Source organism: Pseudomonas sp. MF6767 (genome assembly GCF_016405475.1).
GTDB classification, from domain to species: Bacteria; Pseudomonadota; Gammaproteobacteria; order Pseudomonadales; family Pseudomonadaceae; genus Aquipseudomonas; species Aquipseudomonas paracarnis.
On record NZ_JAEKCY010000033.1, the window covers coordinates 1 to 41,283 of the forward strand.

Consider the following 41,283-nt stretch of genomic DNA (forward strand, 5'->3'; position numbering starts at 1 on the left):
TCGGCAGCGTCAGATGTGTATCAGAGACCTCGTTGTTCTACTCCTTCGTCAGCTCCAACCTGCAAGTGGCCCTGCACGCCCTGGAAACCAACGGCCGCACCCAGGTGCTGTCGGCGCCATCCCTGGTGGTGATGAACAACCAGCCGGCGCAGATCCAGGTGGGGGACAACATTCCCATCAGTCAGACCACCGTCAATACCGGGGACGCCGACACCACCTTGAGCAGTGTGGAATATGTGCAGACGGGGGTGATTCTGGATGTGGTGCCGCGCATCAATCCGGGTGGGCTGGTGTACATGGATATCCAACAACAGGTCAGTGATGCCCAGAACTCGACGGGAAACAGTGAGACGCCGGTGAACCCGCGTATCTCCACGCGCTCGGTGTCCACCCAGGTGGCGGTGCAGAGTGGCCAGACGGTGCTGCTCGGCGGGTTGATCAAGCAAGACAATGCTGAGAGCGTCAGTGCCGTGCCTTACCTGGGGAAGATTCCGGGGTTGCGCTGGTTGTTTGGCAACACCGGCAAGTCCAAGGACCGCACGGAGCTGATTGTGTTGATCACGCCAAGAGTCATCACCAGCAGCAGCCAGGCGCGGCAGGTGACGGATGATTATCGTCAGCAGATGCAGCTGTTGCGACCGGCTCAATGATCCTGGCTGTACCGAGTACCCATGTGGGAGGGGGCTCGCTCCCGATGGTGGCCTGGCACCTTGCGATCAAAAATGTGGGAGCTGGCTTGCCTGCGATGATGGCCTGCCAGCCGACACCTATCAACCTGACACCCCGCGATCAAAAATGTGGGAGCTGGCTTGCCTGCGATAACGGCCTACCAGCCGACACCTATCTACCTGACACTCCGCAATCAAACTGTGGGGGCGGGCTTGCTCGCGAAGGCGGCCTAACAGGCGACGCAGTTATACCGGGTACATATCCATTCCTGCGGTAACGGCCACTTAGGGTTCCGCCCTGACGGCGGCTCACTTTGCAAAAGCGGCAAAGTAAGCAAAACGCTCTTGCCCCACCACTCGGCACCTCGCTTTGGCTCGGTGTGCCCGTAATTCGCCAGTGATTTGGGGGGCCGCCGCCACGCGCCATCCATGGTGCGGGGCGGCTAAACCGGCATCCCTGCCGGTTTACCCCCCAAATCCCTGTCGAATTCCGGCCAGCGTGGTTTAACGGGGCGCCTGAGATCAAAAGCAGATCAAGAGCGGCTCGCTTCGCATCGTGGTTACCGTCGGTAGTTACCGTTGCGATGGGGGGGCGTGTCAGTAAATGCATTTTGACTGGCCCACAGTCATCAGGAGCACGCCCCCTCCCACACTTTGAGCGTTCTGCGCGCCCAGATTAAAAATCATTTTTATGAATAATTATTTTTATAAATAATGAAAGTACAGAATATTAGCTTATGCCCAAATAGCATTATATTTTTAAAATCCATTCCGTTATGTTTGATCCCAACAGCCTACCCCTGACCTCGGATGGTACCCAGCGTGATTCAGATTCTGCGCGCCTGACCGGGTAATCATCCCGCCGCAGCAGAGTCGTTGGACGGGAGCTCAACGTATGTTGCCACTTCAAACCCCTCGCTTGCCCCACACCTAGCCCAAGCCGCATCGCCCCTTTGACTACCGGCCACGTCGCGCCAGGCGCGTGCCTGCCCGACTTTGCGATTTGGAAAAAGCTGGGAATGGATATGAAGCAAATTCTGCAACCTACTGCTGCCCTGACCCTGTCGCTGTTCGCCGCAGCAGCCCAGGCCCAGGATGACAGCACCTTGTCGACGGTCGTCGTGACCGGCAACCGTGGCGCCGAGCAGCGCACGGTCACCAGCAGCCCGGTGCCGATTGACGTGGTCAGCGCCCGGCAATTGCAAAACACCGGCAAGCCCGGGTTGATGGAGGCGTTGAGCGCGGTGATCCCTTCGCTGACCCTGCCGGAAAAAACCGGTTGGGACGCCAGCGGCATTGCCCGGGCACCGAACCTGCGGGGTTTGAGCGCCGCCGAAGTGTTGGTGCTGGTCAACGGCAAGCGCCGCCACACCAGTGCCACCTTGAATATCAACGGCATCAACACCGGCGCGGCGCCGGCTGACCTGGACCTGATCCCCATCAGCGCCATCGACCATGTCGAAGTGCTGCGCGATGGTGCGGCTGCCCAATACGGGTCTGACGCCATTGCCGGGGTGATCAACGTGATCCTCAAGGCCGACACCCGCGGTACCTCGGTGACCCACGCGGGCCTTGGCTACGACGGCAAGAAACAGACCGTGCAGCAAAGCCTCAACAAGGGCTTCGAAATCGGCAACGGCGGCATCGTGCAACTGGCCCTGGATGCACGCAGCCAGAACGATGACAACAAGGCCAGCGCCAACGGCTACACCTATGAGCAAGCCTATGGCCTGGCGGGCAAGTCCACCTATGGCGGCTACGGTACGCCCAAGACCAACCTGCTGACCCTGGGCTACAACGCCGAGTTGCCGATCGACGACAGCCTCAGCCTCTACTCCTTTACCACCTACTCGCGACGCAAGGCCGAGCAGGGGCAGAACTTCCGTCTGCCGACCATCACCAACACCATCACCACCGGGCCTAACGGTTACCCGGCCGGGTACACCCCGACCTGGTACATCGACGAGGACGACTTCCAGGCGGCGTTTGGTGGCAAGGGTACTGTGGGCGAGTGGGACTGGGACTTGTCTACCACCTATGGGCGCAACGAAGCGGAGCAGGGCACCACCCACAACCAGAACCCTTCCCTGGGCGAAGCCACGCCGAACAGCTTCACCTCCGGTACCTGGATTTCCACCGAGCTGACCACCAACCTGGACTTCAAGCGTGGCTTCGACATCGGACTGCAAAAGCCCTTGGACCTGTCCTATGGCTTCGAGCATCGGCGCGACACTTACGAGGTGCAAGCCGGCGATTACGCGTCTTATGCCAATGGCGGTTACTGCGTGGCGCCGGGTAACTGTGCGTCGTCCGGGGCACAGGTCACCAACGGCATTTCACCGGACGAAGAAAGCAGCGCGTCACGCAACAGCCTGGCCGGTTACGTGGATGTGGGTTTCAACCCCTTGCCGGACTGGTACGTTGGCACGGCGGTGCGTTATGAGCATTACAACGAGGGCGTGGGCGCCACCCGCAGCGGCAAGCTGACCACCCGCTACGACTTCACCCCGCAGTTCGCGGTGCGTGCCACCGTGAGCAATGGCTTTCGTGCGCCGTCCCTGGCCAACAGTCTGTTCAGTGCGCGCTCCACCACCTATGGCGTCGTCGATGGGGTGTATCAGTCGATCAACTATGGCGTGCTCCCCGTGGGCTCGGCGGCGGCCCAGGCGCTAGGCGCGCAGGCGTTGAAGCCCGAGCGCTCCACCAACTTCAGCCTTGGTTTCACGCTCACGCCCACCGACCGCCTGAGCTTCACCGCCGATGCCTACGTGATCAACCTGCGTGACCGCATCACCCTTACCGGCACCTTGCTGGGCCCGGAAGTCACCCAGGTGTTGCAGAACAACGGCATCAACTCCACCTCCGGCGGCCAGTACTTTATCAACGGCGCCGACACCCGCACCAAAGGTCTGGACCTGGTCAGCAGCTACAACCAGGACCTGGGCGCGTTCGGCGCGCTGAAGTGGACCGCCGCGTTCAACTGGAACCAGACCCAAATCCTCAACTACAAGGAATCCACCCACATTCTTGGTACCTCCTACGACCTGATGGACCGCCAGGCGCGCAACCTGATCACCGGCGTGCAACCCAACACCAAGCTGATCCTGGGCGGTGACTGGAGTATCGAACGCTTCAACCTCAACCTGGCCCTGACCCGCTACGGCTCGTACAAGGAAGTGAACTCATCGGCCAATCGTGACCTGGACCGGGTCTACAACGCCCGCTGGATCACCGACCTCGACCTGGGCTACAGCCTCACCAAAGACCTGAACATTGCCATCGGCGCCAAGAACCTGTTCGACCTCTATCCCAAGAAACAAGGGGTGCCGAGCAGCACCATGGTTGCCAGCTACGGCACCTATTCGCCCTACGGTTTTACCGGTGGGTATTACTACACCCGGCTGACTTACGCCTTCTGAGGCCTGCGAGGAAAAGAACATGCCCATTGTCGCCAAACCCTATGACCTGCTGGATGAAGTCAGCGCCCAACCGCTGCGCCAGCGCCGTGCCGCCACGCCGATCAAGGCGTTGCGCGTGGTGCCGGCCCGGCACCCCTGGCGCTGGGCCGGGTCGATTTTCGCCGCGCTGGTATTACTCGCCATCGTGCACTCCCTGGCCACCAACCCGCGCTGGGAATGGGGGGTGTTCGGCCAGTGGTTCTTTTCGCCCTCGGTGCTGCGCGGGTTGGGCCAGACGTTGCTGCTGACGCTGTTGAGCACAGTCTTCAGCATCCTGCTGGGTACCGCGCTGGCCCTGGCGCGGCTGTCGGGTTCGCCGTTGCTGGCGGCATTGGCCTGGGGCTATATCTGGTTTTTCCGGTCGATGCCGGCGCTGCTGGTGCTGATCATCCTCTACAACTTTGCCTACCTGTACGACCACATCGTGCTAGGCGTGCCGTTCACCGATCTGGTGTTCGCCGAGTGGTCGACGGTGGATGTGCTCAGCCAATTTACCGTGGCCGTCCTGGGCTTGAGCCTGATGCAGGCGGCCTACGCGGCGGAGATCATTCGCGGTGGGCTGATTGGCGTGGATGCCGGCCAGCATGAGGCGGCGGCGGCCTTGGGGCTGCCGGCCTCTCGACGCATCTTCCGGATCATCCTGCCCCAGGCACTGCGCTCGATCTTGCCGTCGGGGTTCAACGAAATCATCGGCCTGGTCAAGGGCACCTCGATTGTCTACGTGCTGGCCTTGCCCGAGCTGTTCTATACCGTGCAGGTCATCTACAACCGCACCCAGGCGGTGATCCCGTTGCTGATCGTCGCCACGGTCTGGTACCTGATCATCACCACCGTGCTCACCAGCGCCCAGTACTACGTCGAGCGCCACTTCGCCCGGGGCACCGCGCGGGTGCTGCCACCCACGCCGTTGCAGCGCGTGCGCCGCTGGTTCAAGGAGAAGGCCCATGCCTGAAGCACGTGCCGGGCGCATTCAGATCCAGGGCGTGGGCAAGCGCTTTGGCAACCAGCAGGTACTCGATCATATCGACCTGAGCATTGACCCTGGCAAGGTCACGGTGATTCTCGGGCCGTCCGGCTCGGGCAAGTCCACCTTGCTGCGCACCATCAACCATTTGGAGAAGATCGACAGCGGGCATATCACCATCGACGGTGAGTACGTCGGATATCGGCGCAAAGGCGAGCTGCTTTTTGAACTCACCGAACGCGAGATTCTCAAGCGCCGTATCGACGTGGGCTTCGTGTTCCAGAACTTCAACCTGTTTCCCCACCTCACCGCCTGGGAAAACATCGCCGAAGCGCCCCTGGCGCACAAGCGCTGGAGCCGGCTGCAGGCCCGTGACAAGGCCGATGAATTACTCGCCAAGGTCGGCCTGGCGGACAAGGCCGACGCCTACCCGCGCCAGCTCTCCGGCGGCCAACAGCAACGCGTCGCCATCGCCCGGGCCTTGGCGCTCGACCCCAAAGTGCTGCTGTTCGACGAGCCCACCTCGGCCCTCGACCCGGAACTGGTGGGTGAAGTGCTGGACGTGATCAAGGGCCTGACCCAACTGGGCGTGACCCTGGTGATCGTCACCCATGAGATCGGCTTTGCCCGCGAAGTGGCCGACCACGTGGTGTTCCTCTGCGACGGCCAACTGATCGAAGAAGGCCCGCCCGAACAGATCCTGCGCCAACCCCGACATCCCCGCACCCAGGCCTTTCTCGGCAAAGTGCTTTAGTTCAAGGAGTGACTGCCCATGTTTATCACCACTGCCCGTGTCGTCCTGTTGGCAATTGCCGGGGCCGCTGCCCACAGCGCATTTGCCGTGCAACAGGTCGACCTCAGCCCCGATCGCCCGCGCATCCATGCGCCACGCAATGAAGCGGCCATCGCGCAGATCCCGCCGGGCTTCAAGTTCGCCCAGCCGGGCAAGTTCACCGTGGCCGTGTCAGGTGTAGCCGGGCCACCGCTGGCGCTGCTGGCCAGTGACGACAAGACCACCATCGGCAGCGAGGCGGACACCGCCCAATTGGTAGCCGACAGCCTTGGCCTGCAACTCAACGTCGTGCAGACCAGTTGGGAAGACTGGCCCCTGGGCGTCAGCTCGGGCAAATACGACGCGGTGATCAGCAACGTCACCGTGACCGAGGCGCGCAAAAAGCGTTTCGACTTCGCCACCTACCGCCAGGATGTGCTCGGGTTTTACGTCAAGAGCACCAGCAAGATCAGTGAGATCAAGCAGGCGGCGGATATTGCCGGGCTGAAGATCATCGTCGGCTCCGGCACCAACCAGGAAAAAGTCCTGCTGGCGTGGAACGAGGCCAATGAGAAAGCCGGCCTCAAACCTGCGTTGTTGCAGTACTTCGACGACCAGGCCGCCGCACAACTGGCGGTGCAGTCTGGGCGCAGCGACGCACTGTTCGGGCCGAACTCGGTGTATGCCTATTCGGCAGCGATCACCGGCGGCATCAAGCGTGTCGGCACCGTCAATGGTGGCTGGCCGTTGCAGGCGGATATCGCGGTGACCACGCGCAAGGACAACGGCCTGGTGCAGCCGATCCACACGGCACTGCAGGGCGCGATTGTCGGCGGCCAATACGAGCAGGTGCTGCAACGTTGGGGCCTGGATGTCGAGCGCGTCGACAAGTCGCTGATCAACCCACCGGGCCTGCCGGACTAGGAGCATCGACATGGGACTGACACGACGTGAAGCGCTATCGAGTATTGCCGCAGTCGGCGGTGAGAAGGCGGTCAAGGACGCATTGGCGGTGTTGGGTCTGGGCCCATCGTCACACCGCCGACCGCAACCGCTGAAACTCAAGGACGACCTGGGGCAGGGCACTCGGGTTCTGGTGCTGGGCGCCGGAATTGCCGGGCTGGTCACTGCGCTGGAGTTGACACGCGCCGGCTTCAGTGTGCAGGTGCTGGAGGCCCGCGAGCGCGTGGGTGGCCGCACCTGGACCCTGCGTAACGGCGACCGCGTGGACTATAAGGACGGTCGCTCGCAGACGGTGGGGTTTGACCCAGGCCAGTATTTCAACGCCGGGCCGGCGCGCATCCCCAGCCAGCACCGCACGATCCTCGACTATTGCAGTGAGCTTGGCGTGCCGTTGGAAGTGCTGGTCAACAGCAGCCATGGCGCCCAGGTGCGGCCGGACCTCAGCCAAGCGGCGTTCAGTGTCGGCCAGGCGCTCAACGATACCCGCGGGCATCTGTCGGGGTTGCTGGCCAAAGCGGTGCAACGCGACGCTCTCGATGATGTATTAAGTGGCGAAGAGCGCACACGCCTGCTCGGTTTTTTGCAGGTGTACGGTGACCTGTCCCAAGAGTTGGCTTTTGAAGGCACCCTTCGCTCCGGGCACCTTGAATCTGCCGCCCACCCTGGCGCCTTGCCCGCCCGCCATAAACCGTTGGGGTTGGACCGCTTGCTGCACCCGGAACTCTGGGGCGCTCTGTTACACACCGAATTTCCGGAGTTTTCGGCCACCATGTTCCAGCCAGTGGGCGGCATGGACCGCATCACCGAGGCCTTCTACCGACGCGTGCAGGAGCAGGTGCAACTGGGCGCCCAGGTGCGGCAGATCCGCCAGCTGGAGGACGGCGTGGCGGTGACCTACCACGACCAGCACAGTGGCCGTGAACAGGTGGTGCGTGCCGACTTTCTGGTCTCCACCTTGCCGCTGCCCCTGCTGGCCAAGCTCGATACGGACTTCAGCGCGCCGGTCAAGGCGGCCCTGCTCAGCACCCGCAGCGACCAGGCGACCAAGGTGGCCTGGCAATCCCCGCGCTTTTGGGAGACCGACTACCGTACCTACGGCGGCTTGTCGTGGATCGAGCACCCGGCGCGCCTGCTGTGGTACCCCAGCAACGACCTCAACACCCGCGAAGGCGTGCTGGTGGCCGGTTACGTGACCGGCGAGGGCGCTGACGTGTTTGGCGGCCAGCCCCTCGATCAGCAGTACGCCGCTTCCCGGCAAGCCGTGGAGCTGTTGCATCCAGGTTATTCCAGGCACTTGCGCAATCCTCTGGCGGTGTCCTGGGAGCAGATCCCCTACAGCGAAGGCCCGTGGTTGCAACGCGAACACTTCCCCGCCGAGGCCCACGCCCTGCTTGAACAGCCCCATGGCCGGGTGTACTTCGCCGGCGACGGCCTGGTGCAGAGCGGCGTGGGTATCTGGCAGGAATCGGCAGCCAACTCGGCGCGCCATGTGGTCGCGCAACTGGCCGAGCGCATCACCCAACAACACCAACTCGCGGCGTTGGCCGCATCCTGAGGAGCCTCACCATGAGCGACAGCATCCAACGCACCAGCGTCGGCGAATTCCCCATCTCGCAAACCGTCACCGTGCCGGCCTCGGCCAGCCTGGTGTTTGTCAGCGGCACGCTGCCGGACCCCGCCGACCCGAAGGTGCCTGGGGTATATGGCGACACCGAAGTGCAGAGCGTTTCAGTGTTCAACAAACTGCGCCAGATCCTGCGCCAACACGACCTGGACCTGGGCGACATCGTGCAGTTACGGGTGTTTCTGGTCGGCGCCGAAGAGACCGATGGCAAGCTGGATTTTGCCGGGTTGCAGCGCGGCTATACCCAGTTCTTTGGCACGCCCGAACAGCCAAACAAACCGGCGCGCACCGCGTTGCAAGTAGTGGCGTTGCCGTTGCCGGGGGCGTTGGTGGAGGTGGAGGCGATTGCGGCCAGGGCGGTGTGATCACACCCGTCACTCTGCGGATCGTTCCCACGCTCTGCGTGGGAATGCCGCCCCGGACGCTCCGCGTCCCATCGCCTCGCAAGCGCCACGCACTGCACAAGGTGACGCGGAGCGTCACAGAATGTATTCCCATGCAGATCGTGGGAACGATCATCATGGCAGAGGTTCCACCTACTCCTGCAACAGCAATGCCTGCTGCTTGAGCCTGCGTTTTTGCGCAAACGGCAAGCTCTCATCATCCCCATACGGCGCGCTATACCAGTTGCCGTAGCTCGGGTTGGGCAGCAGGAACCAACGCTGGCCTAGCCAATTCACATAGGGTTCGACGGCCTTGCGTTGTGCATTCAGGGTGTTGTGTTCGGCTTGCACAAAGTCTCCCAGCGAGTCACCTGCCATCAACAGCACGCGGGCATGGTTGGCGACCCACTGGCGACGACAGTTCTTGCCATAACCCGCGCTTTCGCAGTGGCCGGTGGGGGTGCTGGCCGCCAGGATCTGTGCGTCGCTCTCAATCGGAAAGCCGCGCAAACGCAGGTTTTTGGCGGTGGCCGCGACCTGGCTGTGCTCGCGGTTGGTGAGGTAGTAAACCTGGATGCCTTTTTGCCGGGCCGCCTGCAGGAACGCTACCGAGCCTGGCAGTGCCTGGGCCTTGGCCTGGTTGACCCAGGTGTTCCAGCGGTCATAGGAATAGACCTGATTATTGATGATATCGCGGGCGTTGAGGGGCACGTTGTCCAACAGCGTTTCGTCGATGTCCACCACCACGGCCGGGGGCAAGCCGGCCATGTTGCGTGGGGCAAAGGGCAGGGCGTCCCAGCTCGGGTCGGCCAGGGCGACATCCAGTTGGCGGGTGGCATTGGCGAAGAGCTGGCGGTAGATCAGCTCGTGTTCGATGGACGTCTGGGTCCAGAGCACTGCATCGAGTTGGTCGTTGGCCGGGGGTGTTTGCTGGCAGCCTGCCAGAGCGGTGGTCAACAGGCAGACACTGGCGAATAACAAGTTACGCATGAGCAAGTCTCGCAGAGGGTAGGCGCGTGGTCAGCACAGTAGCGCAATTACCCGCACAATCAAGGCGTGCACACCAGTGACTGGCGCTCATAGTTCAGCGCCTTGTTCTGCGGTGGTAACGCATAGGTGGCACGACAATGCTGCTCACCCCACTTGATGATCAGCGTGCCCTGATCCTCTTCCACCAGTGCCAAGGCATTGCCATTCGGATCGGCAATCGCCAACTGCTTGCCATTGGCGTCTTCCAGTGAGGCACCAAACGACAGCGGTTGATGCTGGGCATCAAACAACTCAAACAATACGCGACGCCCGCTAGTGCCACTGTAATGCGCCACCACGATGGCGCCACGGCGCGGCACCAGTTGCTGGGTGGCGTTGGTGATTTCCACGTCGCCTCCCAGATCGCGGGTGTCCAGGCTGATCCAGTTGACCCGGTAGGGTTGCGCAGTGGGCACCACGGCATAGCCGTTGTACCCGGTCTCCACCCCGCTGTAGCTGCTGATCTTGGCACCAGAGACGCCTGGTACTTCGGCCAGGGCGAAGGTCTCGCTGACCGTCTGCCCCAGGTTGACGCCACCCGCATGAGCCACCACCGAGCCTGCGAGGTTGAAGTTCTGTGAGTTGTAGCCCTGGCCCTGGCTGTAACCGAGGCTGACATCTGCCACGGCGGTGCGACTGTTGACGTTCACCGAGCCTGAGTCGCCGCTGGTGTCACTGTGGCCGGCCTGCACCGAATAGAAAGTGTCGCTGGTATCGGCCACGTAGCCATTGATGCCCGCTTGGGTGGTGGTATCGCCACGTTGGTGGCTGGTGGTGACAAACGCCCGTGGCGCGCGGGCCTGGCTGCCCAGCGGGAAAGACACCGACAGGTTCACCTGCGTGTCGCTGCTCGGCTCGCCCCAGGTGACGATCTGCTTGGTGCGCGTCACGCCAAGGTTGTAGCTCAGGTCGCCCCAGTTGCCGGTGTAGCCCGCGGAAAAGCTCTGGGAGCCGCCCCGATTCCAGTAGCGTTGGTCGCTGGCGTTCACATACAGGCTGCCGAATTCGCTGTTGCGTCCGATGCTCTGGTTGATGGTCAGGTCGGTGCGGGTTTTCGAGTGGCCGGTGCGTACGCGCAGGTCTTCGCTGCTGTCTTCCACATGGTCGGTGAGGGTGCGATAGCCCTCGGTGGAGTAGCGATAGGCGGCCAGGGTGAAGTTGGTATCGGTGCCGGCAAAGGTCTTGGCGTACAAGGCGCGTACGCTGCTGCCCTGGGAGGTTCGCCCCTGGGCCTTGCTGGACGAATGGGTGGTATCCAGGGAGAACGCACCGAACGAGGTGTTCCGCCCGGCACCGATCGACAGCGCGCTGTAGTCCTCACTGGCTTGCACACCGACAATCCCACTGAGGTTGCTGGTCAAGCCGTAGGCCAGCGTACCGCTGAGAAAGCGCGGGGAGGCCAGGCCATCGGCATTGCTTTTGAACGTGCCCGCCGAGACGCTGTATTTCACCTGGCCTTCGCGCACCATGATCGGCAGGCTGGAGAACGCCTGCATCGTCACCCGGCGCGTGCCGTCGGCTTCAATCACGGTGATTTGCAGGTCACCGTTGGAGCCGCTGGGGTAGATATCGTTGATCTCGAACGGGCCTGGCGCGACGTTGGCGGTGTAGAGGATGTAGTCGTTCTGGCGGATTTCCACCGTCGCGTTGGTCTGCGCCACCCCACGGATTACGGGGGCATAGCCGCGCTCGCTGTCGGCGCGCATGCCATCATCAGAGGCGAGCTTGACCCCGCGATAGCGCACGCTGTCGAACAGGTCAGTGTCGGAGAAAATCTCACCGGCGCTGAACTGGCCCTTGATCGCGGTGACGTCATGCTGCAAGTAAGTGCGGTTGCTGGTGAAGGTGTTCGAGCGATCGGTGCCGCCGCTCAGGTTCGACTCGTTGCGCAGGCGCCAGGCCCCCAGGTTGATGCCGTTGCGCAGGCCCAGGTTATTGGCAATGCGGGTTTTATAGTCGCCGGCGGTGCGGCTGCTGTTGAGCTGGTAGTTGATGAAAGCGGCGGGCACACCGTCGTCCCACAACTGTGGGTCGACATACCCGCGCAAGCCACGCTGCATCGCCACCTGCGGGATACTTGCGAGCAGGCGCAGACGGCTGCTGTCGTAGCGCACGCTGGCGTCTTCGATCATGTCGGCAAGGGCGTAGCAGTCCTGCGGCTGCTGCGGGTCAAGTTTGCCCTCGGCCTGCAAACGGTGCAGGTCGATACCCAGTTGCTTGAGCAGGTCGAGGGTCAGGCAGGCTTCTACACGACCGTTTTTCGGGTTGCGCTTGAAATCGATATCGCGTCGGCCCACCAGCATTTCGTTGCTGTACAGGTCGACGCGGTAATTGCCCGGCAGCACGCTGTTGGCCGAGAGCAATTGCTGCAAGTCCACCGGCGACTGCGAGCCTTGCAGGAAGGTGGTGTTGAAGGTTTGCGCAGCGTCATCGGCCATGGTCAGACTGGGCAAGCTGGCAGCAATCGCCAGCGACAGCGTCTTCAACTTCAATACGCCACGTGCGGGCCTGTTGCTGGAAAGAAAAGACATGCGAAGACCTATGACATCCCTGATTGACGGACAGTCGGGCACGCAAACACGCACGCGAAGTGAGCTTGTGAGTTAGCGAAAGTGCTTAGGGGTTAAGTCGCGATTCAGTCGCATACGCCGGTAGCGCAGTGCCGCTAGACAGTGGCGCGCTGTAGTGATTCTGCGCGCCGTAATCATTGATGCTGGAAAACGACAACCGCACCGGCCCGCTGGCAACTGGAGCACTGAGCGCAAACTGTTTTTGTTCGCCGGGCGCAATCATGGTGGAGTCGCTGGCCACTACCGCCTGCACTTTGATGTCGGCCATGGACACGTGGTACAGTGTCGGGTTTTTCACCTGCAACAGGGTTTGGCTGCCGTGTTTGGCCAGCGTCCATTCAAGCTGTGCAGGGGCTTGCAGCGCGCTGCCGGTAAGACCGGCAGGGCGGTAAAAAATCTTGATGCGTTGGCGGATGGCCAACTGCAAGGTGTTCTCGGATTCGCTGGCTTGGGGGATTTCCTGCACATTGAGCCACACCACCGACTCGCGGTCCGTGGGCATGCCGGTGCCCTCATACAGAATGCGCAGCAGTTGTTGTTCCTTGGCGAATACCCGGGCCAGTGGCGGGGTGACGGCAAACGGTGCACGGCTGGCGCTGGCGTCGTTCATGTCGACCCAGGATTGAATCAATACATCCTGGTTACCGTTACGCACGGTGATGTTGGCTTCCTTGTGGTCACCGTCAAACACGATACGGGTGGCATTCAATGAAATGCTGGCGGCGGCCTGGGTAGCCATGAGCAAGCCCAGCAGCCCCAGACATGCGGCGATAGAACGAGGCGGCATGAGGGTTATCCGGTGTAATCAGAAGACAATGGCGAGGCCGCAAGGCCTCGCGCGTTCGGTGCCCGGTGCGCCGAATTATTCGTATTGCAGGATGAACGGCAGGGTGGCGTCACCGCGACCGGCGGTCGACGAACCCGCCGCTGCGGTAGTGACGTAGGCGGCCGCGAAGCTCAGGGTGGCGTCGCCGCCTTCAGTACCGGCACCGTGCATGGTGCTTTCAATGCGTGCGGTGCTTGGCGAGCTGAGGTCAATCAGACTGCCCTTGCTGTCCAGCAGGGCAATACCGACGTTTTGTGCAGTGGCCGAACCCGGGTTCAGGGCCAGTACTTTTTTGCCGGTGACCAGGCCGGAACCGCCGTTGTTGGCGTCAAAGATCATGGCGACCTTGGTGCCCTGGTTGCAGTTGACGTTCAGGTTGAAGTCTTTGGCGGTCACACGACCTGCGGTTGGGTTTTCCGCGGTGCCCATGTCCTTGATCGAAACGTTGCCCATGTCCACCGAAATGGTGCGGTCGGAGTTGGCGCCGTCCACCGAGCACGCGTCGTTGTTGATCACGCCGGTGAAGGTGATTTTGCCGCTGCCGCCCAGGGTTGGCGCTGCTGCTTCACCTTCGGCGAATGCACTGCCGGAGGCCGCGATAATAGCCGAGGCGATAACAGCCAGGGAAAACTTCTTCATGATGATGTCCGTAAGGTTTAGTTGGAAAAAAGTGCTGTTGTTGAACTGCGAGCAAAGAGTAGGCGACGAGGCGGTAGGAGCGAATAAGACGATTCTTATAAGCGCTGGGGCGGGCAGGTTATTTGCACGGTTGCAGCAGTGAAGAGCCAGAAAACAAAGGGCGAAGCCATTGTCCAGAAATGGCTTGCAAGTTATGCGTTAGTTGAAGATGTTACGTTCCAGGCAATAAGCAAGAAGGTCCTGGTCGCTGCTCACTTCAAGTTTGCGCATGGCCGATACTTTTTGTGCGCTGATGGTCTTTGAACTTCGGTTCTGGCGGCGCGCAATGTCACTCACGCTCATGCCGGAAATAAACAGGCGCAGGATCTCGAACTCTTTGGGTGACAAACTTGTAAAGCGCTCGTCAATTGCCGTGAGGGTCTCTATCACCGAGGTCTTTGGCGGCTCCAGGCTGCGATAGTCGCTGTCTTGGGCGATCGCCTTGAGTGCCAGTTGAATCTCGGTATGCAACTGGCTTTTCTGGATGATGCCGACCACGCCCAGCTCTTGCAGGCGGGTGAGAATCAGGTGATTGGAGATCATGGTCAGGATGAGGATCTGTACCTGCGGGAAGTGCCGTTTGAGGTACTCCACCAGCTTCAGGCCATCGCCATAAGGCGAGTCGCCCGGCATGTTGTAGTCGGTAATCACGATGTCAGCGCCTTGATGCTGCAACAGCTCGATCAGGCCGGCCGAACACACGGCCTCGCCGACGACTTGAAAGCGCATGTCACGCTCTACCAGTTCGCGAACGCCAAGCAACACGATCGGGTGATCGTCCGCGATTACCACGTTGAATTTTTTCATAAAGGGCCGTCCGTAGTGCCAGTTCAAGTGAGTGAAGAGTGCCCGAGCTGGAGAGTCTCCAGAACGGCCGACAGACGCTGCATCACAGTCTTCACCTTGAGCTCAAGCGTTGTGTCGAGGCTGCCGCGGTTAAGTGCGCTTTCCAGTTCGATGCAGGCCTGGGCCAGGCTGAGCGCCTGCACTGCGCCCAGAGCGCCGGCGATCGAGTGCAGCAATTGGCCGAGGCCATGAGCATCACGCTGGACCAGGGCCGCGCCGATGCGCTGCATATCCTGCTGCACGCTGCTGATGAACAGCGGGCGCATCTTGTCCGACAGTTGCACGCGATCGTCGAATACTTGGGCGTCAGGCTCAACCGGCGACTGGACTTTGCACAGTTTGATCAACTGATCGCGCAGGGTTTGCAGGCTCAAGGGCTTGACGATCCAGGCGTTCATGCCCACTGCCAGGCAACGTACGCCTTCCTCGCGCATTGCATTGGCGGTCACGCCGATAATCGGCAAGTGTGGATCATGCTCACGCAAGGTTCTGGCCAGTTCATAGCCATTCATCAACGGCATGTTCACGTCGGTCAGCACCAGGTCGAAGGCCTTCGGTTGCCATAACTGCAACGCCTGTTCACCGTTGGCGGCCAGGCTCACCGAGCAACCGAGCGCCTCCAGCTGTTCCTTGATAATCGCCTGGTTGACCGGGTTGTCCTCGGCCACCAGGATGCGCAGCTCTAGCCGCCCGGCGCTTTGTGGCCGGGTCGCTGTGGGTTGCTCGTGCCTGCCGTGCTGCGCCAGTGATACGGTGGCGGCGATGGTGCGTATGTCGTGCATATCCACCACCCAGCCTTGGGCTGTGTGCAGCGGCGGGCTGTGTGCACCGGGCAGGCAGAGCACACGTTGGCCGGGCCATGGCTTAGGGGGATCGCCGGGTAACAGTTCTACCAGTACCGCGTGGTGACTGTCTTTGTCCTGGGTGGTCGCGGCCAGGGCGGCGGTGATTCCCAAGCGGTTGAGCCAGTCACTCATTGCCTGCGCCAGTTCGCGTACCGGTGCCTGCACATACACCGGCGTCGAGCTGGGCTCGATCAGCGGCAGGTTGGTCAGTGCACCACAACACAGTGGCAAGCGCATTTTCAGGGTAAAGCTGCTGCCCAGCCCGGGCTCGCTGACCACGCGGATTTCGCCGTCCATCATCTGCGCCAGCCACCGGCAAATCGGCAGGCCAAGCCCGGTGCCGCCTTCGCTGGCGGTGTCCGGTGCCTGGTAGAACAGATCGAAGAGCTTGGCCTGCTGCGCCTCGGCAATGCCAACGCCGGAATCGGTGACTTGCCATTCCAGGTCGACATTATTGGCGTCGCTGCCCACCACCCTGGCACGAATCACCACGCACCCAAAGTCGGTGAACTTGATGGCGTTGCTCACCAGGTTATTGAGGACCTGGCGGATGCGCATCGGATCGCCCATCAGGCAGTTCGGCAACTGCGGGTCGATGCAACTGTAAAGCTGCAACCCCTTGCGCCGGGCGAAGGCGGCGTAGGTGTGCAAGGTATCTTCGAGCATGTCCAGCGGGCAGAAATCCACGGCTTCTATCGCCATTTGCCCAGACTCGATCTTCGAGACATCCAACACATCACTGATCAGTTGGAACAGTGTGGCGGACGAACGCTGGATGGTGTGCAGGTACGTTTTCTGGTGCGGGTCGAGGTCGGTCAGGCCGAGCAATTCGAGGGTGCCGAGCACGCCATAAAGCGGCGTGCGGATCTCATGGCTCATGGTTGCCAGGAACAGCGTCTTGGCCTCGCTGGCCGCATCGGCGGCATGACGTGCCTCTTCCAGGGCCTGGGCGTCTTCGATGTGCCGGGTGATATCGTTGAATGCATACAGGCGTACGTCTTGAGCCTGATAGCGGGTCGACACAAAGCCGATCTGCAGGTGCCGGCCTTCGATCTCCAAGTGCGTCTCACCGCTCTCGGCGCCATCGTGCTTACCGGCCATTGCCTCCACCAGGCGTGAGGTGCCCGGCCATTGCTGGGCGCGCTGGTTCTCGATCAATACCCTGCCATCGCTGCGTCGCACAACGCATAACCCAGTGGGTGCGGTGTCGATTATCACGCGGCTGAACGCCACGCTTTCGGCGATGCGTTCGTGGGCCAGTTGTGCTGGGGTGATCACCTGGCGTCGATACCATCGGCTGCCAGCCCAACCCAGTGTAATCAGGCTGAACAGCACCAACGCCATGGTGCTCAACGGCCACAATGCGGAGTGAAAGAAGTGCGAGTAGTTCAGGCCATAGACCGCGCTCCAGGGCTGGTCGCCGGCCTCGGTGACCTTGAATTCAAAGCCGTCGGCCGTGAAATGCACACCATCGCTGAGCTGCGCCTGGTTGGCTGGCCCAATCAACCGGTTACCGTCAGGGCCAATCAGGGTAAAGCGATCAAACGCCGAGTGATTCAGCGCGCGCTGTACATCGTCGACCTGCGACACGTCGAGCAGGGTGCCGATCACGGCCTGGCCCTGGGCGTCGAGTGGCAGGCCGATGTAGGCCAGCAAATGTTCGGGTTCGGGGCCGGCCTGCCAATACACCCGATTCTGCTCCAGTGGCTGCGGCGCCTGTGCAAGGATTTGCTGTACGGCGTTGACCCGGGCCACCGGGTTGTCGGTATCCTCGGGGCTTTCCCGGTGCTGATAGCCCACGGACGGAATGGTGATGGCGTAGTCGGCCTGGCGATTGAGCAGGAAGGTTTGCGGCGCTTCGTACGGCGAGGAGGACCAGAAGGCGCTGTAGTAGCTGGTCAAGTGCGCACCCAGGGCAAAAATCGGCGGCCTCGCGGCGGTGCTGATCTGCTGTTCATCGAACTTGACGCTGAAGGGCACCGAAAACGAATACTTCTGGCCCTCGTACAGCGTGCGACGGTTGTCGACCATGCGGCTTTTGAGGCTGACCTGCACGTTGGTGGCGTGCAGCAGTTCGGCCTGGATGCCGGGGTGTGTCAGGCTCTTGAGGTAGGTTTGCTGTTCTGCGAGGTTTTCCATCAGCCGCGCAAAGTGAAAGCGCATCGCGCTGTAGCGAATTTCGACGCCCCGGTGCAGAGACCAGTAATTGGTCAGCATCAGCAGCAACGCGATTCCCATCAACACCATCAAGCCTTTGTTCAGGCGCAATGAGCTGCGGGTAAAGGCTTCGAGAATCGCGTTATTGTGCTTCATCAGGGGTTTCCGCAGGCGCAGGATAAATCGGCACTGGATGGAGCTTACTCCTTATGATCGTGGCCGCCAGCTAGTGAGATGTCGCGGGGCCATCATTGTTCAGTAGCTGCTGAAATTGGTCCGAAGACACTGCGTGAGAGATCAGGAACCCCTGCACCTGATTGCAGTCGATTTTGCGCAGCAGCGCCAATTGCTGCGGGGTCTCCACGCCCTCGGCAACCACCGTCAGACCCAACTTGCGGCCCAGCGCGATAATGCTCGCCAATGCCTGGGCGATGCCTTCGTTGTCGTGGCTGCCCTGCACCAGCGCCTGGTCGATCTTCAGTTCGGTAAATGGCGTGGACACCAGATTGAGGTAGGAGCTGTAGCCCTTGCCGAAATCATCCTGGGACAAACCGAACCCCTTGATCCGCAATCGGCAGGCGCCGGCGTAGAAATTGCTGATGTCCTGCGGCACCGAACATTCCATCAACTCGAAGCAGATCATTCCCGGGATACCATCGTGGTGCAGCACGAACTCCAGCAAACGGTCTGCCAGGTCATGGCTGTTGAGCAAGTGGGTCGGCAGGTTGATCGACACTGGAATTTCATAGCCGCGCTGGCGCCAGTGTTCCTGGGCGTGGATCGCTTGCTTGAGCACCAGCCACAACAGCCGCTCCTCCAGTTCGAACGCCTTGATTGCCGGCAGGAACGCGGCAGGCAGCATCACGCCTTGTTCGGGGTGCATCCAGCGCACCAGGGCTTCGGCAGCGACGATACGGCCGTTGGCCAGGGATTTTTTCGGCTGGAACCAGGCCTGGAACTGGCCGCTGCTCATGGCCTGCACCAGCGTGTGACGGTCGATGTCCATGTGCTCGGGCAGTTCGGGGGTAGGCGTGCGCACCCTGTTCCTGAGTTGGTTGACCAGGGTGCGCAAGGCCTCGGCGTTCACGGGCTTGGAAATCAGGCCAAGCACTTCCACATCGAGGTTTTTCGCCACCAGGCTGGCCGCCATCAGCATGCGCCTCGACGCCGCACTCATGATTGCCAGCGCCGGCTTGCAGCGCAGGCTGGCCAGGCACTGGATAAACTGCACGCCGTCCATGCCGGGCATCAGCAGGTCGGTCAGTACCAGGTCGAAGTCCCGCTGGCGCAGGCGCTCCAGCGCTTCTTTGCCATCCTCGGCGGTTTCGAGCAGGAAGTCTCCCAACTCGCTGAGCAAGTTCTGCAGGTAGATATGCTGCAGGGGATGGTCCTCTACAATCAGAATACTAAGGGGCTTCATGGGTGATCCGTGCATAAGGCGCCAGGGAGTTGAATAGAGCCCGCAACGCAAAGGGTTTGACCAGGCAATGGTTCATGCCGGCGGCCAGGCACAGGTCGGCCTCGCCGCGCATGGCGTTGGCGGTGGCCCCGATAATCGGCAACGTGCAGCCCTGGCGCCGCAGTTCACGCGCCAGTTCATAGCCGTTGATATGGGGCATGTTCACATCCGTCAACACCACGTCGAAGTTGCCGGCGGTGTGGAGCTGCAACGCTTGCTGACCGTCGGCCGCCAGCTCCACGGTGCAGCCGAGTTCTTCCAGTTGATCACGCAAAATCAGCTGGTTGATGATGTTGTCCTCGGCCACCAGCAGGTGCAGGTTGAGTTTGTTCAGATCCCGCCGGTGCGTTTGCTCATCGGCACGGGCCACCCATAGCCCTTGCGCCTGGCTCACGGCCTGATGAATAGCCCCCAGGTGGTTGAGGTTGACGTGCCAGGCGCCGGCGTCGGCTTCTACGCCGGGGCAGGCGTTGCTGCTCACGTGAATCACCGGCCCGGGCCACTCGGGCACCAGCAACGGGTCGACACTGCCGGGGTGCACTTGCAACAGCAGATGTGTGTCCGCCAGCGTCGGCAAGCCGGCCTGGGCCCTCGCACCCCAACGGCGCAACCAGCCGGCGACGGCGTTTGCCAGTTCCGGGATCGGCGAGGCCACGTAAATGGTCTCGGCCAGCAACGGTGTCATCGGTGGAACAGATGCTTCTTCCAACGGCAGGATCAGGCTGAAACTGCTGCCCAGGCCGAGTTCGCTGACCATGCGGATATTGCCGTTCATCAACTCCGTCAGACGCTGGCAGATAGGCAGGCCCAGGCCGGTGCCGGCGACCACATTGGTATTGCCCTCACTCTGGTAAAACGGCTCGAAGATCATCGCCTGGTCTTCCTGGGCGATACCTTTGCCGGTGTCCGAGACTTGCCACAACAGACTGGAGCGTTCTCCGTCGCGGCCCAGCACCTTGACCCGCAGCACCACGCGCCCATAGTCGGTAAATTTCACCGCGTTGTTGAGCAGGTTATTGAGAATCTGGCGGATGCGCGTTACGTCGCCGATCAGACGTTCCGGCAGCTTGGGATCAAAGCAGGCATACAACTGCAGGCCCTTGGCGTGGGCCGCTGCGGCGTAGCCCTGGATGATTTCATGCACAAGGTCCAGCGCAGAGAACTCGCCCATCTCCAGTGCCAACTGCCCGGCCTCGATCTTCGATACGTCCAGCACATCGCAGATCAGTTGCAGCAAGGTCGACGATGAGCCTTCGATCGCCTGCAAGTAGTCCTTTTGTTGTGCATCCAGTTGCGTGCGAGCCAGTAGTTCCAGGGTGCCGAGCACGCCATACAGCGGTGTACGGATTTCATGGCTCATGGTCGCCAGGAACAGGGTTTTTGCCGCGTTGGCTGCGTCCGCCGATTGCCGCGCCTCTTCCAGCGCCGCCTCGACCTGCTTGCGCGCACTGATGTCACTGAAGGCGCAAAACAGCACGTCTTCGCCTTTGTAGCGGGTGGGTGCACTGCTCAGGTACAGGTGACGGCCATCGATGGTTTCAAAGTAGTCACTGCGCTCGGAAGGTCCGTTGGCAAAGGCTTGCTCGATCCAGCCGGCGCGCAGCGCCTCGCGCTCCGGCCCGTTACCCAGCCATTGCTGGGCCAGGGCGTTTTCCAGTACCACCTGGCCGTCGGTGCGGCGCAGCACGCAGAGGGCCACAGGAGCGGTCTGGATCACATCGCGGCCGAAGGCTTCGCTTTCGATCAGCGCCTGGATGCGATGGATCGACGGAATGATAAAACGCTGGTCGACGCGGCGCATCACCAGCCCGATCAGCGTCAGGCTGAACAGGCAGAGCAACAACGAACCGAGCAGCTGTTTCCACAGGCCAGTGACCACTGCACGCAGGTCGATGGAGTACATCAACTGCCACTCAGAGGACTTCAGGTGTTTGCGAATCACCAGGTGGTCGGGTAGCCAGCCGTTGCCGACAAAACCGAAAAAACTGTCTTCGCCGGGCCTCAGCTGTTGCTGGCTCAACTGTGTATCGGTGCTGTTGGTGAACACCAGCATGCCCTGGGAATTGAGCATCATGAACTCGCCGGCGCTCTGGTCGCTGAGTGTCGAGGAGACTTCACGGCTATCCATCTCCAGGCCGAGCCAGCCGGAGTCGGGGTCGCGTTCGTCCAGGCGGATGAAGATGTACAGGTGCGAGTGCTGTTCAGTCCTGTCGCTCAGCCAAAGTTCGTTAAGTGTGGCCGGGTCGGTGTGCTGCAGGGCCTTGAGGCGGTTGAGCATGCATTTGGAAATCGGCAATACCTGCGCGGTGGCGTCGTAAAGGCGCATCACTTGCGGGTTGGGGCCGGCGTTGACATAGAGTAGGTTCAGCTGTTTGGCCTTCAGGTAGTCGCGCATGCGTGCGGTCAGCCAGATGCTCCACTGGTTGCCCGATGTGTCGCCCAATTCCAGGTGCTGTTCTTCGGCTGAGGATGGATAGACCCTGGACTGCTTGCGCACTGCCGACAGGCTCAGGCTTTCGAGCAGGGCTTGGCGGTTGGTGAAAAAGGTATGGGCTTCGGCAATGGCGCTGCTCATGTAGCCGCGGCGCTGGGAGATGTCGTTGTTGAAGGTCGACAGCAAAAAGGTATAGACCCCGCTGAGGATGCCTACCAGCAGCACGCTCGCAAAAATACGAAGCAGCCTTCTGGCTGCTTCGGGTCGGGAGAGGACGGGGTTGATCTGGAGCAGATAACTTTTCAATCGCATCGGCGGACTTTACGTCTGGGCCTTTGCCGGTGGCATAAGACGATCCTTAAAAATCACCTACTTGTAGTACATATCCACCACCACGGCAGCATCGAACGCTCCTGGAATCGGTAGGGTGCGCCACTTGAGGTCGGCCCGGAATTCATCGTGGCTCTGGCCCAGGCCCATCAGTTCCTGCAGCGTGAACCAGTTATTGAAGGGCAGTTGCTGCTGGCTCTCGGCGCGAGATAGCGAGATGCCGACTGAGCTGTTGTTGTCCGGCACCAGCAGGCCATTGTTCACACTGCCGCCGCCCGGCGTGGTGGCGAAGCGTGCGCTGACGGTATAGGGCGTGTCGCAACCCTTGCGCAGGTTCAGGCTGAAGTTTGCGCTGCTGGCGACTTCACCGATCGAGGCTTTGCGCGAAGGTGTGGGGAAGTTGACCACGCTGGGGCTGATGGTCAGTTCGGGAGTGCAAGGCACGAAGCGGATATCGTTCATGCCAGTGACCACATAATTGAAGTTGCTGTTGGGGCGTGAGTTGAGCCCGCGCACGCCGTCCAGTTGGAACACGCGGTAAGAGGTCAGCGTGCTGGCCTGGCCGCTCGGTGGCGTGGGGTCGTACTTCTCGATGAACACGCTGAAATTGAGGGTGAAGCGCGCCTTGTCCCAGCCCACGCAGTTGGACAAATTGCAGCCTCGGTCGGAGAAAAAACCGGTACCGACCTTGCCGGTACTTTGGGTAATCGGTTGGTTGTTGTAGCGAATGCCCACGCGAATCCCGGTGCCGATACTCACGCTGGCGGGGTTGACGTAGAAATACACTTCCTCACGGCCGTGGAGGTAGTCGTCCTTGCAGATGACATTGGTCGAGCGCGGGCCTGATTCCCAAATGATAGTGCCGTTAGGTGCGTCGGCGGCGACCGCCAGCGCCGTACCCAGCGCTTCCTGGGTGATGATCGAGTTGGTGCCGTCCTCGCGGCAGGCCAGTGCGTGGCTGGTGGCGGGCAAGACCGCGCAGGCCAACACCAGAAGCGGTAAACAGCGTTTGGTCAGTGACATCGGTTCAAATACCCCGTGATTTATCAGTTGAGCGCCGTGCTATGACGGGCTTGCAAACCGATATCGGTGATTTCGGTGAAGTGGAGAGTGGTGCCCTTGGGTACAGCGTCGAGCGCGGTCAGGGTTTTGCGTTCATGAGGCTTGAGCAGCAGGTAATCGCTGAGTGTCTGGCTGTCGGTTCGCAGGTTGACCAGCGATAGGTGGAAGGCGCTGGGGTTGTTGGCCGTCACCGTGCGCCCGTCGCTGCTCCATACCAACTGCTGCACCGCCTCGGCCGAGCCGCCCAGGAGTGCGGGAGGGCGATAGAACAGCTTGAGCCGCTGGCGGATCGCGAATTGCACGCTGTTGGGGTCTTCGACCTTGAGCGGGATTTCCATGATATTGAGCCAGAACAGCGATTCACGATCGCTGGGCAAGCCCTCACCGGCATACAGTATGCGCAGCTTGTGATGCTCCCCGGCGCCCAGTTGTACCAATGGCTCGGTGGCGGCAAAGGGCACGGTACGGTCGGCTGATTCGTCCTCGCCGGTGATCCAGGTTTGCACCACCACTTCCCGCGAGGCCTGGTTGACCACACTGATACCGGCGGCCTTGTCCTGGCCGAAATAGATCAGGCGGGTGCCTTCGATCTTCAGCGCCGCATTGGCAGGCGGGGGTGCAAGCACCAGCAGCCCGCAGGCCAGTAGCACCACTCTGAGTAGAAACATGAACACGGCAATTCCATGGTCGGGTGAGGGAACGCAGACCATGGTAGGTAGCGAGTGGCACGAAGGCTTTGAGGCGATTCTTAAAAGTACGGTGTGCCCCTGATTGCCGTTTCAGAATCGCCTTAAAGTCAGGGTTCACCCCTGACGGTTACTTTGCTCAGCGTTGAATGATCGACGCGGATGCCCAACTGTCAGGTTTACCCTATGTCCAATAAAGCGTTACGCCTTCTGATTGCCGATGCAGAGCTTTTGCAACGGATCAAGATCGAGAAAATGCTCAACCAGCTGGGCTATCACCGCATCGCCCCGTTGAGTTCGTTCGACGAGTTGCAGGCACTGACACGCTCGGGCGTTGTGGCGTTTGACCTGCTGATCATCAACACTGCGCTGGTGCACTCACGGCAGGTCAACCTGCTCAAGTACTGCCATGACAACCCGTTGATCCGCCACACGCTGATCTATGACGGGCAATGTGCGCAGCGCTCTGTAGTGTCGGTCTCGGTTAGCCAGACCCTGCACCTGTCATTGTCACAGTCGCCCGACTTCACCTCCCTACGACGCTGCATGGAAATTGTCGATCCGGCACACAGTTCTCCGATCGCTGAGTGGCCCATGCTGCACGCCGTGGACGGCCGAGCGTCCCAGCCTTCGATTAGCCCGCGGGCGGTCTATCAAGGCGACCCGACGGTGGTGGCATGTGCCGTGGGGTTGTTTCCCAAGCGCTGATCGTATCGTGCAGCATCAGTCACGCCAGACGGGCAGATCATCTTGGTCCAGTGCCCAATGAGGTTGCCGTGGCCGCAGGCACACACCACCGACCCAGCGCTCATGGCTGGCGTGGTCCAGCCAGCAGGCATTGCCGTCCAGTACCTGCTGCGCCAGTGGCGTCAGCGCCAATACGCGGCGCGGCCACTCCATGTTCGTTTCGGTCTCGATCAGCAGCGGCGCCGTCCCATCAATCAATGGGCGCAGCAGCGCGTGAAACATCATATCGCCCAGGAAAGGCAGTGGCTCGCGCTTGGCCATCAACTCGGCAAACACCCGACCGAAAGGCACAGGCCCGACCTCAGTAATATATTTCAAGGACAAACGTTCAGTCAGTGACAACCCGTCCTCGAGACCCGGCAACTCCTGTAACTGACGCCGTAACGCCGGCGCCAGAAAGGGCAGGGCAGGGTGATTGCCATGGGCCAGTTCCGCGAGCTTGAGCGGTGAGCTGTCGCAGTAAGCCGACCAGGCCCGTTTGGCCAACTGCACTGCGTCGTCGTCGATCAAGCGCCGCTGCGGCCAGAGCCAGGCCAGCACATCGGGGGCCAATTGGCCTATGCCGATAAATCGCTCGACGCCGGGAATTCGGTCTGCCTCAATCAGCTCCAGCTTGCGCGGCGCCTGCTCAAGGCCAGCCAGGGCGCGGACCAGGAACAATTGATCGTAGGCGTCCGCCTCGCACCACAGCACACTGTGATCGGCGTTGTTCAAGGCTTGTAGTTGGTTGTATTCATCGTTGATGCGATGCGCAACTTCAGTGGAGTCAAGGGCAAAGGCCTGACTGATAAAGGTACTGCGCATCGCTCGGAACGCTTCGCTGGGTAGTTCACGCACTGGCCCCATGCACAACGGGTCAGTGAGCATCCGGAACTGTCCCTTGAACCCGGCCACTTGCAGGCTGTGGGCAATATCATTACCACACCGCCAATGAGTGGTGCGGGATTCATCGCTGGCATCGAAACCAGGGTGGCGGGCGGCAAAGTCGAGGGCGTCGACGTGGGCCTTGAGCTTGGGCCAACTGGCGAAGCCCAGCTGTTTGGCTACCTGCCATTGAGCCTGGGACAAGGTTGCGCTGGGGTCTAGGCTTTTCAGCTGCGACAACAGTTCCTTGGCGCGCTTGCGCTGCTGCTCAAGGTTGAGGCGGCCATGGGTAGTGGAGGCTAAAGGGCGTTGCGACATACGAGCTCCTTGCACAAACCTTTTCCGCTTCAAGGTTGGGAGTCGTAGAAATGAGGTGGAGCTGGGATGTCTTGGGCGCAGCCCTTTCCGCGGAAGGTGGCGTAGAGAGCGCCAGACGGGAAATATAGGCAGCATTGCCGTTCGGTGCAACCCTGAAAATGTGGGCATTGCCCCAGTGCCACTCAGTCAAGCGCAGTCCCTGTGTGGCAGCGGGCTTGCTCGCGAAAGTGGTAGGTCAGTCGCTGCATCTGTTACTGCACCACCGCTTTCGCAGGCAAGCCAGCTCCCACATTGGATCTTCGTTGCTTTGAGCATTGCGTTCGCTTAATTCATCGGCATTGGAGCGGGTGCTGTTTTACTTGTCCTGGCGCGCATCCAGGGTTTTTTGATGCTCGGCCAGGAAGGGTTGCTCCGCTGGATCAAAACGATCAATCCCGGCAGTGAAGCGGTGCCAGTAGGGGTACAACGGCTGACGGCGAGTGACGGCTTCGATGCGCGCCGACTGCTCTTCGGTGAGTTTCAGCTCGGTGGCCGCCAGGTTATCGCGCAGGTGTGCTTCCGTACGGGCGCCGATAATCAGCGAGGTGATCCCCGGGCGATCCTTGAGCCAGGCCAGGCAGGTGCGGGCGACCGAGACGCCGTGTTCATCACCGACGGCGGCGAGGGTCTCGATAATGTCCAGCGCACGCTCCTGGTCGTGGACGTAGGGTTCCGGCCAACCGCTGCCCTGGCGGGTATTGGCGGGCGGCTTGTGCCCGCGTCGGGTCGTGCCGGTCAGCAAGCCTTCGCCCATCGGGCCCCATACCAAAGTGCCAACCTGCTGGTCCAGGGCCAACGGCAGCAACTCGTACTCGGCCTCGCGGGATTCCGGGGTGTAGTAGATCTGCTGGGTAATCGGCTTGAGCATGCCGTGCAGTTCAGCCTTGCCCAGGGTTTTCATCATCTGCCAGGCGGTGAAGTTGCTGGTGCCGAAGTAGCGGATCTTGCCCGAGCCGACCAACAGGCGCAGGGCTTCCAGGGTCTCTTCGATTGGCGTCATGCCGTCCCAGTTGTGCAGTTGGTACAAGTCGATGTGGTCGGTGCCCAAGCGCTTGAGGCTGGCTTCGCAGGCGCGGATCAAGTGGTAGCGCGACGAGCCGGAGTTGTTGGGGTTGTCGTCTACCGGGCTGCGGCCCTTGGTGGCCAGCAGAATGTCGTTGCGCTTGTCGCCCAGCGCCTTGCCCACCACTTCTTCGGCCAGGCCGTGGGAATAGAGGTCGGCGGTGTCGACCATGTTCACCCCGGCGTCGAACGCCATATCGAACATGCGCTTGGCCAGGGGCACGTCCACCGCACCGCATTTTTCAAACTCTGCGCGACCGCCAAAGGGCACGGTGCCCAGGATGATTTCCGATACCAGCAGGCCGGAATGACCCAGTTGTCGGTACTGCATGTTGCCTCCTACTTAACGTTGCACGTGAAGGTGTGAACGATGGGGACGGCGATAGTTTGAATTTTTTCATGAAAACCTCGCGCCAAGCTTGGCTATGACGTCAATGAAGATTGTTTCGCTGGATGAAATGCTGGATTGTGAATCCTGGTCATTCCGCCAGACATGGCAGTGGTAGAACATCCCTGGTGTCGATACCCACTCATTTGGAGCCTGTCATGACCCAGCCTGCGATCAAACTCTATGGTTTCCCCCTGTCCGGCCATTCCCACCGGGTCGAACTGATGTTGTCCCTGCTGGGGCTGGCGAGTGAATTTATCCTGGTGGACCTCAAGCAAGGTGCGCATAAAACGCCTGAGTTCCTCACCACCCTGAACAGCTTTGGCCAGGTGCCGGTGATTGATGACGGCGGCACGGTACTGGCCGACTCCAATGCGATCCTGATTTATCTGGCCAGCACCTATGGCCGCGGCGAATGGCTGCCGAGCGACCCTGTCGGGCAAGCCCGGGTGCAGCGTTGGCTCTCGGCCGCCGCCGGCCCACTCCATGCCGGGCCTGCCACGGCGCGCTTGGCCACGGTGTTTGGCGCCGAGGTGGACACTGTCAGTGCAATCAACCGTGCCCATGCCTTGCTGAGCGTGATGGAACAGCAACTGAACCAGAGCCGTTTCCTCGCCAGTGAGCAGCCCAGCATTGCCGATATCGCTTTCTACACCTACGCGGCCCATGCGCCGGAAGGCAATGTGTCCCTGGCCGACTACCCTGAGGTACGCGCCTGGCTCGCCAGCATCGAAGCACTGCCGGGTTTTGTCGGCATGCCGCGCACGGCTGTCGGTTTGCAATCGAGTTGAAGCCCAACACCTGTGGCGAGGGAGCTTGCTCCCGCTGGGCTGCGCAGCAGCCCCAACAAGGCTGCCGTATTTATTCAGCCAAACCGCGCTGGCAGCTTTCAGGGCCGCTGCGCGCCCCAGCGGGAGCAAGCTCCCTCGCCACAGGGGGACACATAATCAGAAGGCGTAGAGATGGATCGATTTCATGAAATGCAGGTGTTCCTGGCCGTGGCCGAGGAGGAGGGCTTCGCTGCTGCCGCCCGGCGCCTGAACACGTCGCCGCCCAGCGTGACCCGCGCCATTGCCGCCATGGAACAACGCATCGGCACGCAGTTGCTGGCGCGCACCACCCGCAGCCTGCACTTGACCGAAGCCGGCCAGCGTTACCTGGACGATTGCCGACGCATCCTTGCCGAGCTGGACGAAGCCGAGGAAGCGGCGGCGGGCAGCTACTCCATCCCGCGCGGCCAGTTGACGGTGACCGCACCGGTACTGTTTGGCGAGCTGTATGTGGCGCCGGTACTGGGGGATTATCTGGACCGTTTTCCGTTGGTGAGTATCAACGCCTTGCTGGTCGATAGGGTGGTCAATATGACCGACGAAGGTGTTGACGTGGCGGTGCGTATCGGCCACCTGCAGCAATCCGGGCAGCAAGCGATCAAGGTCGGCGAAGTACGCCGGGTGGTGTGCGCATCGCCGGCTTATCTTGACCAACACGGGCGCCCCCAGCGCCCCGAGCAGTTGCGTGAGGCCAAGCTCGTCACCTCATCGTCCAGCCAACTGGTCAGTGAGTGGACATTCGTTGACGCCGGCCAGCCGCTGAAGGTACCCATCGAGCCACGCCTGGTTGTCACCGCCAACAATGCCGCGATCAACCTGGCCCGCCTGGGGTGGGGCATGACGCGGGTGCTGTCTTATCAAGTCGCGGCAGCGGTGGCGGCGGGGGAACTGGAACTGGTACTGGAGGATTTCGAACCGGCGCCGCTGCCGATCCACGTGGTGTTCCAGCAAAACGGCCGAGTACCGGCCAAGGTCAATACTTTTGTGGATTTCCTCAGCCATCGCCTCGGGCAGGACCCGGCCCTGAACGCCGCGACCAAGCAGCGTGCCTGATGGAGCGTTATCGCGATATGCAGCTGTTTGCCGCGCTGGCCGGGCAACCCAGCCTGGCGTCGGCGGCACGTCATGCGCAGGTTTCCGGGCCGACCCTGGTACGTGCAGTTGCGCGCCTGGAGGCACGCCTGCGCGTGGTGTTGCTGCAACGTAGTACACGCGGTGTCAACCTGACCGATGCAGGCCAGGCTTACCTTGCCGACTGCGTGCGCCTGCTGGCAGCGGTGGACGCGGCCGAGGCCTCGGCCAACGGTTTGCATGTGCAGGCCCAGGGCGACCTGCGGATATTTCTGCCGTTACTGTTCAGCCGCTATGTCATGGCGCCGCTGTTGGCCGGTTATGCGGATCGCTACCCAGCGGTGCGTGTCATCGCGCATTACCACGACTATTTCCCTAACCTGCACGTAGAAGGGCTGGACGTGGCGGTGCTGGTCGGCGAATTGCCCAGTTCGTCGCTGATTGCGCGGCAAGTCGGGCAGGTGGGCACTGTCCTTTGCGCCAGCCCCGCTTACTTGGCGATCCGGGGCGAGCCCCGGCATCCGGCTGAACTCAAGCAGCATCATCTGATTGCCAGCGCCGACCCGGTGCACTGGGATTTCCCGCATTACACCCTCAAGGCTCGCGCCCGGCTGCGTTGCGCCACTGTCCAAGGCGCGATCAATGCAGCGGTGCAGGGGGCGGGCGTGATTCGAGCCTTGAGTTACCCGCTGCACGAACACCTGGCGAGCGGCCAGTTGCAGCGCCTGTTGCCTACCTTCGAGTTGCCGCCGCAGCCGGTGCATGTGGTCTACCGCGAAGGCCGTCATGCGTCGATGCGCGTGCGCAGCTTTGTCGACTACTGCGTCACCGCGTTGCGCGAGCATCCGGCGTTTCAGTTGGCGTAATAGTGGATTGCCCTGGGTGGGCATTCTCTCCATTACGGCCTGGGCGCAGCATGCTCGTATCTAACCGGAGGTGAGCGCCATGCACTCGATTGAAGCAACCCCTTGGCATGTCGGCGAACGACACATGCAGGAAAGTGCCGGCGTCTCTGAACGCATGGCCATGATCGGGCCCAAGGTCATTCGTGATCATTTGCCTGAGCAGCACCGCGATTTTTATCCGCTGCTGCCGTACTTGATCGCGGGTGTGGTGGACGAACAAGGCATCCCCTGGGCAACGATGCTGGAAGGCGCTCCAGGGTTTGCGCATTCACCGGACCCACACACGCTGCAGATCGACAGCCTGTCCGCCAAAAGCGATCCCGCCTGGGCTGGGATAACGGATGGCGCGGCGATCGGCCTGCTGGGCATCGACCTCAACACCCGCCGCCGCAATCGCATGAATGGCCGGATCGGATCGCTTGAGGATGAGGGCTTTACGGTGGACGTAGTGCACACCTTCGGCAATTGCCCCAAGTACATCCAACTGCGGCCCGTCGCTGGCATTGCACGCAAACCCGGCAACCTGGCCGAGCGCAGCTGCCGCCTGGACGACGCCGCACAAGCACTGATCCGCCACGCCGACACCTTCTTCGTCGCCAGCTACATCGACCAGCACGGCGAACGCTCGGTGGACGTCTCCCACCGAGGCGGCAATACGGGATTTGTGCGCGTGGAAGGCAACGTACTGACCATCCCGGATTTTGCCGGCAACCTGTTCTTCAACACCCTCGGCAACCTGCACGCCAACCCGGTGGCGGGGTTGTTGTTTGTTGATTTTGAGACCGGCGACGTGCTGCAAGTGGCCGGGCGTACTTCGTTGATCCTGAGCGGGCCGCAAGTGGCTGAGTTCGAAGGCGCGCAGCGCCTGTGGACAGTGACGGTGGAACATGTGGTCCGCCGCCCGGCAGCGTTGGCCTTGCGTTGGCAATTCGCTGAATTTTCACCGCACAGCCTGGCGATGGGCACCTGGTAGCCTGGCACGATAATGCCTTGTAGGAGCGAGCTTGCTCGCGAAAGACGTCAACGATAACGCGTGCTTCCTGAGTAAGCGCGGCGGCTGTGGGTTTTTCGCGAGCAAGCTCGCTCCTACAGAAGGTGGTGTGAAGTGTGGCGCAGGCTGGTGGGTGAGCTCACTCTAGGGAAGACGGTCGAGTCATGCCGTAATCAGCATTGGGAAACAGCTGATTGGTCATCTCGATGATTTTGCTTTGCGCATCGATGAACTTGCCCATTCGGGCGCCACCCGAAGTTGAGTCATACAACGCCTGTCCGACCCTTCGACCGTTCTCGAACACCTGAATATCGGCGAAGCTCATGTACAGCGCCATGTCCCAGCTCCATGTACCGATATAAGTGGTCGACAGCGCGCAACTGGCGGGCGGGGCGCCTGGCGGCAACTCGCGGGGTTGAAAGCCCTTACTGCGTAATTGAGCGGTGTAAGTCGTATTGAAGCCTTCACGCAAGCCTGCGGCGGGAATCATGCAGATTTCGGGCGAGTGAATAGTTGAGGAGGGAACAGGGGTGACGGTTTGGGTGATGCTGCAGCCGGTGAGGGCGCCGCATACCAGTAAGCCAGCGAGGGTTGTTACCTGGTGCATAGCGACCTCCATGTCATAAGTAGTGGCTGGATGATAGCAGTGAAGTTCCAGCATGGATCACTATCTACTGAGACGCGGCCGATCCAATGTGGGAGCTGTCGAGCCCCAGCGAGGCTGCGATGGCGGCGGCACGGTCAACATATTCATTGCCTGACCCACCGCTATCGCGGCCTCGCTAAAGCTCGACGGCTCCCACAGGGGAATGTCATTGCCTGTTGGGTTTGTGCGTTTTCATCAGGCCACCGGGCACTCACGGTTCAGCGCGTGATCTACCAGCAACTGCGCAATCTCGATCATCTGCACCACCGCCAGCACCTGCTTGCGGGCGTGACCGTCAAGCTGTTCGGCACAGTCGTAGGCGCAGACAGTCGCGGACTCCAGCATTTCACTGGCATTGCTCAAGGCGGCTTCAGTACTGAGCCCGGGGCGGACGGTGAAGATGACATCGGGGGGGAGTTGCGGGTTGTCATCCGAGGGGGATGGTGGGGGATTGGGTGTGACTTTTTTCATGGCGAAGCTCCTATGAATGAGCACCTCCATTTCGCTACCACACGAAGTAAGGAGGCGACTGTACACGGGGTGGTAGACCGGTCATAGAAACCCGGCAGGCCGAAGCCTCCCATGCACAGCCGCCACAAAGCAGCCCGCATAAAAAAACGCCCTTGAGCGTTTTTGGGGTCTATGAAAGAACTGGGCTACCACACCCATTCGCTGATTTTGCAGCGACCCGCGAAGGTTAGCGGTGAGGTTCATCGGACGCAACCCGAAAGTTGCGTAAGAGCGGTCCGACAACCGCGCCGTTGCGGGTACGCTGAATAACCCATTTAGGAGCGAGCTTGCTCGCGAAAAACGTCAACGATAACGCGTGCTTCCTGAGTATGCGCGGCGCCTGCGGGTTTTTCGCGAGCAAGCTCGCTCCTACACGGGGATGTGATTGCCTGTTGGGTTTGCGCGTTTTCATCAGGCCTCCGGGCACTCAAGGTTCAGCGCTTGACCCATGAACATGTTGCTGGATGTTGAACCGTCAGCGTGGGTAGTGTCTCTAGGTTAGCCTTGTCTTCCTACTGACAAACAAGGATTGGTCATGCAACGAAAGGTCATTAATCCCACGACGGTATTCAACTCCCTGCAATACGGTTTCAGCCAGGCCATGGAAGTGCCAGAGGGTCGGCGGATCATGCTGTCCGGGCAGGTGGGGGTTGATGCTCAAGAGCGTACGGTGGGCCCAGGTATTGCCGAGCAGACGGCCACGGCGTTGGACAATGTCGAAAAGGTGCTGACCGAGGTGGGGGGCGACCTGTCTCATGTGATCATGCTGCGGCTGTATATCGTCGAATCTGCCCGGGATCAGCAGGAGCCGATTGTCGAGGCGCTGCGCCAGCGCTTCGCGCACAACCCGCCGCCGTCTTCGTGGATTATCGTCAGTGGGTTGTCGTTGCCTCAGTGGTTGATCGAGGTTGAGGCGGAGGCGGTGGTTCCGTTCAGTTAGAACTTTTGCAGGAGCGAGCTTGCTTGCGAAAAAACCATAGCCGCCGCATGTATTCAGGATGCACGCGTTATCGTTGACGTTTTTCGCGAGCAGGCTCGCTCCTACAGCCATTCAATACCGAATCATCACCGATTTAAGCTCGGTGTAATCCTCAATAAACGCACCACCAAACTCTCGCCCTAACCCCGAAGACCGGCTACCACCAAACGGTACTGCCGGGTCGAGCAAGGTGTGCATGTTCACCCACAGAGTCCCCGCCTTGATGGCCGGGATCATGCGCAGGGCCTTGCCCAGGTCATTGGTCCACAGGCTGGCGCTCAAGCCGAAGGGGCCGTGGTTCATCATGGCGAGCAGTTCGTCTTCATCGTCGTAGGGCAGGAAGGTGGCGATGGGGCCGAAGGTTTCTTCGTTGAGCAGGGTGTCGTGCAGGTGGTTGGCCAGGATCACGGTGGGTTCGACGTAGCAGCCGGGACGGTCGATGAGGTGGCCGCCGTGGATGATCGTGTTGTTTTCGGTGCGGGCCTGGTTGAAGTAGACGAGCAGTTTTTGTTGGTGTTGCTGGTGGGTCACCGGGCCGAATTCGGTGTGTTCATCCAGGGGCGAGCCGATGGTCAGGCGGCTGAGACGCGCCTTGAGTTTTTCCAGCACAGCGTCGATTTGCGAGCGGTGCACGAAGAAACGTTCGGCCGCTGCGCAGATTTGCCCCGAGTGCAGGAAGCCCGCTTCGATAATGCCATCCACCGCTTTGTCTACATCCATGTCGCGCAGGAAGCCGGCGGCGTTCTTGCCACCCAGTTCCAGGGTCGCGCGGGTCAGCCCGGCGCCCATGGCACTGCGGCCCACCGCAATACCGGTGGGCACTGAGCCGGTGAAGGACACCTTGTGCGTGCCGGGGTGTTCCACCAGCCCCTTGCCGACATGGCCGCCGCCGGTCAGCACGTTGAGCACCCCCGCCGGCAACCCGGCGTCGATGGCCAGTTCGGCGATGCGCAGCAGGGTTAGCGGTGTGAATTCGCTGGGCTTGATGATGATGCTGCAACCGGTCACCAGTGCCGAGGCCAGCTTCCAGATGGCGATCATGGTCGAGAAATTCCACGGCACAATGCCTACCACCACGCCCACCGGTTCGCGCAAGGTGAAGGCGGTGTAACGCTCGCCATTGAACGAAGGCAGGGAGGGCGTGAGGGTCTGGCCGCTGAGCTTGGTGGCCCAGCCTGCGTAATAGCGCAGGAAGTGCGCGGCCTGGTCGACCTCAAAGGCACGGGAAATCTGGATGATCTTGCCTGACTGGCAGGTTTCGATCTGCGCGAGTTCTTCGCGGTGCTGTTCCAGCAGGTCGGCCAATTTAAGCAGCACGTTGCCGCGGATGGCGGGCGCAGCCTGGGACCACAGCTGAAAACCACGGTTGGCAGAAGCGACCGCAGCGTCGATATCCGCCAGGTCAGCATCGGCCACTTCGGCGATCACCCGGCTGTTGGCAGGGTTGATTACGTTCAGGGTTTGATCGGCGTGGCTGTGCACGCTGACACCGTCGATAAACAGCCCATGGCGGCGACGCAAAAAGGCTTCCACTTGAGGCAGCAACGGGATATCGCTCATGGCAGGTTCCTGGCAGTTCACAAAGAAAACCCGAGGTTAACCAACGCACTGATAAGCGGCTTGACTGTGCCTGCCAGCTTTTATGCCTGTGCCTGCCGTGCTTGTGAAAAGTACAAGCTTGCCTACCGAACGTGCATTTCCCGCCTGCACGACCCGTTTGATACTGGCCCTGCATCCCGCGCCGTTCCACGATTCGGAGCGCCTGCCGGACTTCCAATAATAAGCAGGGCCGTCCATGAAAAAGCCAAACCCGCTCCTCGAAGACCTCAAGCCTCTTCTGCCTGCCATTGCCGCGAACGCCAGCCGTGCCGAACAGCTGCGCCAAGTGCCGGATGAGAATATCGCGCTGCTCAAAAGCATCGGCCTGCACCGCGCCTTCCAGCCCAAGGCATTCGGTGGCCTGGAACTGTCGCTGCCCGAATTCGCCGACTGCATCGCCTTGCTCGCCGGCAGTTGCGCCAGCACCGCCTGGGCCATGAGTTTGTTGTGTACCCATAGCCATCAACTGGCGCTGTTCTCGGCGCAGTTGCAGGAGGAGATCTGGGGCGCCAACCCGGATGCCACGGCCAGCAGCAGTATTGCGCCGTTCGGTCGGGTGACCGAGGGCGAGGGCGGCGTGTACTTCAGTGGTGAGATGGGCTGGAGCAGCGGTTGTGACCATGGCGAGTGGGCGATTGTCGGCTGCCGTCGCCAGAATACCGAAGGGACCCAGGATTACTGCTTTGCCGTGCTGCCGCGCAGTGACTATCAGATCCGCGATGACTGGTTCGCGGCCGGTATGAAAGGCAGCGGCACCAAGACCCTGATCATCGACAACGCCTGGGTGCCTGAGCACCGGATCCAGAAGGCCAAGGACATGATGGAGGGCAAGTCCGCAGGCTTTGGTCTCTACCCAGACAGCCAGATTTTCTACGCGCCGTACCGGCCGTATTTCGCCAGTGGTTTTTCCACCGTCAGCCTCGGCGTGGCCGAGCGCATGCTGGAGGTGTTCCGCGAAAAAACCAAAAACCGTGTGCGCGCCTATACCGGTGCCGCCGTCGGCGCAGCGACCCCGGCGCTGATGCGCCTGGCCGAGTCCACCCACCAGGTGGCCGCTGCTCGGGCGTTTTTGGAGAAGACCTGGCAAGACCACGCCGAACACAGCGCCGCCCACCGCTACCCAGCGCGAGAAACCCTGGCGTTCTGGCGCACCAACCAGGCCTACGCCACCAAGATGTGCATCGAAGCGGTAGACCGGCTGTTCGCCGCCGCCGGTGGCAATGCCTGGTTCGAACACAACGAAATGCAGCGCCTGTTCCGCGATGCCCACATGACCGGCGCGCATGCCTACACCGACTATGACGTGTGCGCGCAGATCCTTGGCCGTGAGCTGATGGGACTGGAACCCGACCCGAGCATGGTGTAGCTGCGTTTTCCCTACAACAATCAGGGCGGCCCAAAGAGGCCACCCGGGAGTCTTGCATGTCCGACGTATTCGACCCACGAGCCTTTCGTCGCGCCTTGGGCAATTTTGCCACTGGCGTGACCGTGGTCACCGCCGCCACCGCCTCCGGGCGCAAGGTGGGCGTGACGGCCAACAGTTTCAACTCGGTATCCCTCGACCCGCCGCTGGTGCTGTGGAGCATTGACAAGCGCTCCAACAGCCATGCCGTGTTCGAGGAGGCCAGCCACTTTGCCGTGAATGTCTTGGCGGCGGATCAGGTGCACCTGTCGAACAATTTTGCCCGCCCCCGTGAAGACCGCTTCGCCCTGATCGAGTACGAGCCGGGGGAGGGGGGCTCGCCGGTATTCGCCGATTGCTCGGCGCGTTTTCACTGCGAGAAATACCAGCAGGTGGACGGCGGCGACCATTGGATCATGATCGGCAAGGTGGTGGCCTTCGATGATTTTGGCCGTGCGCCGCTGCTCTATCATCAGGGCGCCTATGCCGAAGTCCGGGCGCTGCCTCCCTGCGCGCCCGAAGCAGTTTAGAACGGCACGGCGACCACCAGTTGGCTGTAGACATTGGTGCCGTTGCCGCCGACCTGATTGCCACCGGTATCGGCTGATTTATCGGGTTTGTAAAGGCCCAGCAGCGGCGTGATGATCAGGTGCTCGTTGACGGCCCATTCGGCATACAGGTCCAGTTCGCGGCCATCCAGGTTCAATTGGCCGCGCGTACTGACGGTGTTGTAGTCGAAGAACAGCGCCCCCAGGGTGACGTTCTCCAGTGGTTTGACCTTGAGCGCCACGTGCTGCACGGCGGTATTACTGTTGAAGGGGCCGGAATAGTTGCCCGCCACTTCGCCCTGCACCCAGGTGCCGTAGCCACGGTTGAAGCCTGAAAACATGCCGTCCCAGTTCTTCGAATAACGGGCGTAGCGGTAGGTCAGGTCCGGTGACCACGGCAGGTTGGCGAAGGTGTAGCCGGCTTCGGCGTAACCGGCATCTTCCTGGCCATCGCGACGGCTTTGGCGCGCCAGTTCGAAGGCGAAGTGCGCGTTGTCGATACCGGCATTGCCGGTGCCGCGCAGGCTGTAGAGGTTCATGCCTTTGCGCTGGCGCTGCAGGTCGGTGGCGAAGCGCTCATCCACATCGATGCCGTGAATATAGGTCAGCCCCAGGGTGCCCGGCGCGGCACTGTATTCCAGGGTGCCGGCGGCCATTTCGGTGAGGGCCTGGGCGCGGTTGTCGGACTTGATCCACATCAGGCTGCCGTGCACACCGTCCTTGCCGCCCAGGCGAATCACCGCCGTCTTATCGAAGGCATGGCGTGCGGCGATGTAGTAGGCGCCGCCGCGATTGAACTCGCCGTCGCCGACGCCATTGCCCAGGTTGGGGCCGTCGTCGTTAAGGATAAAACCGTCGCCGAGCATGATGATCTGGCGACCGAACGACAGGTCCAGGCCGTCCTTGCCCAGCGCCGGTAACAACTCGCCAGACCGCCAGCCGGCGAAGGCTTCGTCAAACTTGGTGGTGCGCTCGGTGCCGTTGGTCAATCCGGCCGCATCGCCGTCGCCCCAGGTACCGGAACTCACCAGGTTGGCCGTGCCATACACACCGCCCAGGTTGCCCAGGCGCTGTTCGACGCTCAGACCGTACTTGATGAACGCCTCACGCCAAGTGGAGCCGCCGCTGCGCCCATCGTAGTTCTTCGGGCTGTTGAACATACCGTACACGGCGAGGAAGTTGCCGGTGACCTGGGTGTCGGCGTCCGCATACAACTCGATGGCCTGCGCCTGGCCCACCAACAGTGCCACGCCCAGGCCGACCGTCTGGCGCAGGCAGCGGTTTTTCAGTGTGTGCTCCATTGTTATTGCCCCCATCTTGGTTAAGAGTGAGGGCGCATTAGGGCGAGCGGTGTGAGGCCAAGTCTTTTCCCTGCGTGCCAGGCAATTGACTCTGGCCGCCAGGCAGCAGGCCTTGGCAGGCAGCAACAAAACCGGCGGCAGACAGGGGCAAGACGATCAACGGGAGTGGGGCGCAGAGTGCCGACACATTAAAAAAACCGCTTCGAGGACCCCTCCATGTCGATCAACGACCGACTCACCGCACACCTCAACCGGGGTACGGTAGGTTTTCCCACTGCGTTGGCCAGCACCATCGGCCTGATCATGGCCAGCCCGGTGATTCTCACCGCCACCATGGGTTTTGGCATCGGTGGCAGCGCGTTTGCCCTGGCGATGCTGATCGCCGTGGTGATGATGCTGGCCCAGGCGACGACTTTCGCCGAGGCCGCCTCGATGCTGCCCACCACCGGTTCGGTGTACGACTACATCAACTGCGGCATGGGCCGGTTTTTTGCGATCACCGGGACCTTGTCGGCCTACCTGATCGTGCATGTGTTCGCCGGCACCGCCGAAACCATTCTCGCCGGCGTCATGGCCCTGGTGAACTTCGAACACCTCAACACCCTGGCAGAGTCGGCCGGCGGCTCGTGGTTGCTGGGCGTCGGTTTCGTACTGGTGTTCGGCGTGCTGAACGCCTTTGGCGTCAGCGCATTTGGCCGCGCCGAGATCATCCTGACCTTCGGCATGTGGACCACCCTGATGGTGTTCGGCGTACTGGGCCTGATCGCCGCGCCAGCGGTGCAATTGGAGGGCTGGTTCGGTGAGTCGCTGGTAGGCACCGACCTGGTCACCGTGCTGTCGCTGGTGGGCATGGCGATGTTCATGTTCGTGGGTTGCGAGTTCGTCACCCCGCTGGCGCCGGACCTGCGCCAATCGGCCAAGGTGATGCCACGGGCGATGATGCTCGGGCTGATGGGCGTGGCGACGTGCATGTTCATCTATGGCGCGGCGATGAAGCGCCAGGTGGAAAACGTCGTGCTCGACGCCGCGTCCGGCGTGCACCTGCTGGACACACCCATGGCCATCCCCCGATTTGCCGAACAGGTAATGGGGCAGATCGGCCCGTTGTGGCTGGGTATTGGCTTTCTGTTCGCTGGCGCTGCGACCATCAATACCCTGATGGCCGGCGTGCCGCGTATCCTCTACGGCATGGCGGTGGATGGCGCCTTGCCCAAGGTGTTCACCTACCTGCACCCGCGTTTCAAGACGCCGCTGTTGTGCATCCTGGTGGCCATGTTGATTCCGTGCCTGCATGCGCTGTACCTGGGAGGCAACACCGACAACATCATGCACCTGGTGCTGGCGGCGGTGTGCGCGTGGAGTTTCGCTTACCTGTTGGTGACGCTGTCGGTGGTGATCCTGCGCATTCGGCGTCCGGACTTGCCTCGGGCCTATCGCTCGCCGTGGTTCCCGCTGCCGCAGATCGTCTCCAGCATCGGCATCCTGCTGGGCATGTGGTTTATCACTCCGCCAGGCATGAACCCTGCTGACATCTACGTGCCGTTTGGCGTGATGCTCGGCGTGACGGCCACCTATGCGCTGTTCTGGACCCTGGTGGTGCAGAAGGTCAACCCCTTCAAGCCCGCCTGCGTGGAAGAGGTGTTGGCCAAGGAATTCAATCACGAACCGGGGCACACCCATGAGGGTTATAGCGACCTTGCGGCAAAAACTGTTTGAGCTGTTTCGTGCTGACCGCGCACCCCGCGGGTATCGGCCGGGGGTGACCCTGGCCCACCTGCGGCGTGACCTGGGCCTGGCAAGCCTTGAAGTGGGCGGTGTGGCCTTCGAGATTGTCGAGCGCACCGAGTCGCAGTTGTTGATGCACCTGGTGCTGACCGAATGTGTCCTGCGCGTTCCTGCTGCAGCGGGTGGCGCTGGCAGCTTCGAGGTGCACCATGGCGGCGCGATCCGGCGCAGCGGTATTCATGTGCGACGCCGCGCTGGCAACCAGGCACTGGGCCGTGAGTTGCAGGCGCGTTTGCAGGCTGACAGCGCGTTGTTCCAGGCGTTGATGCCGCTGGATTTCAAGCGCCTGCGCATCGAGCTGCAAGACCAGCAATGGTGCGTACGCCTGGAGCATATGGGCGGCAGTGAAGTGGTCAACCGCATGCCGGCGTTCCGGCGCTACATTGGGTTGAGCACCGAGCAACGCGGGTATCTCTTGGTCGTACTGGCCGGATTGCGGCGGGTATTGTCGGACCTCTGATTGGCACCATTAGTGCTTCTGCAAAGGGCAAACAGGTTGTTGTTGCGCGCATATAGATAACATGTTAACTATTGCGCCAGAACAACAAGAATAACGCCACTGCGGAGACACCCCATGAGCATCCCACAGCATGCACCTGACGGGCTCGACAGCTGGAACCGCGAACTGCGCGACGCGTGCGGCCACTTCGATACCGAACTGGCTTTCAACCGTTCGCTGTTTATCGGCGAGATCCATAACCTGCCGCGTGGCTTGGCCATCCTGCGCACCAATGCCGGGCTGATCAAGCGCCCGACGCACCACGCCGACCATGACAACGACCAGGAATGTTTTCTGGTCAGCCAGCGCAGCGGCTATTCGCAAATCACCCAAAATGAGCAGACCGTGCAACTGGCGCCTGGCGAGATGCTGTTGATGGACTCGGTGGGCTCCATCGAAATCACCCCCTTCGGCCTGATCGAACACGCCTCGCTGTCCCTGTCGCGCAACGCGGTATGCAAGCACCTGGGCGGTCAGGCACGGGCCTTCGGCAAGATCTCCTCGACCAAGGCCTGTGGGCGCATGCTGCATGTGCTGATGGACCAACTGTGCAAGGACGATACCGACGATGACGCCACGCAAGTGGAGGCGCTGCAAGCGGCCTTCGTCTCGCTGTTGGGTTCGGCGTTGGAGCAGGGCGACGAGTGCCGCGAGGGCGTTGCTGCGTTGCACGGCAATAACCTGCGCAGCTATGTGCAAAAAGTCATTGATGAGTCGCTGAGCCAGCCAGGCCTGAGCCCTATCGGCCTGGCCAACCGCCTGAATATCTCGGTGCGGCACCTGTACCGTCTGTTTGAAGAACAGGACGACAGCGTCTGCCGCTATATCCAGCGCGCACGGCTCAAGCGCAGTGCGGATGACTTGACCAACCCGTTCCTGCGCAGTGAGTCGATCACTTCGATTGCCTACAAATGGGGCTTTACCGACTCGGCGCATTTCAGCCGCTCGTTCAAGAAGCAGTTCGAAGTATCGCCCAAGGATTTTCGTTCCAGCCGGTTGCAGGCGGTGCAAGCGTGATCGTTCCTACGCTCCGCGTGGGAACGCC

32 protein-coding genes and 2 pseudogenes are annotated in these 41,283 nt (G+C 61.3%); 18 read left to right on the forward strand and 16 right to left on the reverse strand.

What is annotated here, in order from left to right:
• The 7 genes and pseudogenes from JFT58_RS28945 to JFT58_RS28975 form a co-directional block, all read left to right on the forward strand.
• Positions 1-650, forward strand: a pseudogene (locus tag JFT58_RS28945) (type II secretion system protein GspD); the annotation flags it as partial.
• Between the two features lie 1,043 nt (positions 651-1,693).
• On the forward strand, positions 1,694-4,087 hold the full coding sequence (locus tag JFT58_RS28950) for a TonB-dependent receptor plug domain-containing protein (protein WP_034128278.1): 2,394 nt from the start codon (positions 1,694-1,696) through the stop codon (positions 4,085-4,087).
• 19 nt (positions 4,088-4,106) lie between these two features.
• Positions 4,107-5,078, forward strand: a complete 972-nt coding sequence (locus tag JFT58_RS28955; RefSeq protein ID WP_054898355.1) for an amino acid ABC transporter permease — start codon at positions 4,107-4,109, stop codon at positions 5,076-5,078.
• Positions 5,071-5,844, forward strand: coding sequence for an amino acid ABC transporter ATP-binding protein (locus JFT58_RS28960; protein WP_034128215.1), 774 nt, complete (start codon positions 5,071-5,073; stop codon positions 5,842-5,844). Before JFT58_RS28955 ends, JFT58_RS28960 begins: the two co-directional genes overlap by 8 nt.
• A gap of 18 nt (positions 5,845-5,862) precedes the next feature.
• Positions 5,863-6,786, forward strand: coding sequence for an ABC transporter substrate-binding protein (locus JFT58_RS28965; protein WP_054898356.1), 924 nt, complete (start codon positions 5,863-5,865; stop codon positions 6,784-6,786).
• 10 nt (positions 6,787-6,796) lie between these two features.
• A complete protein-coding gene (locus JFT58_RS28970) occupies positions 6,797-8,380 on the forward strand; it encodes a flavin monoamine oxidase family protein (protein WP_054898357.1) in 1,584 nt (527 codons plus the stop codon).
• 11 nt (positions 8,381-8,391) lie between these two features.
• Positions 8,392-8,814 carry a RidA family protein gene (locus JFT58_RS28975; RefSeq protein ID WP_032896335.1) on the forward strand — a complete coding sequence of 141 codons (423 nt, stop codon included), beginning with the start codon at positions 8,392-8,394 and terminating at the stop codon, positions 8,812-8,814.
• 171 nt (positions 8,815-8,985) lie between these two features.
• On the opposite strand, the gene JFT58_RS28980 is transcribed toward JFT58_RS28975, so the two are convergent.
• The 10 genes from JFT58_RS28980 to JFT58_RS29025 form a co-directional block, all read right to left on the reverse strand.
• Positions 8,986-9,822, reverse strand: a complete 837-nt coding sequence (locus JFT58_RS28980) for a 5'-nucleotidase, lipoprotein e(P4) family (protein WP_054898358.1) — start codon at positions 9,820-9,822, stop codon at positions 8,986-8,988.
• A 59-nt stretch (positions 9,823-9,881) separates the two neighbouring features.
• Entirely contained in the window at positions 9,882-12,392 is a 2,511-nt protein-coding gene (locus JFT58_RS28985; RefSeq protein ID WP_054898359.1) for a fimbria/pilus outer membrane usher protein, read from the reverse strand.
• Between the two features lie 85 nt (positions 12,393-12,477).
• The gene (locus JFT58_RS28990; RefSeq protein ID WP_014719105.1) at positions 12,478-13,218 is read right to left on the reverse strand and encodes a fimbrial biogenesis chaperone; all 741 of its coding nucleotides are present in this window, start codon (positions 13,216-13,218) and stop codon (positions 12,478-12,480) included.
• Between the two features lie 75 nt (positions 13,219-13,293).
• Complete coding sequence (locus JFT58_RS28995) at positions 13,294-13,896, reverse strand: fimbrial protein (protein ID WP_014719104.1); 603 nt, start codon at positions 13,894-13,896, stop codon at positions 13,294-13,296.
• 198 nt (positions 13,897-14,094) lie between these two features.
• Entirely contained in the window at positions 14,095-14,742 is a 648-nt protein-coding gene (locus JFT58_RS29000; protein ID WP_054898360.1) for a response regulator, read from the reverse strand.
• Positions 14,743-14,765: 23 nt separating this feature from the next.
• Positions 14,766-17,939 carry a hybrid sensor histidine kinase/response regulator gene (locus JFT58_RS29005; RefSeq protein ID WP_054898361.1) on the reverse strand — a complete coding sequence of 1,058 codons (3,174 nt, stop codon included), beginning with the start codon at positions 17,937-17,939 and terminating at the stop codon, positions 14,766-14,768.
• Between the two features lie 70 nt (positions 17,940-18,009).
• Positions 18,010-19,203 (reverse strand): EAL domain-containing response regulator, encoded by a 1,194-nt coding sequence (locus JFT58_RS29010; RefSeq protein WP_003192443.1) that lies wholly within the window; start codon positions 19,201-19,203, stop codon positions 18,010-18,012.
• A complete protein-coding gene (locus tag JFT58_RS29015; RefSeq protein ID WP_054898362.1) occupies positions 19,190-21,988 on the reverse strand; it encodes an ATP-binding protein in 2,799 nt (932 codons plus the stop codon). Before JFT58_RS29015 ends, JFT58_RS29010 begins: the two co-directional genes overlap by 14 nt.
• A gap of 57 nt (positions 21,989-22,045) precedes the next feature.
• Positions 22,046-23,029: a fimbrial protein gene (locus JFT58_RS29020; RefSeq protein WP_054898363.1), complete on the reverse strand. Its 984-nt coding sequence runs from the start codon at positions 23,027-23,029 to the stop codon at positions 22,046-22,048.
• A 23-nt stretch (positions 23,030-23,052) separates the two neighbouring features.
• Positions 23,053-23,742: a fimbrial biogenesis chaperone gene (locus JFT58_RS29025; RefSeq protein ID WP_014719099.1), complete on the reverse strand. Its 690-nt coding sequence runs from the start codon at positions 23,740-23,742 to the stop codon at positions 23,053-23,055.
• 198 nt (positions 23,743-23,940) lie between these two features.
• Here JFT58_RS29025 and JFT58_RS29030 point away from each other — a divergent pair, with 198 nt between their 5' ends.
• Entirely contained in the window at positions 23,941-24,462 is a 522-nt protein-coding gene (locus tag JFT58_RS29030) for a hypothetical protein (RefSeq protein WP_014719098.1), read from the forward strand.
• Positions 24,463-24,477: 15 nt separating this feature from the next.
• On the opposite strand, the gene JFT58_RS29035 is transcribed toward JFT58_RS29030, so the two are convergent.
• Positions 24,478-25,683 (reverse strand): DUF1835 domain-containing protein, encoded by a 1,206-nt coding sequence (locus JFT58_RS29035; RefSeq protein WP_054898364.1) that lies wholly within the window; start codon positions 25,681-25,683, stop codon positions 24,478-24,480.
• 355 nt (positions 25,684-26,038) lie between these two features.
• Positions 26,039-27,115, reverse strand: coding sequence for an aldo/keto reductase (locus JFT58_RS29040; protein WP_054898365.1), 1,077 nt, complete (start codon positions 27,113-27,115; stop codon positions 26,039-26,041).
• A gap of 215 nt (positions 27,116-27,330) precedes the next feature.
• On the opposite strand from JFT58_RS29040, the gene JFT58_RS29045 reads away from it, so the two are divergent.
• From JFT58_RS29045 to JFT58_RS29060, 4 genes are all read left to right on the forward strand, one after another.
• Positions 27,331-27,963 (forward strand): glutathione S-transferase family protein, encoded by a 633-nt coding sequence (locus JFT58_RS29045; RefSeq protein ID WP_054898366.1) that lies wholly within the window; start codon positions 27,331-27,333, stop codon positions 27,961-27,963.
• A gap of 171 nt (positions 27,964-28,134) precedes the next feature.
• The gene (locus JFT58_RS29050; RefSeq protein ID WP_103299790.1) at positions 28,135-29,055 is read left to right on the forward strand and encodes a LysR family transcriptional regulator; all 921 of its coding nucleotides are present in this window, start codon (positions 28,135-28,137) and stop codon (positions 29,053-29,055) included.
• On the forward strand, positions 29,055-29,939 hold the full coding sequence (locus JFT58_RS29055) for a LysR family transcriptional regulator (protein ID WP_054897397.1): 885 nt from the start codon (positions 29,055-29,057) through the stop codon (positions 29,937-29,939). Before JFT58_RS29050 ends, JFT58_RS29055 begins: the two co-directional genes overlap by 1 nt.
• A gap of 79 nt (positions 29,940-30,018) precedes the next feature.
• A complete protein-coding gene (locus tag JFT58_RS29060) occupies positions 30,019-30,951 on the forward strand; it encodes a pyridoxamine 5'-phosphate oxidase family protein (protein WP_054897398.1) in 933 nt (310 codons plus the stop codon).
• 157 nt (positions 30,952-31,108) lie between these two features.
• On the opposite strand, the gene JFT58_RS29065 is transcribed toward JFT58_RS29060, so the two are convergent.
• Both JFT58_RS29065 and JFT58_RS29070 read right to left on the reverse strand, forming a co-directional pair.
• Positions 31,109-31,576: an Sbal_3080 family lipoprotein gene (locus JFT58_RS29065; protein WP_054897399.1), complete on the reverse strand. Its 468-nt coding sequence runs from the start codon at positions 31,574-31,576 to the stop codon at positions 31,109-31,111.
• Positions 31,577-31,810: 234 nt separating this feature from the next.
• The gene (locus JFT58_RS29070; RefSeq protein ID WP_054897400.1) at positions 31,811-32,086 is read right to left on the reverse strand and encodes a DUF6124 family protein; all 276 of its coding nucleotides are present in this window, start codon (positions 32,084-32,086) and stop codon (positions 31,811-31,813) included.
• A 574-nt stretch (positions 32,087-32,660) separates the two neighbouring features.
• On the opposite strand from JFT58_RS29070, the gene JFT58_RS29075 reads away from it, so the two are divergent.
• Positions 32,661-33,065, forward strand: a complete 405-nt coding sequence (locus JFT58_RS29075; protein WP_198834840.1) for a RidA family protein — start codon at positions 32,661-32,663, stop codon at positions 33,063-33,065.
• Positions 33,066-33,176: 111 nt separating this feature from the next.
• Here the strand turns inward: JFT58_RS29075 and JFT58_RS29080 are convergent, their stop codons facing one another.
• A complete protein-coding gene (locus JFT58_RS29080; RefSeq protein WP_054897402.1) occupies positions 33,177-34,664 on the reverse strand; it encodes an aldehyde dehydrogenase family protein in 1,488 nt (495 codons plus the stop codon).
• Between the two features lie 235 nt (positions 34,665-34,899).
• Between JFT58_RS29080 and JFT58_RS29085 the strand changes: the two genes are divergently transcribed.
• Both JFT58_RS29085 and JFT58_RS29090 read left to right on the forward strand, forming a co-directional pair.
• The gene (locus JFT58_RS29085; protein WP_034128200.1) at positions 34,900-36,069 is read left to right on the forward strand and encodes a p-hydroxyphenylacetate 3-hydroxylase oxygenase component; all 1,170 of its coding nucleotides are present in this window, start codon (positions 34,900-34,902) and stop codon (positions 36,067-36,069) included.
• A 56-nt stretch (positions 36,070-36,125) separates the two neighbouring features.
• Positions 36,126-36,599: pseudogene (locus JFT58_RS29090) on the forward strand (flavin reductase family protein); the annotation flags it as partial.
• A 32-nt stretch (positions 36,600-36,631) separates the two neighbouring features.
• On the opposite strand, the gene JFT58_RS29095 reads toward JFT58_RS29090, so the two are convergent.
• Positions 36,632-37,954 (reverse strand): hypothetical protein, encoded by a 1,323-nt coding sequence (locus JFT58_RS29095; protein WP_054897403.1) that lies wholly within the window; start codon positions 37,952-37,954, stop codon positions 36,632-36,634.
• 216 nt (positions 37,955-38,170) lie between these two features.
• Between JFT58_RS29095 and JFT58_RS29100 the strand changes: the two genes are divergently transcribed.
• The 3 genes from JFT58_RS29100 (at position 38,171) to feaR (ending at position 41,255) form a co-directional block, all read left to right on the forward strand.
• Positions 38,171-39,670 carry an APC family permease gene (locus JFT58_RS29100; RefSeq protein WP_054897404.1) on the forward strand — a complete coding sequence of 500 codons (1,500 nt, stop codon included), beginning with the start codon at positions 38,171-38,173 and terminating at the stop codon, positions 39,668-39,670.
• Positions 39,633-40,199, forward strand: coding sequence for a DUF3156 family protein (locus JFT58_RS29105; protein WP_054897405.1), 567 nt, complete (start codon positions 39,633-39,635; stop codon positions 40,197-40,199). The genes JFT58_RS29100 and JFT58_RS29105 overlap by 38 nt, the downstream gene beginning before the upstream one ends.
• A gap of 114 nt (positions 40,200-40,313) precedes the next feature.
• On the forward strand, positions 40,314-41,255 hold the full coding sequence (feaR, locus tag JFT58_RS29110) for a transcriptional regulator FeaR (protein WP_054897406.1): 942 nt from the start codon (positions 40,314-40,316) through the stop codon (positions 41,253-41,255).
• Positions 41,256-41,283 lie beyond the last annotated feature (28 nt).

Bases quoted from the DNA above. Each gene is read 5' to 3' on its own strand.
- JFT58_RS28950 (WP_034128278.1), top strand. From the start codon at position 1,694: ATGAAGCAAATTCTGCAACCTACTGCTGCCCTGACCCTGTCGCTGTTC.
- JFT58_RS28955 (WP_054898355.1), top strand. From the start codon at position 4,107: ATGCCCATTGTCGCCAAACCCTATGACCTGCTGGATGAAGTCAGCGCC.
- JFT58_RS28960 (WP_034128215.1), top strand. From the start codon at position 5,071: ATGCCTGAAGCACGTGCCGGGCGCATTCAGATCCAGGGCGTGGGCAAG.
- JFT58_RS28965 (WP_054898356.1), top strand. From the start codon at position 5,863: ATGTTTATCACCACTGCCCGTGTCGTCCTGTTGGCAATTGCCGGGGCC.
- JFT58_RS28970 (WP_054898357.1), top strand. From the start codon at position 6,797: ATGGGACTGACACGACGTGAAGCGCTATCGAGTATTGCCGCAGTCGGC.
- JFT58_RS28975 (WP_032896335.1), top strand. From the start codon at position 8,392: ATGAGCGACAGCATCCAACGCACCAGCGTCGGCGAATTCCCCATCTCG.
- JFT58_RS28980 (WP_054898358.1), bottom strand. From the start codon at position 9,822: ATGCGTAACTTGTTATTCGCCAGTGTCTGCCTGTTGACCACCGCTCTG.
- JFT58_RS28985 (WP_054898359.1), bottom strand. From the start codon at position 12,392: ATGTCTTTTCTTTCCAGCAACAGGCCCGCACGTGGCGTATTGAAGTTG.
- JFT58_RS28990 (WP_014719105.1), bottom strand. From the start codon at position 13,218: ATGCCGCCTCGTTCTATCGCCGCATGTCTGGGGCTGCTGGGCTTGCTC.
- JFT58_RS28995 (WP_014719104.1), bottom strand. From the start codon at position 13,896: ATGAAGAAGTTTTCCCTGGCTGTTATCGCCTCGGCTATTATCGCGGCC.
- JFT58_RS29000 (WP_054898360.1), bottom strand. From the start codon at position 14,742: ATGAAAAAATTCAACGTGGTAATCGCGGACGATCACCCGATCGTGTTG.
- JFT58_RS29005 (WP_054898361.1), bottom strand. From the start codon at position 17,939: ATGAAGCACAATAACGCGATTCTCGAAGCCTTTACCCGCAGCTCATTG.
- JFT58_RS29010 (WP_003192443.1), bottom strand. From the start codon at position 19,203: ATGAAGCCCCTTAGTATTCTGATTGTAGAGGACCATCCCCTGCAGCAT.
- JFT58_RS29015 (WP_054898362.1), bottom strand. From the start codon at position 21,988: ATGCGATTGAAAAGTTATCTGCTCCAGATCAACCCCGTCCTCTCCCGA.
- JFT58_RS29020 (WP_054898363.1), bottom strand. From the start codon at position 23,029: ATGTCACTGACCAAACGCTGTTTACCGCTTCTGGTGTTGGCCTGCGCG.
- JFT58_RS29030 (WP_014719098.1), top strand. From the start codon at position 23,941: ATGTCCAATAAAGCGTTACGCCTTCTGATTGCCGATGCAGAGCTTTTG.
- JFT58_RS29035 (WP_054898364.1), bottom strand. From the start codon at position 25,683: ATGTCGCAACGCCCTTTAGCCTCCACTACCCATGGCCGCCTCAACCTT.
- JFT58_RS29040 (WP_054898365.1), bottom strand. From the start codon at position 27,115: ATGCAGTACCGACAACTGGGTCATTCCGGCCTGCTGGTATCGGAAATC.
- JFT58_RS29045 (WP_054898366.1), top strand. From the start codon at position 27,331: ATGACCCAGCCTGCGATCAAACTCTATGGTTTCCCCCTGTCCGGCCAT.
- JFT58_RS29050 (WP_103299790.1), top strand. From the start codon at position 28,135: ATGGATCGATTTCATGAAATGCAGGTGTTCCTGGCCGTGGCCGAGGAG.
- JFT58_RS29055 (WP_054897397.1), top strand. From the start codon at position 29,055: ATGGAGCGTTATCGCGATATGCAGCTGTTTGCCGCGCTGGCCGGGCAA.
- JFT58_RS29060 (WP_054897398.1), top strand. From the start codon at position 30,019: ATGCACTCGATTGAAGCAACCCCTTGGCATGTCGGCGAACGACACATG.
- JFT58_RS29065 (WP_054897399.1), bottom strand. From the start codon at position 31,576: ATGCACCAGGTAACAACCCTCGCTGGCTTACTGGTATGCGGCGCCCTC.
- JFT58_RS29070 (WP_054897400.1), bottom strand. From the start codon at position 32,086: ATGAAAAAAGTCACACCCAATCCCCCACCATCCCCCTCGGATGACAAC.
- JFT58_RS29075 (WP_198834840.1), top strand. From the start codon at position 32,661: ATGCAACGAAAGGTCATTAATCCCACGACGGTATTCAACTCCCTGCAA.
- JFT58_RS29080 (WP_054897402.1), bottom strand. From the start codon at position 34,664: ATGAGCGATATCCCGTTGCTGCCTCAAGTGGAAGCCTTTTTGCGTCGC.
- JFT58_RS29085 (WP_034128200.1), top strand. From the start codon at position 34,900: ATGAAAAAGCCAAACCCGCTCCTCGAAGACCTCAAGCCTCTTCTGCCT.
- JFT58_RS29095 (WP_054897403.1), bottom strand. From the start codon at position 37,954: ATGGAGCACACACTGAAAAACCGCTGCCTGCGCCAGACGGTCGGCCTG.
- JFT58_RS29100 (WP_054897404.1), top strand. From the start codon at position 38,171: ATGTCGATCAACGACCGACTCACCGCACACCTCAACCGGGGTACGGTA.
- JFT58_RS29105 (WP_054897405.1), top strand. From the start codon at position 39,633: ATGAGGGTTATAGCGACCTTGCGGCAAAAACTGTTTGAGCTGTTTCGT.
- feaR (WP_054897406.1), top strand. From the start codon at position 40,314: ATGAGCATCCCACAGCATGCACCTGACGGGCTCGACAGCTGGAACCGC.